This window comes from Marinovum sp. PR37, assembly GCF_028807375.1.
Taxonomy (GTDB): domain Bacteria; phylum Pseudomonadota; class Alphaproteobacteria; order Rhodobacterales; family Rhodobacteraceae; genus Marinovum; species Marinovum algicola.
This window is the reverse complement of the sequence record NZ_JARAML010000021.1, coordinates 1-57,671: the sequence shown is the minus strand read 5'-3', so window position 1 is coordinate 57,671 and position 57,671 is coordinate 1. Positions and strand designations below refer to the sequence as shown.

At 64.0% G+C, this 57,671-nt stretch carries 47 protein-coding genes and 2 pseudogenes (1 of these 49 running past the window's edge); 26 read left to right on the top strand and 23 right to left on the bottom strand.

The features are described from left to right. From PVW49_RS16665 to PVW49_RS16655, 3 genes are all read right to left on the bottom strand, one after another. Window positions 1-303 carry the beginning of an ABC transporter ATP-binding protein gene (locus PVW49_RS16665; RefSeq protein WP_048531731.1) on the bottom strand. Its footprint begins 411 nt before the window's first position, so only the first 303 of its 714 coding nucleotides appear in the window; it begins with the start codon at window positions 301-303; its stop codon lies off the left edge, out of view. Window positions 304-378: 75 nt separating this feature from the next. Beyond that, window positions 379-1,155, bottom strand: coding sequence for an ABC transporter ATP-binding protein (locus PVW49_RS16660; RefSeq protein WP_048531732.1), 777 nt, complete (start codon window positions 1,153-1,155; stop codon window positions 379-381). Window positions 1,156-1,229: 74 nt separating this feature from the next. After that, window positions 1,230-2,426: an ABC transporter substrate-binding protein gene (locus tag PVW49_RS16655; protein WP_048531733.1), complete on the bottom strand. Its 1,197-nt coding sequence runs from the start codon at window positions 2,424-2,426 to the stop codon at window positions 1,230-1,232. A gap of 171 nt (window positions 2,427-2,597) precedes the next feature. On the opposite strand from PVW49_RS16655, the gene PVW49_RS16650 reads away from it, so the two are divergent. After that, window positions 2,598-3,689, top strand: a complete 1,092-nt coding sequence (locus PVW49_RS16650) for a PQQ-dependent sugar dehydrogenase (RefSeq protein ID WP_274591087.1) — start codon at window positions 2,598-2,600, stop codon at window positions 3,687-3,689. A 60-nt stretch (window positions 3,690-3,749) separates the two neighbouring features. Next, window positions 3,750-4,166: a hypothetical protein gene (locus PVW49_RS16645; RefSeq protein WP_274591086.1), complete on the top strand. Its 417-nt coding sequence runs from the start codon at window positions 3,750-3,752 to the stop codon at window positions 4,164-4,166. Here the strand turns inward: PVW49_RS16645 and PVW49_RS16640 are convergent. Then, the gene (locus PVW49_RS16640) at window positions 4,163-5,164 is read right to left on the bottom strand and encodes a GlxA family transcriptional regulator (protein ID WP_074835634.1); all 1,002 of its coding nucleotides are present in this window, start codon (window positions 5,162-5,164) and stop codon (window positions 4,163-4,165) included. The genes PVW49_RS16645 and PVW49_RS16640 overlap by 4 nt on opposite strands. A 185-nt stretch (window positions 5,165-5,349) precedes the next feature. On the opposite strand from PVW49_RS16640, the gene PVW49_RS16635 reads away from it, so the two are divergent. Further along, the gene (locus PVW49_RS16635) at window positions 5,350-6,720 is read left to right on the top strand and encodes a class II 3-deoxy-7-phosphoheptulonate synthase (RefSeq protein WP_074835636.1); all 1,371 of its coding nucleotides are present in this window, start codon (window positions 5,350-5,352) and stop codon (window positions 6,718-6,720) included. Between the two features lie 94 nt (window positions 6,721-6,814). On the opposite strand, the gene PVW49_RS16630 is transcribed toward PVW49_RS16635, so the two are convergent. Then, on the bottom strand, window positions 6,815-7,510 hold the full coding sequence (locus PVW49_RS16630) for a PAS domain-containing protein (RefSeq protein ID WP_074835637.1): 696 nt from the start codon (window positions 7,508-7,510) through the stop codon (window positions 6,815-6,817). A 276-nt stretch (window positions 7,511-7,786) separates the two neighbouring features. Here PVW49_RS16630 and PVW49_RS16625 point away from each other — a divergent pair, with 276 nt between their 5' ends. The 13 genes and pseudogenes from PVW49_RS16625 (at window position 7,787) to PVW49_RS16565 (ending at window position 20,314) form a co-directional block, all read left to right on the top strand. Then, window positions 7,787-8,677, top strand: a complete 891-nt coding sequence (locus tag PVW49_RS16625; RefSeq protein WP_274591085.1) for a YicC/YloC family endoribonuclease — start codon at window positions 7,787-7,789, stop codon at window positions 8,675-8,677. Between the two features lie 5 nt (window positions 8,678-8,682). Beyond that, complete coding sequence (gmk, locus tag PVW49_RS16620) at window positions 8,683-9,330, top strand: guanylate kinase (RefSeq protein WP_048531743.1); 648 nt, start codon at window positions 8,683-8,685, stop codon at window positions 9,328-9,330. Then, window positions 9,327-9,848 (top strand): gamma carbonic anhydrase family protein, encoded by a 522-nt coding sequence (locus PVW49_RS16615; RefSeq protein WP_074835642.1) that lies wholly within the window; start codon window positions 9,327-9,329, stop codon window positions 9,846-9,848. Before gmk ends, PVW49_RS16615 begins: the two co-directional genes overlap by 4 nt. Continuing rightward, window positions 9,849-11,030 carry a trans-sulfuration enzyme family protein gene (locus PVW49_RS16610; protein WP_074835643.1) on the top strand — a complete coding sequence of 394 codons (1,182 nt, stop codon included), beginning with the start codon at window positions 9,849-9,851 and terminating at the stop codon, window positions 11,028-11,030. Window positions 11,031-11,032: 2 nt separating this feature from the next. After that, on the top strand, window positions 11,033-12,079 hold the full coding sequence (locus tag PVW49_RS16605) for a sensor histidine kinase (protein ID WP_048531746.1): 1,047 nt from the start codon (window positions 11,033-11,035) through the stop codon (window positions 12,077-12,079). Between the two features lie 345 nt (window positions 12,080-12,424). Next, window positions 12,425-13,405 (top strand): substrate-binding domain-containing protein, encoded by a 981-nt coding sequence (locus tag PVW49_RS16600; RefSeq protein WP_048531747.1) that lies wholly within the window; start codon window positions 12,425-12,427, stop codon window positions 13,403-13,405. 117 nt (window positions 13,406-13,522) lie between these two features. Next, complete coding sequence (gene pstC / locus PVW49_RS16595) at window positions 13,523-14,899, top strand: phosphate ABC transporter permease subunit PstC (RefSeq protein ID WP_048531748.1); 1,377 nt, start codon at window positions 13,523-13,525, stop codon at window positions 14,897-14,899. Between the two features lie 14 nt (window positions 14,900-14,913). Continuing rightward, window positions 14,914-15,402, top strand: a pseudogene (locus PVW49_RS23765) (DUF3333 domain-containing protein); the annotation flags it as partial. 624 nt (window positions 15,403-16,026) lie between these two features. Then, a pseudogene (gene pstA, locus PVW49_RS23760) lies at window positions 16,027-16,713 on the top strand (phosphate ABC transporter permease PstA); the annotation flags it as partial. Window positions 16,714-16,727: 14 nt separating this feature from the next. Next, entirely contained in the window at window positions 16,728-17,525 is a 798-nt protein-coding gene (gene pstB, locus PVW49_RS16580; RefSeq protein WP_048531750.1) for a phosphate ABC transporter ATP-binding protein PstB, read from the top strand. Between the two features lie 10 nt (window positions 17,526-17,535). Then, window positions 17,536-18,255, top strand: coding sequence for a phosphate signaling complex protein PhoU (gene phoU / locus PVW49_RS16575; protein ID WP_170850514.1), 720 nt, complete (start codon window positions 17,536-17,538; stop codon window positions 18,253-18,255). A 3-nt stretch (window positions 18,256-18,258) separates the two neighbouring features. Next, a complete protein-coding gene (gene phoB / locus PVW49_RS16570; protein WP_048531753.1) occupies window positions 18,259-18,948 on the top strand; it encodes a phosphate regulon transcriptional regulator PhoB in 690 nt (229 codons plus the stop codon). Window positions 18,949-19,087: 139 nt separating this feature from the next. Further along, window positions 19,088-20,314 carry an acyl-CoA dehydrogenase gene (locus PVW49_RS16565; protein WP_074835648.1) on the top strand — a complete coding sequence of 409 codons (1,227 nt, stop codon included), beginning with the start codon at window positions 19,088-19,090 and terminating at the stop codon, window positions 20,312-20,314. Between the two features lie 59 nt (window positions 20,315-20,373). On the opposite strand, the gene PVW49_RS16560 is transcribed toward PVW49_RS16565, so the two are convergent. Further along, a complete protein-coding gene (locus tag PVW49_RS16560) occupies window positions 20,374-21,750 on the bottom strand; it encodes a hypothetical protein (protein WP_274591084.1) in 1,377 nt (458 codons plus the stop codon). Between the two features lie 224 nt (window positions 21,751-21,974). Here PVW49_RS16560 and ilvD point away from each other — a divergent pair, with 224 nt between their 5' ends. Beyond that, window positions 21,975-23,810 carry a dihydroxy-acid dehydratase gene (gene ilvD, locus PVW49_RS16555; RefSeq protein WP_274591083.1) on the top strand — a complete coding sequence of 612 codons (1,836 nt, stop codon included), beginning with the start codon at window positions 21,975-21,977 and terminating at the stop codon, window positions 23,808-23,810. A 149-nt stretch (window positions 23,811-23,959) separates the two neighbouring features. Then, the gene (locus PVW49_RS16550) at window positions 23,960-24,721 is read left to right on the top strand and encodes a LuxR family transcriptional regulator (protein WP_048531760.1); all 762 of its coding nucleotides are present in this window, start codon (window positions 23,960-23,962) and stop codon (window positions 24,719-24,721) included. Between the two features lie 385 nt (window positions 24,722-25,106). On the opposite strand, the gene tsf is transcribed toward PVW49_RS16550, so the two are convergent. The 7 genes from tsf to PVW49_RS16515 form a co-directional block, all read right to left on the bottom strand. After that, on the bottom strand, window positions 25,107-25,982 hold the full coding sequence (tsf, locus tag PVW49_RS16545) for a translation elongation factor Ts (RefSeq protein ID WP_074835652.1): 876 nt from the start codon (window positions 25,980-25,982) through the stop codon (window positions 25,107-25,109). A gap of 134 nt (window positions 25,983-26,116) precedes the next feature. Next, on the bottom strand, window positions 26,117-26,980 hold the full coding sequence (gene rpsB / locus PVW49_RS16540; protein WP_048531764.1) for a 30S ribosomal protein S2: 864 nt from the start codon (window positions 26,978-26,980) through the stop codon (window positions 26,117-26,119). Window positions 26,981-27,232: 252 nt separating this feature from the next. Continuing rightward, the gene (locus PVW49_RS16535; RefSeq protein WP_048531766.1) at window positions 27,233-28,321 is read right to left on the bottom strand and encodes an ABC transporter ATP-binding protein; all 1,089 of its coding nucleotides are present in this window, start codon (window positions 28,319-28,321) and stop codon (window positions 27,233-27,235) included. 21 nt (window positions 28,322-28,342) lie between these two features. Next, window positions 28,343-29,998, bottom strand: coding sequence for a beta-galactosidase BglA (gene bglA, locus PVW49_RS16530; protein ID WP_371398931.1), 1,656 nt, complete (start codon window positions 29,996-29,998; stop codon window positions 28,343-28,345). Further along, entirely contained in the window at window positions 29,998-31,137 is a 1,140-nt protein-coding gene (locus PVW49_RS16525) for a carbohydrate ABC transporter permease (protein ID WP_074835657.1), read from the bottom strand. Before PVW49_RS16525 ends, bglA begins: the two co-directional genes overlap by 1 nt. A gap of 12 nt (window positions 31,138-31,149) precedes the next feature. After that, entirely contained in the window at window positions 31,150-32,148 is a 999-nt protein-coding gene (locus PVW49_RS16520) for a carbohydrate ABC transporter permease (protein WP_274591081.1), read from the bottom strand. An 81-nt stretch (window positions 32,149-32,229) separates the two neighbouring features. Beyond that, entirely contained in the window at window positions 32,230-33,585 is a 1,356-nt protein-coding gene (locus tag PVW49_RS16515; RefSeq protein WP_074835658.1) for an ABC transporter substrate-binding protein, read from the bottom strand. A 269-nt stretch (window positions 33,586-33,854) separates the two neighbouring features. Between PVW49_RS16515 and PVW49_RS16510 the strand changes: the two genes are divergently transcribed. The 6 genes from PVW49_RS16510 (at window position 33,855) to PVW49_RS16485 (ending at window position 41,837) form a co-directional block, all read left to right on the top strand. After that, entirely contained in the window at window positions 33,855-34,883 is a 1,029-nt protein-coding gene (locus PVW49_RS16510; RefSeq protein ID WP_048531774.1) for a LacI family DNA-binding transcriptional regulator, read from the top strand. A 52-nt stretch (window positions 34,884-34,935) separates the two neighbouring features. Further along, the gene (locus PVW49_RS16505) at window positions 34,936-35,910 is read left to right on the top strand and encodes a glucokinase (RefSeq protein WP_274565460.1); all 975 of its coding nucleotides are present in this window, start codon (window positions 34,936-34,938) and stop codon (window positions 35,908-35,910) included. Window positions 35,911-36,006: 96 nt separating this feature from the next. Further along, the gene (locus PVW49_RS16500) at window positions 36,007-36,954 is read left to right on the top strand and encodes an NAD(P)-dependent oxidoreductase (protein WP_074835663.1); all 948 of its coding nucleotides are present in this window, start codon (window positions 36,007-36,009) and stop codon (window positions 36,952-36,954) included. Between the two features lie 260 nt (window positions 36,955-37,214). After that, window positions 37,215-40,076, top strand: a complete 2,862-nt coding sequence (locus PVW49_RS16495) for a molybdopterin oxidoreductase family protein (protein ID WP_274591080.1) — start codon at window positions 37,215-37,217, stop codon at window positions 40,074-40,076. 76 nt (window positions 40,077-40,152) lie between these two features. Next, window positions 40,153-40,893: a 4Fe-4S dicluster domain-containing protein gene (locus tag PVW49_RS16490; RefSeq protein ID WP_074835666.1), complete on the top strand. Its 741-nt coding sequence runs from the start codon at window positions 40,153-40,155 to the stop codon at window positions 40,891-40,893. A gap of 8 nt (window positions 40,894-40,901) precedes the next feature. Beyond that, window positions 40,902-41,837, top strand: coding sequence for a dimethyl sulfoxide reductase anchor subunit family protein (locus PVW49_RS16485; protein WP_074835668.1), 936 nt, complete (start codon window positions 40,902-40,904; stop codon window positions 41,835-41,837). Between the two features lie 21 nt (window positions 41,838-41,858). Here PVW49_RS16485 and PVW49_RS16480 read toward each other — a convergent pair whose 3' ends face one another. The 8 genes from PVW49_RS16480 to PVW49_RS16445 all read right to left on the bottom strand — a co-directional run bounded on the left by PVW49_RS16480 (window position 41,859) and on the right by PVW49_RS16445 (window position 51,836). Beyond that, window positions 41,859-42,821 (bottom strand): ABC transporter ATP-binding protein, encoded by a 963-nt coding sequence (locus PVW49_RS16480; RefSeq protein ID WP_274591079.1) that lies wholly within the window; start codon window positions 42,819-42,821, stop codon window positions 41,859-41,861. Continuing rightward, the gene (locus PVW49_RS16475) at window positions 42,822-43,805 is read right to left on the bottom strand and encodes an ABC transporter ATP-binding protein (RefSeq protein ID WP_048531785.1); all 984 of its coding nucleotides are present in this window, start codon (window positions 43,803-43,805) and stop codon (window positions 42,822-42,824) included. Continuing rightward, window positions 43,805-44,749, bottom strand: coding sequence for an ABC transporter permease (locus tag PVW49_RS16470; RefSeq protein WP_048531787.1), 945 nt, complete (start codon window positions 44,747-44,749; stop codon window positions 43,805-43,807). Before PVW49_RS16470 ends, PVW49_RS16475 begins: the two co-directional genes overlap by 1 nt. Continuing rightward, complete coding sequence (locus PVW49_RS16465; RefSeq protein WP_048531788.1) at window positions 44,749-45,729, bottom strand: ABC transporter permease; 981 nt, start codon at window positions 45,727-45,729, stop codon at window positions 44,749-44,751. Before PVW49_RS16465 ends, PVW49_RS16470 begins: the two co-directional genes overlap by 1 nt. 187 nt (window positions 45,730-45,916) lie before the next feature. Further along, on the bottom strand, window positions 45,917-47,482 hold the full coding sequence (locus tag PVW49_RS16460; RefSeq protein ID WP_274591078.1) for an ABC transporter substrate-binding protein: 1,566 nt from the start codon (window positions 47,480-47,482) through the stop codon (window positions 45,917-45,919). Window positions 47,483-47,774: 292 nt separating this feature from the next. Continuing rightward, window positions 47,775-48,842 carry a hypothetical protein gene (locus PVW49_RS16455; RefSeq protein ID WP_148562858.1) on the bottom strand — a complete coding sequence of 356 codons (1,068 nt, stop codon included), beginning with the start codon at window positions 48,840-48,842 and terminating at the stop codon, window positions 47,775-47,777. A 209-nt stretch (window positions 48,843-49,051) separates the two neighbouring features. Then, window positions 49,052-50,632, bottom strand: a complete 1,581-nt coding sequence (locus PVW49_RS16450; protein ID WP_048531792.1) for an ABC transporter substrate-binding protein — start codon at window positions 50,630-50,632, stop codon at window positions 49,052-49,054. A 151-nt stretch (window positions 50,633-50,783) separates the two neighbouring features. Then, the gene (locus PVW49_RS16445) at window positions 50,784-51,836 is read right to left on the bottom strand and encodes an AraC family transcriptional regulator (protein WP_274591077.1); all 1,053 of its coding nucleotides are present in this window, start codon (window positions 51,834-51,836) and stop codon (window positions 50,784-50,786) included. A 118-nt stretch (window positions 51,837-51,954) separates the two neighbouring features. Here PVW49_RS16445 and PVW49_RS16440 point away from each other — a divergent pair, with 118 nt between their 5' ends. After that, the gene (locus PVW49_RS16440) at window positions 51,955-53,001 is read left to right on the top strand and encodes an efflux RND transporter periplasmic adaptor subunit (protein WP_274565469.1); all 1,047 of its coding nucleotides are present in this window, start codon (window positions 51,955-51,957) and stop codon (window positions 52,999-53,001) included. A gap of 11 nt (window positions 53,002-53,012) precedes the next feature. Continuing rightward, a complete protein-coding gene (locus PVW49_RS16435) occupies window positions 53,013-56,066 on the top strand; it encodes an efflux RND transporter permease subunit (RefSeq protein ID WP_274591076.1) in 3,054 nt (1,017 codons plus the stop codon). A gap of 63 nt (window positions 56,067-56,129) precedes the next feature. Here PVW49_RS16435 and PVW49_RS16430 read toward each other — a convergent pair whose 3' ends face one another. Both PVW49_RS16430 and PVW49_RS16425 read right to left on the bottom strand, forming a co-directional pair. Beyond that, a complete protein-coding gene (locus tag PVW49_RS16430; protein ID WP_074835677.1) occupies window positions 56,130-56,417 on the bottom strand; it encodes an SH3 domain-containing protein in 288 nt (95 codons plus the stop codon). A 183-nt stretch (window positions 56,418-56,600) separates the two neighbouring features. Beyond that, window positions 56,601-57,671 (bottom strand): McrC family protein (locus tag PVW49_RS16425; RefSeq protein WP_274591075.1); only part of this gene is annotated, 1,071 nt, incomplete at its 5' end.

Here is a 57,671-nt window from a genome sequence, read left to right as displayed (position 1 = left end):
GTTTTCCTCGACCGACATCGCGCCAAAGATATTGCTGGTCTGCGGCACGAAGCCCATGCCGCGGGCCACCCGGTCCTGCGGGCTGAGCGCGGTGATCTCGCGTCCGTCCAGCCGCACCGCGCCGGAGCGCACATCGAGCATGCCGAAGACCGCCTTCATCGCGGTCGACTTGCCGGCGCCGTTCGGCCCGACGATCACCGCGATCTCGCCCTTGTCGACCGCGATGGTGCACTCGTGCAGGATGTCCGGCCCCTTGCCATAGCCGCCGGTCATCGCCTCGCCGATCAGAAAGGGGTCAGCCATGCGCCGTTCCTTCCTCTTGCTGGAAATACCGCGGGGGTGTGGGGGCTGGCCCCCACCTGCGCAGCGCTGCCGCCATCACACCGTTTCCTTGTTCTTCAGACCGGTGCCGAGATAGGCCTCGATCACCTGGTCATCGGCCTTGATCTCATCGATCGTGCCCTGGGCCAGCTTCTTGCCCTCGGCCATGACGATCACCGGATCGCAGAGCCGGGCGATGAAATCCATGTCGTGCTCGATCACGCAGAAGGTATAGCCGCGTTCCTTGTTGAGCCGCAGGATCGCGTCGGCAATGGTGTTCAGAAGCGTCCGGTTCACCCCGGCGCCGACCTCGTCGAGAAAGACGATGCGCGCGTCGACCATCATCGTGCGGCCCAGTTCGAGCAGTTTCTTCTGCCCGCCCGAGATGGCGCCGGCCGGGTGATCGGCCAGATGCGAGATGGTCAGGAATTCCAGCACCTGATCGGCCAGGGCGCGCAGGGCGCGTTCCTCCTCGGCAATCCGCCTGCGGCCGAACCAGGTGTTCCAGAGCGTTTCGCCGGATTGCCCGCCGGGCACCATCATCAGGTTCTCGCGGCAGGTCATCGAGCCGAATTCATGGGCGACCTGAAAGGTCCGCAACAGCCCCTTGGAAAACAGCACATGCGGCGCCAGGCCGGTGATGTCCTCATCTTCCATGAAGACCTTGCCCGAGGTCGGCGGCAGCACGCCGGCGATCACGTTGAACAGCGTCGTCTTGCCGGCGCCGTTGGGGCCGACCAATGCGGTGACCGAGCCTTTCTCGATCTCCAGCGTCGCGCCGTCCACGGCGTGAAATCCGCCGAAATGTCTGTGCAGGTTCTCAACCCGGATCACGCCATCTGCCCCCCTTTTGGCAAAACAGCCCGGGACCGCCGGGCTGTTTCCATCTCATGACTGCAAAGCTCTTATCAGCGGTAACCGATCGCTTCCAGCTTGCCGTTCTTCATTTCCATCTCGGCATAGCCGCCCGAGGCTTCGCCCGGCTCGATCAACTCTACCGAAGAGGCGCCGACATAATCGATGTCGGTGCCGGCCGCGATCAGTTCGATCGCCTTGGCCAGTTCGCCGGCATAGATCTTCTCGCCCGGGGCATTGGCCAGCTCCATCACCTTGGCCGCCGCATCGGCGCCATTGGTCGACCCCGCCGCCGCCATCGACAGCAGGATCAGCGCCATCGAATCATAGGCTTCCTTGGCATAGACCGATGTGCCGTCGAAACCGGCCGCTTCGGCCATGGCCAGGAACTCGTCGCCGCGTTCATTCTCGACGCTGGGGTTCTGCCCAAAGCTGCCGTCGATGTCGCTGCCGAAGTTGTTTTCAAGCGCGGTGCCGATCATGCCGTCGGGCAGCACGAAGGTCTCGAACGCCCCGGTGTCGAGCGCCGCCTGGATCACGCCGGAGCCGCCCTGGTCGACATAGCCGATCACCACCAGCGCATCGCCGCCGGCCGAGGCCAGCGAGCCGACTTCGGCCGAGTAATCCGCCTTGCCGTCCTCATGGCTGGCCGAAAGGGTGACGCTGCCGCCGGCCGCCTCGAAGGCCTGCTGGAACGACGAGGCGAGGCCCGAGCCGTAATCGTTGTTGGTATAGGTCACGGCGACCTCGTCGATGCCGCGTTCCATGATGATCTCGGCCATCACCTCGCCTTGACGCGCGTCGGAGGGCGCCATGCGGAAGAACAGCCCGTTGTCCTCGATCGACGACAGGCCCGGCGAGGTCGCCGACGGCGAGATTTGCAGGATGCCATTGGGCAGCGACACATTGGTCAGCACCGCGCCGGTCGCGCCCGAGCACATCGCGCCCAGGATGGCCGAGACGCCGTCCGAGGTGACCAGACGTTCGGCCGCAGCGGTAGCTGCTGCCGCATCGGCACAGGTGCCGTCGCCGCGCACCGCTTCGGCCATCATGCCGTCGAGAATGCCGCCGGCCTCGTTGACCTCGGCCAGCGCCATTTCGCCACTGTCCGCCATCGCCGGAGCAAGGGTTTCGAGCGGGCCGGTAAAGCCCAGGATGATTCCCACCTTGACCATCTCGGAGTGGCTCGCCGCTTGAGCGGTCATTGCCCCCAGGCCGGTCAGCGCTGTTGCCAGCAAAAACTTTTTCATCGTGATGTCTCCCTGATTGGATAACACTATCCGGCGGCCAGCCTATGCGCGGTTTCTGGCAAAGAAAAGACCGATTGCCGCCGGGTCAGGGGTGGTTGATCACGAAAACATCAGGCGGATGGCCGGCCGGTCCTGGTGCACTATCGTATTGACGGCAAACAGGAGGATCCCATGCTGCGTCTCGTTCTGACATTCCTGCTGGCCGCGAGCGGGCTGGCGGCCGCGCCGCTCGACACATCCGTTGGCCGGGTCGAGGTGGCCCCGGTAGTGCGCGGTCTCGACGAGCCCTGGTCGGTGGGCTTCCTGCCCGGTGGCGGGCTGCTGATCACCGAGCGCGACGGCAGGCTGCTGCATGTGGGCCGGGGCGGCAAGCATTCCGAAGTCGCCGGGCTGCCGCCGATCGCGGCGGTGGGCCAGGGCGGGCTGCTCGACGTGCTGGTGCCGCGCGATTTCCGCCAGAGACGCGAAATCTTCCTCTCTTACGCCAGGCCCGAGGGCCGCAGCGCCGGCACTGCGGTAATGCGCGGCCGGCTGAGCGAGGACGGCGGGCAGCTTACCCAGGTCAAGACGATCTTTTCGATGACCGCGCCCAGCCGCAAAGGCCAGCATTTCGGCTCGCGGCTGGTCGAGGCCCGCGACGGCACGCTGTTTCTGACCATCGGCGACCGGGGCGACCGGCCGTCGGCGCAGGATGTGACACGCCACAACGGATCTGTCCTGCATCTCACCCGCGACGGCGCCCCGGCGCCGGGCAACCCCGATCTCGGCCCCGATGCGCAGCCCGAGATCTGGTCTTATGGCCACCGCAACCCGCAGGGCGCGGCGCTCGATCTGCAAGGCGACCTCTGGGTCAACGAACATGGCGCGCGCGGCGGAGACGAGGTCAACCGGATCCGGCGCGGCGCCAATTACGGCTGGCCGGTCATCGCCTATGGCCGGCATTATTCCGGGGCCAAGATCGGCGAAGGCACCGCCAAGCCCGGCATGGAACAGCCCGAGCATTACTGGGATCCCTCGATCGCCCCCTCGGGCATGATGTTCTATTCCGGCAAGCTCTGGCCCGCATGGCGCGGCGATCTCTTTGTCGGCTCGCTGAAGTTCGATTACATCTCGCGGCTCGATGGCGAGCCTTTGCGCGAGCGCGAGCAGATCAAATCCGCCGCCACCGAACGGGTACGTGACATCCGCGAAGCGCCGGACGGCTCGATCTGGTTTCTCAGCGTTGGGCAGGGGACGCTCTATCGCATGACGCCGGCCAACTGAGGCCTCTGGACGCAACGCCCGCAAGCCGCCAAACTCCCGGTATCACCCGGGAGTTTTTCCATGACCCTCTTGCACCGCCTTGCCCTCTGCCTCGCGCTGCTGCTGCCGATCGCGGCGCCGGCCCAGAACGCGCAGGCTTTTTTTGACAATTACCTCGCGATGCGCGCCCGTCTCGACACGCTGGTCAAGAACCGCGATTTCGCCGAGGTCATGCCGGTTTTTGGGGATCAGACCGATCCGGCCGAGTTGGAGGCGCTGGAACGGCGCGTGCGCGAGATCTATCCGCGCGATTTCGAAAATGTCGCCTTGATCCGCCGGCAGGACATGGATCACGGCTTCCGGCAAGAGCTCATCGCCTATTGGGAAGGCACGCAATACATCTACATCTATATCGTGCTGCATGACCGCGACGACGGCATCGTCGCGCTGGTGTTCAACTTCAACAGCGAATTCGACGAGCTGAACGCCAAGTTCTAGGACCCCTGGCGCGAGCCATGGGTGCCGCGCTCGCGATAGGGCGTGGTGTCGTAATGCGCGCGGTAGCATTTCGAGAAATGCGACGGCGAGGCAAATCCGCAGGCCAGTGCCACGTTGATCACGCTCATGTCGGTCTGCATCAGCAGGTTGCGCGCCTTTTCCAGCCGCAGCTCCATGTAATAGCGCTTCGGGCTTCGGTTGAGATAGCGCCGGAACAGCCGCTCGAGCTGACGGGTCGACATGCCCACATCCTTGGCCAGGATCGACGGGCTGATCGGCTCTTCGATATTGGCCTCCATCTTCTGGATCACCATGCTCAGCTTGGGATGGCGCACGCCGATGCGGGTGGGCACCGAAAGCCGCTGGCTGTCCTGATCGGTGCGGATCGAGGAATAGATCATCTGGTCCGCCACCGCATTCGCCAGCTCGGGCCCGTGATCGTCGGCCAGCACCTTGAGCATCATGTCGAGCGACGAGGTGCCGCCGGCGGTGGTGATGCGCGGGCCGTCGATGGCAAAGATCATCTTCGACAGGCCGACATCCTCGAATTCCTCGGAGAAGCTGTCGTAGTTTTCCCAGTGGATCGTCGCGCGCCGCCCGTCCAGAAGCCCGGCGCGCGCCAGAACATAGCTGCCGGTGCAGAGCCCGCCGATCACCGGCCCCTTGCGCGCTTCGCGGCGGAGCCAGTTGAGCAGGCGCTTGGTAGTGGCATGCTGGATCTCGATGCCGCCGCAGACCAGGATTACGTCGTCGCGCTGCATATCCTCGAGATCGCCCTGAAGCTGGAAAGAAGTGCCGGCCGAGCAGGTCTGGCTTTCGCCGCCTTCGCCGAGAATGCGCCACGAATACAGCGCCTTGCCCGACATGCGGTTGGCCAGCCGCAGGCATTCGAGGGCCGCCGAGAAAGGCAGCAGCGAGAAGTTCTCGAGCAGGACAAAGACAAACCGGCGCGGTTTGGCCGGTGCGGTCACCTGAACGTCTTCGGTCTTGGAATTCATAAGCAGCGGACCCTTGAAGTGGAGGTCTCTTTTCGACTTTCCCTGTGTCGCAAAAGGACAGATGGCGCCAGTTGGACCCAAGCCCCCGGCAAGGTCAAGCCCCGCCGCAAATCGCATATGGTCACTCTGGGCCCGAGTTTGTATAAGCGGGCCGTTCCGATATCGCTAACCACCGGAGATGAGAGATGAGCGAGTGGCAAAAATCTGACTGGCGCAACAAGCCCCGGATTCAGATGCCGGAGTATACCGACGCGGAGGCCCTGCATGCCGTCGAGGCGCAACTGGCCAAATATCCGCCGCTCGTCTTTGCCGGCGAGGCCCGCACGCTGAAGGCCCGGCTGGCCGATGCCTCGCGCGGCGAGGCCTTTTTGTTGCAGGGCGGCGATTGCGCCGAGAGCTTTCAGCAGTTTTCGGCCGACGGCATCCGCGACACGTTCAAGGTGATGTTGCAGATGGCGATGGTGCTGACCTTTGGCGCCAAGGTGCCGGTGGTCAAGGTCGGCCGCATGGCCGGCCAGTTCGCCAAACCGCGCTCGGCGCCGACCGAGGTCAAGGATGGTCAGGAGCTGCCCAGCTACCGTGGCGACATCATCAACGAGCTTGAGTTCACCCCCGAAAGCCGCATCCCCGATCCGTCGAAGATGCTTCAGGCCTACACCCAGGCGGCGGCAACGCTGAACCTGCTGCGCGCCTTTTCGACCGGCGGCTATGCCGATGTGCATCAGGTCCACCAGTGGACGCTGGGCTTTACCGACCGCGAGGAGAGCGAGAAATACCGCGCCATGGCCGGGCGGATCACCGATGCGCTCGACTTCATGATTGCCGCCGGCGTCACCAGCGACAACAACCATGCGCTTCAGACGGTGGATTTCTACACCAGCCACGAAAGCCTTCTGCTGGAGTACGAAGAGGCGCTGACCCGCAAGGACAGCACGTCGGGCAAATGGCTCGCAGGCTCCGGCCACATGCTCTGGATCGGCGACCGCACGCGCCAGCCTGATGGTGCGCATGTGGAATTTGCCAGCGGCGTGCAGAACCCGATCGGGTTGAAATGCGGCCCGACCACAACGGCCGAGGATCTCAAGGTGCTGATGTCCAAGCTGAACCCGGAGAACGAGGCCGGCAAGCTGACGCTGATCGCGCGTTTCGGCGCCGGTTCGGTGGGCGAGCACCTGCCGCGGCTGATCAAGGCGGTGCAGGAAGAGGGCGCCAATGTGGTCTGGTCCTGCGATCCGATGCACGGCAACACGATCAAATCGGCCACCGGCTACAAGACCCGGCCGTTCGACAGCGTGCTGCGCGAGGTCAAGGAATTCTTTGCGGTGCACAAGGCCGAGGGCACGATCCCCGGCGGCGTGCATTTCGAGATGACCGGCCAGGACGTGACCGAATGCACCGGCGGCGTGCGGGCGGTGACAGAAGAGGATCTATCTGACCGCTACCACACCGCCTGCGACCCGCGGCTGAACGCCTCGCAGTCGCTCGAACTGGCCTTCCTCGTGGCCGAGGAACTGGTGGCGCGGCGCGATGCAAACGCCTCGAGCCTGGCGGGCTGATCGTCCGACATCGCCGGTGACACATCAACGCCCTCGCGCAACTTCGCGGGGGCGTATTTTTTGGGGGCACGCTGTTGCGGCCCGCCAAGCGCCGTCAGCGGTCGCTTTTGACCACCCGCAGATGCGGCACCTTGTGCGGCCGGAACCCGGCCCGAGGATCACCAAAGCCCGCCACGGGCTGAGGCTGGGTTGGCTGGCGCGGGCGGTCGGCGAGCGCCGAGATATCCGCCTGCACGATCTCGAAGCGGCGCGGAGCGCGGCCGATCGGGCCATCGGTGACAAAACACCCGAGAGCCCGGTTCACATCGCCGAAATCATCGGCCAGCGGCAAGAGCAGCAGCCGCCCGCTCAGCGCGGGCTTGCCCAGCCGTTTTTCCGCGATGAGCGAAAGCTCGGCCCGCGCGGGCGTGGCAAAGACCTCTTCCAGCGCGGGGGCCAGACGTGCGCGCGAGACCGGGACGATCATCGCCGAAAGCGGCATGCCGCGCACCTCCATGCCCATCAGATCACACAGATGGGTGCCGCCGATCCGAAGCCGGGCATGGGTCGGCGCCACCTGTTCGGCGATAAAGGCAAACTCCAACGCGGTCTCGATGCCGCGCGGATCGATCTCTGATCGCGGCGGCACGGTGCGCCCACCGCGCATCGCCTCCCAATAGGCCTCGACCTGTTGCAGGGGCCGGCACCACTTGGCGCGCAGTTTGTCGGCCAACGGCAGAATGTCCGCCGGGCCGCCAAGATCCCGGAATGCCCCGAGGGTGACCCCGGGCTTTCTGTCACCTGAAGACATGGTTTCTCCCTCAATCGCCGCCCTTTCATTGTCGCCTGAAAGGTTACGCCTCTCACTCTGCGCGACAATGGTTACCCAATTCCTAATATGTCACGGTTATCTAGAATTGTGGGGATTTTTGGCCCGGTTGGTTAACCCGGAGCCCGGCGGCCGGTCGCGCTCCGCATGGCATTTCGGCTTGCCCGGACCACGGGGATTGCCTATTCCGGTTGATAAATCATGCGGATAAGGGCCCTTGCGTTGCAAGATGTTGTGCGTCCGGGACGGGGGAATGTGATGCTGCAATCGATGACAGGTTTCGCCGCCGGGCAAGGCGCCAAAGGCGACTTCAGCTGGACCTGGGAAATCCGGAGCGTCAACGCCAAGGGGCTCGACCTGCGCATTCGCGTCCCTGACTGGATCGAGGGGTTGGAAACCGAGTTGCGCAAGCAGGTCTCCGGCGCGTTGAAGCGGGGCAATGTCACGGTCAATCTGCGCCTCTCGCGCGAGGACACCGCCGGCGCCCAACGGCTCAACAGCCAGCAGCTGGACCAGGTGCTCACCGCGCTGGCCGAGATCGAACAACAGGCGATCACCCGCCACGTATCGCTCGCGCCGTCGACCGCCGCCGAGATCATCGCCTTGCGCGGCATGATGGAACAGGACGAGGAGGCCACCGATACCGCGCAGCTCCGAACCGCACTTGTCGAGGATTTTCAAGCAGTTCTGGCTTCTTTCTGCGACATGAGGTCAGGTGAGGGCGCGACGCTTCGGAGCGTTCTTGCCGCCCATCTCGACGAGATCGAAACGCTGGTCATCGCCGCCCAGGCCGCGGCCGAGGCGCGTCGGCCCAAGGCCCGCGAAACGCTCAGGCTGGCGCTGGCCGCAGTGCTGGACGGCGCCGCCGAGGTCGACGAAGACCGGATTGCCCAAGAGCTTGCGCTTCTGGCTGTAAAATCGGATATAACAGAAGAAATCAATCGCTTGCACGCCCATGTAAAGGCAGCGCGTGAACTTGTGGCCGCGCAATCGGGCGTCGGGCGCAAGCTCGATTTCCTGATGCAGGAGTTCAACCGCGAGGCCAATACGCTCTGCTCGAAATCCGGCGACAGCGCGCTCACCTCCGTGGGGCTCGACCTCAAGGCGGTGATCGACCAGATGCGTGAGCAGGTTCAGAACGTGGAGTGAGAAACATGGCGGACAGCAAGCGACGCGGGCTCTTGATCATCCTGTCCTCGCCGTCGGGCGCGGGCAAATCGACGCTCGCCAAACGGCTGCGGGCCTGGGACAATTCGATTGTCTTCTCGGTGTCGGCCACGACCCGAAAACCGCGCCCGGGCGAAGTGAACGGCGTCGATTATCACTTTGTTTCGGAAGCGGAATTCAAGAAAACCGTGGCCGAGGGCGGGATGCTCGAACATGCCCATGTCTTCGGCAATTTCTACGGCTCGCCCAAGGCGGCGGTGGAAGAGGCGATCAACGCCGGCAAGGATGTGCTGTTCGACATCGACTGGCAGGGCGCGCAGCTGATCGAGAATTCCGATCTCGGCCGCCACACGCTTTCGGTCTTTCTACTGCCGCCCTCGATCACCGAGCTGCGCCGCCGGCTCGAGACCCGCGCCCAGGACAGCGAAGAGGTGATCTCGAAACGGATGCAGAAAAGCTGGGACGAGATAAGCCATTGGGGCAGTTACGATTTCGTTCTGGTCAATGACGATCTGGATCACACCGAAGCCAAGCTCAAGACCATCGTGACCGCCACCCGCCTGCGCCGGCTGCAACAGCCCGATCTGACAGATCACGTGCGCAAACTGCAATCGGAATTCGAGGATTTGCCATGACGCTTTATGCCCTTGACGGCCTTCGCCCGGAGATCGCCGAAGACACCTGGATCGCCCCCGATGCCAATCTGATCGGCCGGATCGTGGTCGAGACGGGCGGTTCTGTCTGGTTTGGCTGCACCCTGCGCGGCGACAACGAGGAAATCCGCGTCGGCGCCGGCAGCAACGTGCAGGAAAACGTTGTGTGTCATACGGATCCGGGCTTTCCCTTGCGTATCGGATCAGGCTGCACCATCGGCCACAAGGCGATGCTGCATGGCTGTGTGATCGGCGAAAACTCCCTGATCGGCATGGGGGCCACGGTGCTCAACGGCGCCCGGATCGGGCGCAACTGTCTGATCGGGGCCGGCGCGCTGATCACCGAAGGCAAGGAGATCCCCGACGGCAGCCTGGTGATGGGCACGCCGGGCAAGGTGGTGCGCCAGCTTGACGATGCGGCGATCGAAGGCCTGCGGAAATCGGCGCGGCATTATCAGGACAACATGCGCCGGTTCCGCGCCGGGCTGGAGGCGCTTTAGATGCGCAATGACAAGGGCACTTTGATCCGCCCCGAGATCCTGTCCGAAGGCATCAGCCGGCCGGTGGTAACACCTCTTTCACCTTCCGTGGTCTATGCTTCGGACACGCCTGATACGCTGGATTCGCAATATGAGGGGCGGGCGCAGGGCTATACTTACGCGCGTGAGGGGCATCCCAACGCCGATCTTCTGGCGCGGCGGATTGCGGCGATGGAGGGTGTTGACGACGGGCTGATGCTGGGCTCGGGCATGGCGGCGGTGACGGCGGTGCTGCTGGGGCTGTGCAAGAGTGGCGACCATGTGATTGGCGGCGATCAGCTTTACGGTCGCTCGCTGCGCATGATGCGGGAGGATCTGCCGCGGCTGGGCATCGCCACCAGCCTCGCCGATCCGACCGACCCGGAGGCCTTTCGCAAGGCGCTGCGGCCGGAAACGCGGCTGATCCTGCTCGAGGTGGTGTCGAACCCGACCTTGCGGGTCGCCGATGTCCGGGGCATTGCCGCGGTGGCGAAAGAGGCGGGCGTGCTGCTGGTGGTCGACAACACCTTTACCACCCCGAGCGGCATCCGGCCGTTCGAGCTGGGCGCGGATGTGGTGCTGCATTCGGTGACCAAGCTTCTGGCCGGGCATTCCGACGTGACCCTGGGCTGGGTCGCGGCACGCGATGCCGCGCTGCAAAAGGCGATGTATGATTTCGCGGTGACCACCGGCATGACGCCGAGCCCATTCGACTGCTGGCTGGCCGAACGCGGGATGATGACCTTCGATCTCCGCTTCGAAAGGGCGCAGGCCACGGCGGCGGCGCTGGCCGAGGCGCTGGCCGGCATGGAGGGCGTGCGGCGGGTGCTCTATCCGACGCGCGCCGATCACCCCGATCGCGCGCTGGCCGGGACATTGCTGACCGGCGGCTGCAACATGGTCTCGTTCGAGATCGCGGGCGGACGGGCGCAGGCGAATGCGCTGACCGAGGCCGCAAGGGGCGTGGCCTTTGCGCCGACTCTGGGCGATGTCGGCACGACATTGTCGCATCCGGCCTCGTCCTCGCATCGCGGCCTGAGCGAAGAGGCCCGTGCGGCATTGGGCATCACCGAAGGCTTCTTCCGGGTCTCGGTCGGGCTCGAGGAACCGGGGGCGCTGATTGCGGAATTCACCCGCGCGGTGGCAGCGGCGCGGGCGATCTGACGATGACGGATGCGCGCGAACTCCTGCAATCGGTGGTCGATGCCTTGCCGCAGCCGATGGTTGTGATTGGAGACGACGAGCGCATCCATCACGTCAATGGGCCGGCCCTCCGATTGGTCGGCAACAATGCGGTGGGCCGGCATTTCATCACCGCGCTGCGCCAGCCGTCGCTGCTGGATACGGTCGAGGCAACGCTGCGCGACCACGCGCCGCGCCAGACCAGTTTCCTGACGCGCGAAGACGGGCAGGACGTGACCTATGCGATCCGCTGCGCCGCGATACACCGCGGCGACCGGCATGGTGTGCTGCTCAGCTTCGAGGACGTCACCGACGTGGAGGCGGCCAGCCAGATGCGGCGCGATTTCGTGGCCAATGTCAGCCACGAGCTGAAAACCCCGCTGACCGCGCTCTTGGGCTTTATCGAGACCATTCTGCATGGCCCGGCGCGCGAGGATGCCGCCGCCCGCGACCGGTTTCTCGGCATCATGGAGGCCGAGGCCGAACGGATGAACCGGCTGGTGGGCGATCTGCTGTCGCTCAACCGTGTCGAGGCGACCGAGCGGATGCGGCCGACCAGCCGGATCGACCTGGCGGTATTGCTGACTTCGGTGGTCAAGAGCCTGAGCGGGATCGCCGGGGATGCCGGGCTCGAGATCCGGGCGGATGTGCCCGAGCCGCCGGTGTCAGTGCCGGGCGACGCCGATCAGCTGCGGCAGGTGCTGACCAACCTGATCGAGAACGCGATCAAATATGGCGCCGAGGGCAAGCGGATCGATGTGCGCCTGACGCCGCCGGCCTATCATCCGCGCATGCGCTGCGATGCGGTGGAACTCGTGGTGCGCGATTTCGGGCCGGGCTTTGACCCGGTGCATATTCCACGGCTGACCGAACGGTTCTATCGCGTCGACAGCCACCGGTCGCGCCAGATGGGCGGCACCGGGTTGGGGCTGGCGATCGTCAAACACATCATCGGCCGGCATCGCGGCCGCATCCAGATCGAATCCGAGCCGGGGCAGGGCGCGGCCTTCCGGGTGCTTCTGCCCGCCTGACCCTGCGTGACGTAACAGCCTGGCGAATCTCCGAGTGTCACAATCGGCGGACAAGCCGGTTTTGGCCCCGTGGGTGCAGCGCTGCGCCCTGGCTGATAGTGCTCTGCAAACCAGATAGTCGCCAGACACATGCCGATTTTTTATTAAGCAATATCAGATAGATATTTTCTTATCTTCGGGAGAGCTCCGCGAATGTGGCCGGGATACTGCACTGTCTTCTGCACTGTCATAAAACCGTTACGTAAGTGTCACAAAAGCATTGCCGACGGCCTCTAGCAGTGCCCGCAGCGGACGCCACGACGCTGTAACCCCGGCGTCCCGATACGAGACAACAGGAGCTCTTCCATGAACTTTGTGAAACTGACCGCCTCTACCCTGGCGATCGCTGCCGTTTCCGCAACTGCCGCTTCCGCGCGCGACCAGATCCGCATCGTCGGTTCGTCGACCGTGTTTCCGTTCTCCACCGCCGTGGCAGAGCAATTCGGCAAATCCACCGATTTCGCCACGCCGGTCGTTGAATCCACCGGCTCGGGCGGTGGCGTGAAGCTCTTCTGCGCAGGCGTCGGCGAAGAGCATCCTGACATCACCAACGCGTCGCGTCGCATCAAGCAGTCCGAAGTCGAGACCTGCATCGAGAACGGTGTGAGCCTGACCGAGGTTGTCGCCGGTTACGACGGCATCGTCATCGCCAACGCGAAATCCGGCCCCGACTTTGAACTGACCCTCGGTCAGGTCTGGGAAGCGCTGGCGGCCAATGGCCCGATGCCCACCACCTGGGACGAGATCGACCCGGCGCTGCCCGCCGTCGAAATCGAGGTTCTCGGCCCCCCGCCGACCTCCGGCACTCGCGACGCCTTTGAAGAGCTGGCGATGGCGGCTGGCTGTGAAGAGGCCGGTGGCGACGATTGCGAAGGCGAAGGTCTGCACATCCGCGAAGACGGAAAATACATCGAATCCGGCGAAAACGACAACCTGATCGTGTCGAAGCTGGAAGCCAACGATCGCGCTCTGGGCGTCTTCGGCTTCTCCTTCCTCGACCAGAATGCCGACGCCCTGAAAGGCGCTGTCGTCAATGACGTCGAGCCGACCTTCGAAGCCATCGCCGCCGGTGACTATCCGGTGTCGCGTTCGATGTATTTCTACATCAAGCACGCGCATGTGGGCGTCATCCCCGGCGTGATCGAATATGCCACCGAGTTCGTGAACGCCAATGGCGACGACGGCTATCTGATCGATCTCGGCCTGATCCCGGTCGACGAAGACCTGATGGCCAAGAACCAGGACGCCGTGGCAAACCTGCCCGAGCTGACCGCGGAAAACTACTGATCGCTTTTGGCGATTGACGATACACCGGGGGCGGGTTACCGCCCTCGGTTCATTTTTCCGGGCAGGGAGTGATCCCGTCAGGCCCGGAGCGACTCGCCGTATCCCGGAGCCTGACTGATGGTATTCACCCTGACACTGGCCATTTTCGCGCTGGCAATCGCGGCCTATCTGCTGTCCAGCCGCCGCGCCGCCAAGGTGGCCGCAACCGATGACGTGCATCTGCATTCCCGCCCGTCCTACCACGGTCTGCACAGCTTCCTCTGGGTGCTGATCAGCGGCTGGGGCATTCTTCTTTTCCTTGTCATCTTCGGCAACTGGTGGGTCACTTCCAGCCTGATGTCCCAGATCGCCGAGGCCGCGCCCGACGCCGCGATCATCGAACGCCAGCTGATCCTGTCCGACGCCCGCGCCATCGCCGAAGGGCGGATTTCCTCGGAAAGCGGCGAATTGCGCCAGGCGCTGGCCCTGCGGTTCGCGCGGCTCGATGCCATCCACAGCTGGGCGCTGATCGTGCTTGGCCTGGGCGGCGCCTTTCTCGCCGGACTTTATTCCTATGGCCGTGTGGCGCCGGAATGGCGCGCCCGCAACCATTCGGAAAAGGTGATCCGCGCGGTGCTTCTGGTGATGGCCGGGATCGCCATCCTGACCACCATCGGCATCGTGCTGTCGCTGATCTTCGAGACGATGCGCTTTTTCAGCGCCATCGACTGGCAGATCCACAAATATCTCTTCGGCACCACCTGGAGCCCGCTCTCGGGTGTCTTCGAGGGCAAGATGGACGCCGACAAGGTGGGGGCGCTGCCGCTCTTTGCTGGCACGCTGCTGATCACCCTGATCGCCATGATCGTGGCGGTGCCGGTGGGATTGTTCGCGGCGATCTATCTGTCGGATTTCGCCTCGGCGCGGGTGCGTGCCTTTGCCAAGCCGATGCTGGAAATTCTCGCCGGCATTCCGACGGTGGTCTACGGCTTCTTTGCCGCGATCACTCTGGCGCCCTTGCTGCGCGACGGCGGCGAGGCGATCGGTATCCGCGTCGCCTCTGAATCGGCCTTGGCGGCGGGGATCGTGATGGGGGTGATGATCATTCCCTTCATCTCGTCGCTGTCGGACGACGTCATCAACTCGGTGCCGCAATCGCTGCGCGACGCCTCGCTCGGCCTCGGCGCGACCAAGGCGGAAACCATGCAGCAGGTGGTGCTGCCGGCGGCGCTGCCGGGGATCGTCTCGGCGGTTCTGCTGGCGGTGAGCCGCGCCATCGGCGAGACGATGATCGTGGTGATGGCGGCCGGGCAGGGCGCCAACCTGACGGCCAACCCGCTCGAGGCGGTGACCACCGTGACGGTGCAGATCGTGGCGCTGATCACCGGCGACACCGAGGCCGAAACTGCGGCCGGTCCGGCCTTTACCCTGGGGTTCACGCTCTTCGTGCTGACCCTGATCATGAACATGGCGGCGCAGCGGCTTGTCGCGAAGTACCGTGAAAAGTACGACTGAGAAGGCATTGAGACATGGCTGATATCTCCACCAATCCCCAAGGCGGTCGCGGCTTCGATCACGGCAGCATAACCGCCGGCTCGTCGCGCCTGAAACGTCGGCGCTGGGCCGAACTGCGGCTCAAGGCCTACGGCATCGCCGCCATCGGCATTGCCGGCTTCGCCCTCGTCGCGCTGCTCAGCTCGGTCGTGGCCCAGGCTTCCCGGGCAATGACCGAACATTACATCACCGCCGAGGTGACGCTCGACCCCGAGGCGCTTGGCATTTCCGCAGACGCCACCGGCAACGAGATCCTGCGCGCGGATTTCGACGGTCTGACCACACAGGTCATGCGCGACGCCTTTCCCGAGGCCAGCGGCCGCACCGAACGGCGGGCCCTGGGCAACCTGATCTCCGGCGGTGCGCCCTTTGAGCTTGCCGACAAGATCACCGCCGAACCCGGGCTTCTGGGCGAGACGATCACCTATGATTTCCTCGCCTCCGACGTGACCGATCTCTATCTCAAGGACGAATACGGCACGCTGAACCAGGAGCCGGTCAGCGGCAGCCTGAGCGTGCAGGAGAGCGACGATGGCGATCTGATCCTGACCAGCACCGCCGAGGATTTCTCGGGCGCGCTGACGCAGGTGAAGGCGCGGCTGTTTACCGACGCCGAGGATCTGCGCGTCAAGGCGGCGCGTCAGACCAATGCCGTGGCGGTCTATACCGAACGCGCCAAAGCGGCCGAAACCGAAGAGGATCGCACCGAACAGCTTGAAAAGGCCGAAAAGGCCCGAGCCAACGAACAGGAGCTGCTGGACGAAGCCGCCGCCATCGAGGCGCGGGCCCGTGCAGCAGGCGGCACCGAAGAGGTGGACGACGAGAACATCTCGCTTCTGGTCAAGGCCGGCGGCGGCTGGATCCGGCTGACCGAGGTCAGCCTGACCCGAGCGCGTGGCGAGGTCATGACCCGGACCGCGCTGCCGATCGAGGCCAGCACCGACTGGGGGTTCTATACCACCAGCCAGCCGGAATCCTCGCGCAAGGTCACGGATCACCAGATCGTCTGGATCGAGACGCTCAAGGACCGGGGCCAGATCAAGGAAACCTTCAACTGGCGCTTCTTTACCTCGGCCGACAGCCGGGCGCCGGAACTGGCGGGTATCCGCGGTGCGCTGGTGGGCTCGCTGCTGACCATGGCCGTGACCTTCGGGCTGGCCTTTCCGATCGGCGTGCTGGGCGCGATCTATCTCGAGGAATTCGCCCCCAAGAACCGCTTCACCAACTTCCTCGAGGTGAATATCAACAACCTCGCTGCGGTGCCCTCGATCGTCTTTGGCCTGCTGGGTCTGGCGGTCTTTCTCAACGTCTTCGGCGTGCCACGCTCGGCGCCCTTGGCCGGCGGGATCGTGCTGGCGCTGATGACCCTGCCGACGATCATCATCGCCGCCCGCGCCGCCATTCAGGCGGTGCCGCCCTCGATCCGCGAAGCCGCCCTGGGTGTGGGTGCCTCCAACGTGCAGGCCAGCTTTCACCATGTTCTGCCGCTGGCGATGCCCGGCATCCTGACCGGCACCATCATCGGCATGGCGCAGGCGCTGGGGGAAACCGCACCGCTGATCATGATCGGCATGGTGGCCTTCATCGTCGACGTGCCCACCGGCATCACCGACAGCGCGACCGTTCTGCCGGTGCAGGTCTACCGCTGGTCCGACTTTCCCGAACGCGCGTTCGAGGCGCGCACAGCGGCGGCGATCTGCGTCCTGCTTCTCTTCCTGGTCCTCATGAACCTTCTGGCCATTGTCCTGCGCCGCCGGTTCGAGCGCCGCTGGTAACGAAAGGAACCCCGATGTACGATACCCCGAAAGCGGAGACCGCAGTGACGAGCAACGAGATCAAGTTCTCGGCGAACAATGTCGACGTCTATTACGGCGACACCCACGCCATCAAGAATGTCGACGTCCAGATCGAAGCCAATACCGTGACCGCCTTCATCGGCCCGTCAGGCTGCGGCAAGTCGACCTTCCTGCGGTGCCTCAACCGGATGAACGACACCATCGACATCTGCCGCGTCGAAGGCGATATCCGTCTCGATGGCGAAGACATCTACGACAAGAAGGTCGATCCGGTGCAGCTGCGCGCCAAGGTGGGCATGGTGTTCCAGAAGCCGAACCCCTTCCCGAAGTCGATCTACGACAATATCGCTTATGGCCCGCGCATCCACGGCCTGGCCAAGAACAAGGCCGATCTCGACGTGATCGTCGAAAAATCGCTCCGCCGCGGCGCCATCTGGGATGAGGTCAAGGATCGGCTGCATGCACCCGGCACCGGGCTTTCCGGCGGCCAGCAGCAGCGGCTCTGCATCGCCCGCGCGGTGGCGACGGAACCGGAAGTCCTGTTGATGGACGAACCCTGTTCGGCGCTTGACCCGATTGCCACCGCCCAGGTCGAAGAACTGATCGACGAGCTGCGCTCGCAATATTCGGTGGTGATCGTGACCCACTCGATGCAGCAGGCCGCGCGGGTCAGCCAGAAGACCGCCTTTTTCCACCTCGGCAACCTGGTGGAATTCGGCGATACCTCGAAAATCTTTACCAACCCCGAAGATCCCCGCACCGAAAGCTACATCACCGGTCGGATCGGGTAAGGAGCATATCATGCAAGAGCACATCGTAAGTTCCTTCGACCGCGATCTCGAAGGCATCCAGGCGCGGATCATGAAGATGGGCGGGCTGGTCGAACAGGCGATCCTCGACGCCGCCGAAGCGCTCGAGACCCGCGACGAAGAGCTCAGCGACAAGGTGCGCCGTGGCGACAAGGTGATCGACGAGCTTGACGAGCTGATCCACGAAGAGGCCGCCCGGGTGATCGCCCTGCGCGCGCCGACGGCGGTCGACCTGCGGGTGATCCTCTCGGTGATGAAGACCTCGAACGATCTGGAGCGGATCGGCGATCTGGCCAAGAACATGGCCAAGCGCAATTCGGTCCTGATGCAACTGACCCAGATCGACGGCGCCACCGCCGCCCTGCGCCGCATGGCCCGCGCGGTCGAGGTGATGCTCAAGGATGCGCTGGACAGCTATATCCAGCGCGACGCGGCACTGGCCCGCGACGTCATCCTGCGCGACCGCGACGTCGACCAGATGTACAATGCCACCTTCCGCGAATTCCTCACCTTCATGATGGAGGATCCGCGCAACATCACCGCCTGCATGCACCTGCATTTCATCGCCAAGAACCTCGAGCGGATGGGCGACCATGTGACCTCGGTGGCCGAGCAGGTGGTGTTCCTCGTCGAAGGTGCCATGCCCGACGAACGGCAGAAAGGTGACAAGACGTCCTTTGACAAGTCGCTTTCGCCGGAGCCGGGAGCCTGAGCCATGTCGGTCGAACAACCCACGGTGCTGGTCGTCGAGGACGAGCCGGCCCAGCGTGAAGTGCTGTCCTACAATCTCGAGGCCGAAGGCTTTCGGGTGAGCCGCGCCGAGGATGGCGAACAGGCGCTGCTGCTGGCCGAAGAGGAATCGCCGGACATCATCGTTCTGGACTGGATGCTGCCCAATGTGTCGGGCATCGAAGTATGCCGCCGGCTCAAATCCCGGCCCGAAACCCGCGCGGTGCCGGTCATCATGCTTTCGGCCCGAGCCGAAGAGGTGGACCGGGTGCGGGGGCTGGAAACCGGCGCCGACGATTATGTGGTGAAACCCTATTCGGTGGTCGAACTGATGGCCCGGGTGCGCGCGCAATTGCGCCGCACGCGGCCGGCCAGCGTCGGCGAGCGGCTGGAGTACGAGGACATCGTGCTCGACAGCGAGACCCACCGGGTGACCCGCGCCGAACAGCCGCTGAAGCTGGGGCCGACCGAGTTTCGTCTGCTGACCACCTTCATGGAGAAACCCGGCCGGGTCTGGACGCGCGAGCAGCTGCTTGATCGGGTCTGGGGCCGCGACATCTATGTCGACACCCGCACCGTCGATGTCCACATCGGCCGGCTGCGCAAGGCGCTTTGCCAGCATGGCGGCGGAGATCCGCTGCGCACCGTGCGCGGCGCGGGCTACGCGCTGGGCTGACGGGCCTGTGCCGGGGCAGGGCGGTCGCGCCTGCCCCGGAGTATATTCGCGAGATCATTTGATCAAATCGCGGTTTCCTTCTTCCCCGGCGATGCGGTACTCTTTGCGCAATTCACCGGGAACTACGGGAGGCCCGCCGATGTCTGCACTAGATGTGACCCCACTGAAGCCCAAGGATGCGCCCGATCTTGGCCGGTTCGACTGGTCCGATCCGCTGCGCCTGTCAGATCAGCTTACCGAGGAGGAGCGCATGGTGGCCGAGGCCGCCCGCGCATACGCCGACGAGAAGCTCGCGCCACGGGTGATCGACGCCTATGAAAACGAGACCGTCGCGCCGGAGCTTTTTGCCGAGATGGGCGAGATGGGCCTGCTTGGCACCACCATCCCCGAGACCTATGGCGGCATCGGCGCCGGCTATGTGACCTACGGCCTCGTCGCGCGCGAGATCGAGCGGATCGACAGCGGCTATCGTTCGATGATGTCGGTGCAATCCAGTCTGGTGATGTATCCGATCTATGCCTACGGCACCGAGGAGCAACGGCGCAAGTACCTGCCGGGGCTTGCAAAAGGCGAGCTGATCGGCTGTTTCGGCCTGACCGAGCCGGACGCCGGCTCCGACCCCGGCGGCATGAAGACCCGGGCGCAGAAGATCGACGGGGGCTATCGGCTGACCGGCTCCAAAATGTGGATTTCGAATGCGCCGATCGCCGATGTCTTTGTCGTCTGGGCCAAATCCGATGCCCATGACGGCAAGATCAAGGGCTTTGTGCTCGAGAAAAGCGCCAAGGGGCTTTCGGCCCCGAAAATCGGCAACAAGCTGTCGTTGCGCACCTCGGTCACCGGCGAGATTGTGCTTGATGGTGTCGAGGTCGGCGAAGACGCGCTTCTGCCCAATGTCTCGGGCCTCAAGGGGCCGTTCGGCTGCCTCAACCGGGCGCGCTATGGCATTGCCTGGGGCGCCATGGGGGCGGCCGAGTTCTGCTGGCACGCGGCGCGGGGCTACGGACTCGACCGCAGCCAGTTCGGCAAGCCGATTGCCGGCACCCAGCTTTTCCAGAAAAAGCTGGCCGACATGCAGACCGAGATCACCCTCGGCCTTCAGGCCGCGCTTCAGGTCGGACGGTTGATGGACGAGGCCAATGCCGCGCCCGAGATGATCAGCCTGATCAAACGCAACAACTGCGGCAAGGCGCTGGATATCGCGCGTCTGGCCCGCGACATGCACGGCGGCAACGGCATCTCCGGCGAATTCCAGGTGATCCGCCACATGGTCAACCTCGAGACGGTGAACACCTACGAGGGCACCCATGACGTGCATGCGCTGATCCTCGGACGGGCACAGACCGGGCTTCAGGCGTTTTTCTGAACCACGGCCCGGCGATCACCGCCGGGCGCGCTGTGCCGGCCCGTCAAAAGTCCAGGAAGTCAAAAGTCGAGGAACTTGGCGCTGGCAAAACCGGTCTCGCCCGCGGGACCGGTGATCTCCCACCACATCCAGTTCTCGTCCACGCAGGTGGCAAGCGCCGCGCGGTCGAATCCCTTGCCGGCATTAGCGGCAACACAGAGCGCGGCACAGGCCGCGTGATCGTCATGATCGGTATTGGCGGTAAAGCTGTCGCCGATCGCAAAGGTCGCGCCCAGGGGAAGCTCGTCGATCTTTTCAGCCTCTACCGTAGGTTCGGCGCGCAAGGATGTGTAGTTGTTTACGTTTACAACCTCGGCCTCACCATCTACGGACCGGCAGGGCGTGGGTCTTGTCAAGTGGCCATTGTCGGCAGAGGCGGGCAGGGCCCGGCCTTCGGCCAGCGCGGTCAGGCTGGTGTCAGCCGGCACCATCGCCAGCGCCGGGATCGGCGCCCAGAGGTACATCAGGTCCGGATCGCCGCAATCGTCGGGCCCGATGCCGGTGTTTTCGGAACCATCTATGCCACAGATCAGCGGCAAGGGCGTGCCATCGCTTGTGGCGGTCACGGTGGCAGCGCATTCATGCACGTCCTCGCTGGCGAATTGCAGCTCGTAGCGGTCGCGCACGGCGCCGCCCGCCGTCCAGCTCGAGACCGAAAGCTGAAAGACATCATCGTTGCGCTCGAACGCGATCTGACTTTGCGCAAGACGTGAGGGCCATGCGGTAAGATTATGACATGCATGGAAAAAGCCGCGATCCGATAATGCCGGAGCATCGAAGCCCGTGAGGCCGATATCCCAGCGTCCGGCCTTGTTCACCGTATCGATCGTCAGCCTTGCCGACGCGCCGCGCAGCGCCGCCGCCAGATCGGCGTCAAGGAAGGGCCGCGGCACATCGGGACGTGGCTGCGCCGCGAGGGCATAGAAGCGAAGAAGAAGATCGCTGGTGGCGGTATCGCCGATATCGGGCGCGTCAAAGCGTAATGTGCCGCCGACATGCAGAATGCGATGCGTCAGCCCCGGCGCGGCACCCTGGGCGGCGGTGCCGAACATGAAGATCAGGCCGCAGGTGCCGGTACAGGCCGCATCTTCGGCAATCGCCGTTCCGATCCTGTTATCAATCAGGTATCGCGCAATCTGAAGGCTTTCGGTGAAGTCTCCGCCGGCGCTGTCGAGGCAGAGCGTCTTCCAGCGTCCGTCCTCGTTCGATGGCCAGGGCAGCGGCTGCTCGAGCGTCAGCGTGCTGAGCAAGTCGGCATCGCCGGGCGCAATCTCACCGCGCAGCGTGGCCTGGCAAAGACCCAGCGTGCCTGAGGTAATCTCCAGTGCCGCCGCGGGCGGTGCCAGAAACGTCGCCGTCAGAAGCGCGGCACTGCATCTCTTGAGGTAACCGGTCACTGGAAACACTCCCGAGTGGTCCTTGAGCCAAGCCTACAGTGAGAGGAAGGCATCGATCAAGGGCGGATCAAGGGGGTGGAATCGCGGCAGGTCAATATTCGTATAATCGGTATTATGTATAAACTTGACAAGTATCCATCCACCGAACACGGGGATTTGCCCAGGCCGCTCTTGCCTTTGCCGGCTGAATATTGTTCCTGTTCACAAAGGAAAAGGAAGCCGATATGCCACATTACCGATCCAGAACTTCGACCCATGGACGCAATATGGCCGGCGCGCGCGGGCTCTGGCGCGCAACGGGCATGACTGACGGTGATTTCGGCAAGCCGATCGTCGCCATCGTCAACTCCTTTACCCAGTTCGTGCCCGGTCACGTGCACCTCAAAGACCTCGGCCAGATGGTCGCCCGCGAGGTCGAGGCCGCCGGTGGCGTTGCCAAGGAATTCAACACCATCGCCGTCGACGACGGGATTGCCATGGGCCACGACGGCATGCTCTACAGCCTGCCGTCGCGCGAAGTGATTGCCGACAGCGTCGAATATATGGTCAACGCCCATTGCGCCGATGCCATGGTCTGCATCTCGAACTGCGACAAGATCACCCCCGGCATGCTGATGGCCGCGATGCGGCTGAACATCCCGGCGATCTTTGTCTCTGGCGGTCCGATGGAAGCCGGCAAGATCGACATCGAAGAACTCGACATGAAGAAGATCGACCTTGTCGATGCCATGGTCGCCGCGGCCAGCGATACGATGACCGACGAACAGGTCCAGCATATCGAGGAAAACGCCTGCCCGACTTGCGGCAGCTGCTCGGGCATGTTCACCGCCAACTCGATGAACTGCCTCGCCGAAGCGCTGGGCCTGGCGCTGCCGGGCAATGGCTCGACCCTGGCCACCCATGCCGACCGCAAGAACCTGTTCCTGCAAGCCGGCCGCCAGATCGTCGAGATCACAAAACGCCACTATCAGCTTGAAGAAAAAGGCTTTCTCCCGCGTGAGATTGCCACGTTCGAAGCGTTTGAAAACGCCATGAGCCTCGATATTGCCATGGGCGGATCGACCAATACGGTGCTGCACCTGCTGGCCATCGCCCATGAAGGCGGCGTCGATTTTACCATGCAGGACATCGACCGGCTGAGCCGCAAGGTGCCGTGCCTGTGCAAGGTGGCGCCCAACATCGAGAATGTCCACATGGAGGACGTGCACCGCGCTGGCGGGATTTTCTCAATCCTCGGAGAGCTTTACAGGGCGAACCTCCTGCATGGCGAGACCTGCACCGTGCACAGTTCGACCATGGCCGAGGCGATTGGCCATTGGGACATCAAGATCGCCAACAACCCCGAGGCCGAGCAGCTGTTCAAGGCCGCGCCCGGTGGCGTGCGCACGACCCAGGCCTTCAGCCAGTCGAACCGCTTCAAGGATCTCGACACCGACCGCCAAGGCGGTGTGATCCGGTCGAAGGAACATGCCTTCAGCCAGGACGGCGGGCTTGCGGTGCTGTTCGGCAATATCGCCGAGGACGGCTGTATCGTGAAAACCGCCGGCGTCGATGCCAGCATCTTGAAATTCACCGGCAACGCCTATGTCTGCGAAAGCCAGGACCAGGCGGTCAGCGACATCCTGACCGGCAAGGTCAAGGCCGGCGATGTGGTGGTGATCCGCTATGAAGGCCCGCGCGGCGGCCCCGGCATGCAGGAAATGCTCTATCCGACGAGCTATCTGAAATCCAAGGGTCTGGGCAAGGATTGCGCCCTGCTGACCGATGGTCGCTTTTCTGGCGGCACCTCGGGGCTGTCGATCGGCCACGTCTCGCCCGAAGCGGCCGAAGGCGGCACCATCGGCCTGGTCGAACAGGGCGACAAGATCGAGATCGACATCCCGAACCGCACCATTCACCTGGCGGTCGACGATGCCGAACTGGCGGCGCGGCGCGAAACCCGCGAGGCCGAAGGCTGGAAGCCGGCCCAGCCGCGCAAGCGCAAGATCTCGACGGCGCTCAAGGCCTATGCGGCGCTGACCACCTCGGCCGCGCGCGGCGCGGTGCGCATGGTCGATTAATCACGGCGGGGCCGGCCTCCGGCCCCTGCCCGTCTATTTTTCTGGACAGAAATGCCCGATGCTGTCTAATTCATCAGACAGTTGTTATGTTGCCTGTCCGGCCCGGCCCGCTGCTTCCAGTTCCGGATGGCACTGAAGGAGCCCGCGCAATGAGCCGTAACCGCAACAGATACCTGTTGGATCTGACCAACGCGCCATCAATCGAAGCGCTGTGGGACATGCACAGCCGCAAGATGGCGGACTACGGGTTCGACCGGCTGCTCTACGGGTTCACCTATTACCGCACCGCGACCTCGCTGGGCGATCCCAACGATTTCCTTCTGCTGACCAATCACGATCCGAGCTACACCGACGCCTTCCTGGGCGGCGAACTCTACAAGAACGCACCGATGACCCGTTGGGCCATGGGGCACGAAGGTGTCTCGAGCTGGCGGCTGGTGGACGATCTCGCCCGGCAAGGCGCGCTGAGCGATGCCGAGCTGGCGGTTGTCGAGTTCAATCGCAAGATGGGCGTGACCGTCGGCTACACGATCTCCTTCAAGGCGGTGTCGCAGCGTTCGAAAGGGGCGATTGCCCTGACGGCGCGCAACGGCATCAGCCAGGACGAGGCCGATGCGATCTGGGCCGAACATGGCGACGACATCATCACGATGAACAATGTGGCCCATCTCAAGATTCTCACCCTGCCCTTCATCGGCCTTCCCAAACCGCTGACCCCGCGCCAGCGTGAGGCGCTCGAATGGGTTGGCGATGGCAAGACAACCCAGGACATCGCGCTGTTGATGGGGCTCACCGCCGCGACGGTAGAGAAACACCTTCGCCTTGCGCGTGAGGCACTTAACGTCGAGACGACGGCCCAGGCGGTGCTCAAGGCCGCGTTTCAGAACCAGATGTTCGTTCTCGATCTCTGATCCGTCGGTCTCGTTTACCGCTTTACGTTTTTTTCACGTTCCAAAGCGATTTGAATGAGACGGATTCCGCTTAGTATGGAAAACCCCACTTCATTACCCTGCGGAAATGGGGCACTCTGAAGACGTTCCGTGAGTGGTGGCAATTCAGCCAGGGAACGTCAGGACAGCGCCCCTTGTGATTTCTAGGCTCCGCTGTTCTGCCCGGGTAACCGGAGGTCGGTTTGAGGCGAATTTCGCGTCTCAAATCGGCCACTCGGGCCGCACCGTCTCATCCCCATTAGTCCGGGGTGGTCCGTAAAAAAGCGGAGCTGGCCGTCGCAGCCAGCTCCGCATTTTTTTGCAGCGATGCTGCGCGTGGCCCCGCGCGCGGCGGGGCCGAACAAGATCAGCCCTGAGCGGCCTTGGCCACTTCGGCGGCGAAATCTTCTTCTTTCTTCTCGATGCCTTCGCCCACTTCCAGACGGACATAGCCGGTGATCTCGACACCTGCGTCCTTGGCGGCTTCGGCAACGGTCTTGTCGGGATCGACGACAAAGGCCTGGCCCAGCAGGGTGACTTCGCTCATGAATTTCTTCATCCGGCCGACGATCATCTTTTCGATCACGGCATCGGGCTTGCCCGATTCCTTTGCGATGTCGATCTGCACCGAGCGCTCTTTCTCGACCACGGCCGGGTCGAGATCGGCTTCGGACAGGGCCGCCGGGTTGGCCGCCGCGATGTGCATCGCGACCTGCTTGCCAAAGGCGTCGTTCTCACCCGAAAGCGCGACCAGAACACCGATCTTGCCCATGCCGGGGGCGGCGGCATTGTGCACGTAAGACACCACCGAAGCACCTTCGAGGCGCGCCATGCGACGCAGCGACATGTTCTCGCCGATGGTGGCGATCTTGTCGGTGATGGTGTCGGCCACGGTCTTGCCGCCCAGATCGGCAGCAGCCAGCTCATCCAGGCTCGAGGCGCCAAGCGCGGCCTTGGAGATATCGGAGACCATGCCCTGGAATTCGGCATTCTTGCCGACAAAGTCGGTTTCCGAGTTCACTTCGATGGCAACACCGGTGCCACCGTCGACATTCACGGCCACCAGGCCTTCGGCGGCGGTACGGCCGGATTTCTTGGCCGCCTTGGCCAGACCCTTGGTGCGCAGCCAGTCGATCGCCGCTTCGATGTCACCGTCGGTCTCGGTCAGCGCCTTCTTGGCGTCCATCATGCCTGCGCCGGTCATTTCGCGCAGTTCTTTCACCTGCTTGGCAGAAATCGCCATGTTGGCTCTCCTTGAAAGATTTGGGCCGGGGGCAACCCGGAAAGTTCGGGGCCGGGAGCGGCCGGGAATGTTGGGGGCCGGGGGCAGCCCGGGCCGCCCCCTCCTGTCTCAAAAGCGTGACGCTGGCGTGACGCTCAGCTGTCGGCTTTCTCGGTCTTGGCTTCCGGCTGGTCGAGATCGTAGGGCGCGTCCTTGGCGATCGCGTCGTCCTTGGCGGTCTCGGTCGAGGCGTCGCCGACCGCGGTCTCGGTCACGGCGTCCTCTTCCGGGGCTTCTTCCATGGCGCCGATGTCGACACCGGCGGCGCCGAGCTGGGCGGACATGCCGTCAAGCGCCGCGCGCGAGGCCAGGTCGCAGTACAGAGCGATGGCCCGGGCCGCGTCGTCGTTGCCGGGGATGATGTAGTCGACGCCATCGGGCGAGCAGTTGGTGTCGACGATCGCCACGACCGGGATGCCCAGCTTGTTGGCTTCGGCCACGGCCAGCGCTTCTTTCTTGACGTCGATGACAAACAGCAGGTCGGGCACGCCGCCCATTTCGCGGATCCCGCCGAGCGAGGCCTGAAGCTTCTGCTGGTCACGTTCCATGCCGAGGCGCTCTTTCTTGGTGAGGCCTTCGAAGCCGCCTTCCATCTGCTCGTCGATGTTCTTCAGACGGCTGATCGATTGCGAAACGGTTTTCCAGTTGGTGAGCGTGCCGCCCAGCCAGCGGTGGTTCATGTAATATTGCGCGCAGCGCTCGGCGGCGTCCGCCACCGGTTGCGCCGCCTGGCGCTTGGTGCCGACAAACAGAACCCGGCCGCCCTTGGCGACGGTTTCGCGGATCACGTTCAGAGCCTGGTCCAGCATCGGGACGGTCTGGGTGAGGTCCATGATGTGGATGCCATTGCGCGCGCCATAGATGAACTCGCCCATGCGGGGGTTCCAGCGTTGCGTCTGGTGGCCAAAGTGAACGCCAGCTTCAAGCAGCTGACGCATGGAGAACTCGGGAAGAGCCATGCTTCTTTTCCTTTCCGGTTTACGCCTCGGTGCGGGGTGAGAAGCTCTTGCTTCAACCGGTGGACGCCCGGGGATGTCTCCCCCGAAGGCCCGCCCACACCTGCGGATTAGTGGCGCGCGTATAAACGGGTTGCCTTCCGGGCACAAGCGCTTTTTCCCGGCACGCCCCCGCGCCTGCTTCCTTTTGTCGGAAATACCCTCGGGGGAGGCCGCAGGCCGGGGGCAGCGCCCCCTGCCCCGCCGGCCCCGCGCTCAGCGATAGAGCAACGAGACCCCGTTGGCAAAGAGATGCACCTTGGCGGGATCGGCGGTCAGCCGCACCGCCTGGCCGCGCACATCGGTGTGGATGCCCTGCAACTTGCCGATCACCGCATCGGCCGCGCCCTGCTTCTCGAAATAGAGCAGCGTGACCTCGCCCAGGGCCTCGATGATGTCCACCTTGCCCTCGAAAATCGCCGCGTCCTCGGTCTCGACGAAATCCTCCGGCCGCACACCGACATTGACCATCATGCCCATGTCGGCCTCCTGGGTCGGGTAATCCGACAGCGCCATGCCGCCATCGGCCATCTGCACCCGGGTCTGCGCCCCGGTGCCCACCACCTGCCCCGGCAGGAGGTTCATGGCCGGCGAGCCGATGAACTGCGCCACGAACTCGCTGTTGGGCCGTTCATAGAGCTCGAGCGGGCTGCCGACCTGGGCAATGCCCTTGTTGGCCAGCACCACGATCCGGCTGGCCAGCGTCATCGCCTCCACCTGATCGTGGGTGACATAGATCATCGTCGAGTTGGGCATCTGCTCCTTGAGCTTGGCGATCTCGATCCGGGTTGCCACCCGCAGCGCGGCGTCGAGGTTCGACAGCGGCTCGTCGAACAGATAGACCTTGGGGTCGCGCACGATCGAGCGGCCAATCGCCACCCGCTGCCGCTGGCCGCCCGACAGCGCCTTGGGCAGCCGGTCGAGATAGGCATCGAGCTGCAACAGCTTGGCGGCGCGATCCACCGCCGCGTCGATCTCGGCCTGCGGCTTCTTGGCGATCCTGAGCGCAAACGACATGTTCTCGCGCACCGTCATATGCGGATAAAGCGCATAGGACTGGAACACCATGGCAATGCCGCGCTGGCTCGGCGGCACGTCATTGACCACCTGGCCGTCGATCTCGAGCGTGCCGCCGGTGATCTTTTCCAGCCCGGCGATCATCCGCAAGAGCGTGGACTTGCCACAGCCCGACGGTCCGACAAAGACAACCAGTTCGCCGGTCTGAATATCGAGGTCGATGTGGTTGAGCACGTTGACGGCGCCCGCATAGGTCTTTTCCACATCGGTCAACTTGAGATTGGCCATCGGTCGGTTTCCTTTCGGGCGTTAGTGGTGAAGCGCCAGGGCAGATTGCCACGGCCCCAGGTGCAGCTTGCCGTCCGCCTGCGGCGCCGCCGCGCCAAGCTCGGCGCCGATCTGCCGCCAGTCGCCCTCGGGCATGTCGATCACCGCCGGCGTGTCGCTCAGGTTGAAGGCACAGAATACCGTCTCGTCCGCGTGACTGCGTTCGAAACTCAGCACTTCCCCCTCGGCGCGCAGCTTGCCATGGGCGCCTTTCATCAGCGCCTTGTGGCTGTGGCGGAAGGACAGCGCCTTGCGGTAATGGTGCAACAGCGCCTCCGGCGCGTCCTCCTGCGCCGCCACCGACAGCTGAAAATGCCCGCGGCCCACCGGCAGCCAGGGCGTGCCCTCGGAAAAGCCGCCGTTCCGGTTCGCCCCGTCCCAGACCATCGGGGTGCGGCAGCCGTCCCGGCCCTTGAATTCGGGCCAGAACTCGATGCCATACGGATCCTGCAAGTCCTCGAAGGCAACTTCGGCCTCGGGCAGACCCAGCTCCTCGCCCTGATACAGACAGACCGAGCCGCGCAGGCAGTGAATCAGCGTGGCATAGGCCTTGGCGGCCTGCGGCGTCAGCCCCCAGCGGCTGACATGGCGCGGAACGTCGTGATTGGAAAACGCCCAGCAGGGCCAGCCATCCGGCGCCGCCGCATCGACGGCGGTCAGCACGTCAACCACCCGCTGCGCTGTCAGATCCTTGCCCGAAAGGAAATCGAAGGCGTAACACATATGCGCCTTGTCGCCGCCCGAAGTGTATTCGCCCATGATCTCGAGCCCGCGCTGCGCATCGCCGACCTCGCCCACCGAGGTGGTGCCGGGGTATTCGTTCAGAAGCGCGCGGAACCGTTGCAGGAATTCGAGGTTCTCGGGCTGGTTCTTGGAATGGATGTGAAGCTGATAATTGTAGGGGTTCACCGACGGCGCGATCGAGGCGTTGCGCATCTCTTTCGGCAGCGGCGGGTTGTCGCGCAACTGCTTGTCGTGGATGTAGAAATTGATCGTATCCAGGCGGAACCCGTCGACCCCGCGGTCCAGCCAGAAGCGCACCGTTTCGAGCAGCGCATCCTGCACCGCCGGGCAGTGGAAATTCAGGTCGGGCTGCGTCGTCAGGAAATTGTGCAGGTAATATTGCTCGCGCCGCGTGTCCCATTGCCAGCCCGAGCCGCCGAAGATCGACAGCCAGTTGTTCGGCGGCGTGCCGTCATCCTTGGGATCGGCCCAGACATACCAGTCGGCCTTGGGATTGTCGCGGCTGGCGCGGCTTTCCTGAAACCAGGCATGCTGGTCGGAGGAATGCGACAGCACCTGATCGATCATCACCTTGAGACCCAGCGCATGCGCCGTCTCGATCAGCGTGTCGAAATCCGCCAGCGTGCCGAACATCGGATCGACATCGCAGTAATCGGCGACGTCATAGCCGAAATCCTTCATCGGCGAGGTAAAGAACGGCGAGATCCAGATGCCATCCACCCCCAGCGAGGCGATATGCGGCAGGCGCTGGGTGATACCGTTGAGATCGCCGATGCCGTCGCCGTTGCTGTCCTGGTACGAGCGCGGATAGATCTGGTAGATCACCCCGCCGCGCCACCAGTCCTGATCCTGTTCCCGAGAGGGTTTCATAGCGATGTCCGTATGTTGGTTCATTATTTCACCGATCCGGCCAGGAGGCCGCGTACGAGGTATTTCTGCATTGCGAAGAAGACGATCAGCGGCACCACGATCGAGACGAAGGCCGATGTCGCGAGGATTTCCCACTGCCCGCCGCGCGAGCCCATCAGATTGACGAGCCGGCCGGTCAGCACCAGCGTCTCGTCATCGGTGCCGAGGAAGACCAGCGCCACCAGCAGGTCGTTCCAGGTCCAGAGAAACTGGAAGATGGCGAAGGAGGCCAGCGCCGGAAAACTGAGCGGCAGGATGATCTTGACGAAGATCTGAAACTCCGAGGCGCCATCGACCCGCGCGTTTTCGATGATGTCGCGCGGCAGGCCGACCATGTAGTTTCTGAGCAGGTAGATCGCCAAAGGCAGGCCAAAGCCGGTATGCGCCAGCCAGACCCCGAGATAGCCCTTGCCGATGCCGATCTGGTTGTGCAGCTGCAACAGCGGGATCAGCGCAAGCTGCAAGGGCACAACCAGCAGCCCCACCACCGCCGCGATCAGCAGCGAGCGGCCGGGAAAATCCATCCAGGCCAGGGCATAGGCGGCAAAGGCGGCGACAAGGATCGGGATCACCGTCGCCGGGATCGCCACGGTCAGCGTGTTGATGAAGGAGCGGCCGATCCCTGCCCCGGCGGTGTCCGAAGTCAGCACGTTGACATAATTGCCCAGGGTAAATTCCGGCGGCGAGGAGGCGGTGGTAAAGACCCGCGGCAGGCGCTTGCCGTCCCAGCTTTCCGGCCCGGAAAGACGGAAATTGCCGGTTTCGTCCAGGCTCAGCGTCTCGCCGTCGCCGAGATCGGCGGTATGGCCCGCCTCGAAGGCCTCCGGTGCCCGCGACGAGGTGCCCCATGCGGTGACCGTGCTTTCGCTCTCGGGAAAGAGGTTGCCCTCGATCACGTAGAGATCGGCGTCCCGGAACTCGTCTCCCGACAGGCGGATGGCGGGCAATTGCCGCTCCTGGGTGGTGAGCGAGGCCCACCAGCCCGACGAGGAGATCTGATCCGAGGTGCGGAACGAGCTGACGAACAGCCCCAGCGTCGGAAACACCCATGCCAGTACCAGCACCAGCACCGAGATATGCACCGCCCATGTCAGGGTCGATTTCTGTCCTGCGATATTGTCCATGACGTGGCCCCCTCAGCGCATTTCGCGGCGCGCATTGCGCACGTTCCAGACCAGGATCGGTGTCACCAGCAGCATGATCACCATCGCCGAGGCCGAGCCGACACCCCAGTCGAAGGCGCGGAACAGCTTGTCGTACATGTAATTGGCCAGCACCTGTGTCTCCCACTGGCCATTGGTCATGGCGAGCACGATGTCAAAGACCTTGAGCACCACCAGCGTGATCGTCGTCCAGACCACCACGATGGTCGGCATGATCTGCGGCACCTTGATCTTGAAGAAGATCTGCGTCGGGCTGGCGCCATCGATGATCGCCGCCTCGATGGTTTCCTCGGGGATGCCGCGCAGCGCCGCCGACAGGATCACCATGGCAAAGCCGGTCTGAATCCAGACCAGCACGATCATCAGCAGAAAGTTGTTCCACGGGATGATCGTCAGCCATTGCTGCGGCGCGCCACCCATCGACACCCAGAGCGCATTGAGCACGCCGATCTGGTCGGTGCCTTCGGGACGGGTGTCATAGATCAATTTCCAGATCACCGAGGCGCCGACAAAAGAGATCGCCATCGGCATGAAGATCAGCGACTTGGCGAAATTGCCCCAGGAAATCCGGTCGGTGAGCTGCGCCGCCAACAGGCCGAACCCGGTCGACATCGCCGGCACCACCACCAGCCAGAACATGTTGTTGCGCATCGCCTCCCAGAACTTGTCTTCCGACATCATCTGCCGGTAGTTCGCGAGGCCCACGAAGGCGCCGCCCTGGTCGCGGTCGGTCAGCGACAGCCAGAGCGTGGCAAAGACCGGATAGGCGAGATAGAGGCCGAGCGCTAAGAGCGCCGGAAACAGAAACAGCCAGGGCCGGATCATGTTGGCCCGGTTGATGTTGGTCCCGGCGTTCGGGCCGCTGGGCGGAAACAGCACCTTGTCGAGCAGCATGTTCGAGAAATAGAAGTAGCCGATACACCCCCCGACACCCACAACGATGGTAATCAACCCCATGATGGCTGGATGCATCTCCGCCTCCCTCTCCCGACGTGACTTTGGTTGCGCGAATTCAATGGGTGCCCGGCCGCTCCGGCCGGGCACCGGGGTCGCCTATTTCAGCGCGTTCCAGCTGTCCTGGATGGACTTGGCCACATCCTCGGCCGAGGTGCCGCCGGCGTAATCCACCATGCCGGTCCAGAACGACCCGGCGCCAACCCCCGTGGGCATCAGATCGGAGCCGTCGAAACGGAAGGTGGTGGCATCGAGCAGGATGTCGCCCTGCTTCTTGAGCACGTCATTGGCATAAAGCCCGGTGTCGACACCTGTGTGCGGCGTCAGGAAACCGGATTGCGCCATCCACAGCTCATGCGCGATCGGGGTCTTCAGGAACTCGATGAACGCCTGCGCGCCGGGGCTGTCCTTGGTGATGAAGGCCAGGGTGCCCGCGCCCAGAACCGGCTTGCCCAGGTCCTTTTCCTCATAGGCCGGGAAATAGAAGAAATCGGCATCCACGCCCAACTGAATGCCTTCGGGAAAGAAGGTCGGGATGAACGAAGCCTGACGGTGCATGTAGCACTGCGGCGGCGAGGCAAAGATGCCATCGGGGCTGTCACGGAAGTCGGTCGAGGCCACGGCCCCTGCTCCGCCGGCAACCTTGGCGTCATCGCGGGCGAAATAGCCGAATTCCTCGATCGCGCCGATCACCGCCGGATCGTCGAACTTGATTTCGTTCGACACCCATTTGTCATAGGTTTCGGGCGGTTGCGTGCGCAGCATCAGGTCTTCGACCCAGTCGGTCGCCGGCCAGCCGGTGGCGCCACCCGATCCCAGTCCGATGCACCAGGGGGTTTCGCCGTCGGCCACGATCTGTTCGGTCAGCGCCTTCAGTTCTTCCATGGTCTCGGGTACTTCATAGCCCGCGTCATCGAAGTTGTCGGGCGAATACCAGACCAGCGATTTCAGGTCGATCTTGTAGGGAAAGGCATAAAGCCGGTCTTCGCCGTCAGGCCCGGTAAAGGTGCCAAGCGAGACCCAGCTTTCGCCGGCGGCGTAATTCTCTTTCAGCCAGGCCTGGGTGTCATCGCTCAGCGGCTCGACAAAGCCCTTGGACACCAGGTCCTGGATCAGGCCGGGCTGCGGCAGAACGGCGACATTGGGCGGCGAGCCGGCCTCGGTGTCGATCACGATCTGCTGTTCGTAGGATTCCGACGAGGCATAGCTGACCTCGGCGCCGGTGGCCTCTTCGAAATAATCGATGATGCTCTCGACCAGCCCCTGGTCATCGCCGCGCCAGGGCCCGAAGATGCTGATCTCTTCACCGTTGAGATCGTGCTCGGCGGCAAAGGCGTCGAGGCTCTCCCAGTTGAAATCCCCCTCGCCCTTGGCAAAGGGCAAATGGGCCTCGGCCTGCGCCAGCGATGCCGTCATGGCAAAGGCGGCAACACTCGCATAAAGCGAAAACTTCATTTTTTATTCCTCCCGGTGCGTTTGTTCGCACGTTCCATCGAACACCTTGCGGCTTACCATTGCAAGAGCCTCCTCCGGCCTTGCCAAAGCGCTTTGGTAGCGCTAACCTTGACCTAAGGGACGCTAAAAGTCAATCGGAGAATATTTAACAAAACCAGTGATTTCGCCGCGGCGCAGAAAGTCGGCCCCGTGCAAATGGAAGTTTGCCTTGGCTCGCAGTACATGTAAAACAATATCGCCCGGTGCCACCTGAAAGGCCAAAGACTGTCATGAACCTAAAGCAGCTATCCGAACAATTGGGACTCTCGCAAACAACGGTCAGCCGGGCGCTGAACGGCTACCCGGAGGTGAGCGAGAAAACCCGCGAACGGGTGCGCCAGGCGGCGCTGGATTTCAACTACAAGCCGAACACCCGGGCGCGCTCGCTGGCCACCGGACGGGCCATGGCGATCGGTCATGTGATCCCGGTCTCGACCCAGCAGGAGATGGTTAACCCGATCTTCGGCGATTTCGTCACCGGCGCCGGCGAGGTCTATTCCGAACATGGCTATGACATGATGCTGTCGCTGGTGCCCGACAGCGACGAGGAATCCTTTTACCGCGATCTCAAGATCAAGGGGAACGTCGACGGCATCGTGGTGCACAGCCCCAGCATGGACGATACCCGCATCGCCCTGCTCAACGAATTGCAACTGCCCTACGTGGTGCATGGCCGCGCCAGCGCGATCGAGGCGCCATATTCCTGGGTCGACGTGGCCAATGTCAGGGCCTTCGAGGCGCTGACCGGCCATCTGACCGGTCTGGGCCACCGCCGCATCGCGCTGTTCAACGGGATCGAATCTCTGGATTTCGCCCATCGCCGGCGGACCGGTTTTCTGAATGCGCTGACCGAAGCCGGGCTCGAGGCCGATCCCGAGCTGATGCTGTCCTGGGACATGACCGAGAGCTACGGCTTCGACGAAGCCAGCCGCATGCTGGCCCGGTCCGAGCCGCCGACCGCCTTTGCCGTCTCGTCGCTGATCACCGCGCTTGGCGTGCGCCGCGCGGTCGAACAGGCCGGGCTGACCGTCGGCCGCGATGTCTCGGTTGCCACTTTCGACGACGACCTGTCCTACCTGCGCAACGGCACCCCGGAGGCGCCGGTGTTCTCCGGCGTGCGCAGTTCGGTGCGCGAGGCCGGTCGCCGCGTCGGTGCGATCCTGCTGTCGCAGATCTCCACCCCCGGGGCGCCGCCTGCCTCCGAGATGATCCCCTTCGAACTCGTCGTCGGCACCACCAGCGGCCCGGCCCGCATCTGACACCCCATCCCATTCCCCGGCGCACCGCTCGGCTGCGCCCAGAGAGACCGTTATGACCCAGACCCTCGACCTCACCCTCGTTGCCGACATCGGTGGAACGAACACCCGCGTGGCGCTTGCCTCCGGGCCCACGTTGCAGCCCGGTTCGATCCGGCGCTACCGCAATGCCGAGGCCGGGTCGCTCTCGGAGGTGTTTCAGAGCTATCTGGCCGAGACCGGTGCGCGCCCTGTCGCCGCCTGCGTCGCCGGGGCAGGCCCGGTGATGGACGGTGTGCTGCGGATGACCAACCTCTCCTGGGTGATCGACGAGGCCTGCGTGCGCGAGGCCTCCGGCGTCGGCCGGGTGGCGGTGCTCAACGATCTTCAGGCCCAGGGCCATGCGCTCAGCCATCTGGGAGGCGACGATCTGCGCCCGCTGCTCAATGAAGACCAGGGCGCGGGCAGCACCCGGCTGGTGATCGGGCTGGGCACCGGCATGAACATTGCGATGGTCTTCGAACACGGCGGCATCACCCTGGTCCCGCCCTCAGAGGCCGGGCACATGAGCCTCGCCCTGCGCCGGCCGGACGAGCTGGGGCTGGCGGAGTTTCTGCGCAGCGAAGGCGAGTTTGCCTCGGTGGAAGAGGCGCTGTCGGGGCGCGGCTTGCAGGCGCTCTATCGCTGGCGTCGCGCCGAGGCCGGCGATCCCGGTGCCAAACCGCCGGCCGAGATCATGGCGGGCGTGGCCGATGGCAGCGATGCCCAAGCGGTTGAGGCGGCGGAATATTACGTTCGTTTCACCGGCCGTGTGGCGGGCGATCTGGCGCTGGCGCAACTGCCTTTTGGCGGCATCTATTTCATTGGCGGGGTCAGCCGCTCGCTGGCGCCCTACTTTGACAGGATGGGCTTTGGCGCCTCGTTCCGCGACAAGGGCCGGTTTTCCGAGTTCATGGACCAGTTTCCGGTCTGGCTGATCGAGAATGACGAGGCCGCGCTCCTGGGCTGCGCCTCGCATATGGCCGAGATCATGGCTCTGGCCCCGGCCTGACATTCGGCGGCAATTCCGCCCCATGGCGCGATTTCATTTGACCGCCGGGCGGCTTCTCTTCGAGATGACGGCAGGCGATCACGGGAGAACGGCGGAATGAACATCGGGTTTGTCGGACTGGGCAATGTCGGCAGCAAATTGAGCGGCAGCCTGCTGCGCAATGGTCATGACCTGGCGGTGCATGATCTCAACGGCGCGCTGGTGGCCGGGTTCACGGCGCGCGGCGCACGTGACGGCGGCTCGCCCGAGCAGATCATGCGAAGCTGCGACACGGTGATCACCTGCCTGCCCTCGCCCGCCGCCTCGGCCGCTGTGGTGCAGCAGATGCTGCCCGAGGTCGGCCCCGGCAAGGTCTGGATGGAGATGTCGACCACCGACGAGGCCGAGGTCAAGCGGCTTGGCGCCGAGGTCATCGCGCGCGGCGGCGCGGCGGTGGATTGCCCGGTTTCGGGCGGCTGTCACCGCGCCGACACCGGCAATATCTCGATCTTCGCCGGCTGTGACCGCGCCACCTTTGACCGGGTTCTGCCGCTTCTGACGACAATGGGCCGGCGGGTGCTGCACACCGGCGATCTGGGCTCGGCCTCGGTGCTGAAGGTGGTGACAAACTACCTGGCCACCGCCAACCTGATCTCCTGCGCCGAGGCGCTGGTGACCTGCAAGGGCGCCGGCATGGACCTGGCCACCGCCTATGAGGCGATCGCCATCAGCTCGGGCACCAGCTTCGTGCATGAGACCGAAAGCCAGGTGATCCTCAACGGCTCGCGCGACATTTCCTTTACCATGGACCTGGTGAAGAAGGACATCGGGCTGTTTCAGGAGGTGGCCGACCGCGCCGGGGTGCCGCTCGAGGTCAATCCGCTGATGATGCGCATCATCGACGACGGAATCGCGCGGTTCGGTTCGCGCGAACTGTCGCCCAACATCATCCGGCGGCTGGAAGAGGCCACCGGGCTGGAAATCCGCGCGCCGGGCTTCCCGGCCGAGATGTGTGACGAAGAACCGGAAGAGCCGGGCTACGAGGTGGTGCCGCGCGGAAGGTGAGCCGGCCCCGTCGCCCGCCCCTGGAAGATCCGCGCGCCGGACCTGATCCGGCGCCTCGTTCTCGAGGTTCTCCGAGAGGTCCCGGGTCAGGCCCGGGACGGATGCCACCGGAACCCTGAACAAGGGCGTAGCCCGCCGGGCCGGCGGAGGACGCAAGGAATATCCGCCCGATCCGCCGCCGCATCAAAGGAAATATTTCCTAACCCCAAGCTTTTATGCCAACGTCCTTCCTGAATCGCACAGAGGTCAGGACACAGCGCATGATAGGCAGCCCCGAGATCGAGACCAGCGCCCCCGTCGGCGACGAGATGAAGCAGACCACCTGCTACATGTGCGCCTGCCGCTGCGGGATCAACGTGCATCTCAAGACCGGCCCCGACGGCAAACAGGTGGTCCGCTACATCGAGGGCAATCGCAACCACCCGGTCAACAAGGGCGTGCTCTGCGGCAAGGGCAGCGCCGGGATCATGCAGCATTATTCCCCGGCCCGGCTGCGCGCGCCGATGAAACGCGTGGGCCCGCGCGGCTCCGGCCAGTTCGAGGAGATTTCCTGGGACGAGGCGCTGGAGATCGCCACCGGCTGGCTCGGCAAGGTGCGCAAGACCGATCCCAAGAAACTCGCCTTCTTCACCGGCCGCGACCAGAGCCAGAGCCTGACCGGCTTCTGGGCGATGAAATACGGCACCCCGAATTTCGCCGCTCACGGCGGTTTCTGCTCGGTCAATATGGCCGCCGGCGGGCTGTACACCTTTGGCGGGGCGTTCTGGGAATTCGGCGATCCGGATTGGGATCTGACCAAGTATTTCATGCTCTTCGGCGTCGCCGAGGACCATGCCTCGAACCCGATCAAGATCGGCATCGGCAAGCTCAAGAAACGCGGCGCCAAGGTGGTCTCGGTCAACCCGGTGCGCACCGGCTACAACGCCGTGGCCGACGAATGGGTCGGCATCCGCCCCGGCACCGACGGGCTGTTTGTCGGCGCGCTGATCCACGAGCTGTTCCGCACCCAGCAGATCGACCTCGACTACCTGGTGCGCTACACCAACGCCCCCTGGCTGGTGATCAAAGACCCCGGCGCGGCCGATGACGGGCTGTTCGCCCGCGACGGCGACGGCAATCCCATGGTCTGGGATGAGGCGGCGGGCGCCTTCGGCAATGGCAAGGCCGCCGAAATCCGGCCGGCGCTCACCGGCACCCGCGAGTTGCCCGACGGCCGCACGGCGCGGCCGGTCTTCGAGCTGATGGCCGAGCGCTACCTTGGCGACAACTACGCCCCCGAGGCGGTGGCCGAGCGCACCGGCGTGCCCACCGAGCAGATCCGCCAGATCGCGGCGGAACTGGCGCATGTCGCCTTCAAGGAGGAGATCGTGCTCGACCGCCCCTGGACCGACTGGGCCGGGCGCAAGCATGACAAGATGATCGGCCGCCCGGTCTCGATGCACGCCATGCGCGGCATCTCGGCCCATTCCAACGGCTTCCAGACCTGCCGGATGATCCATATCCTGCAAATCCTGCTGGGTTCGATCGATACGCCCGGCGGCTTTCGCTACAAGCCGCCCTACCCCAAGCAGACCCCACCAAACCTGCTGCCCCACGGCGCCGCCGGTGACATCAAGCCCGAACTGCCGCTGGGCGGCCCGCATCTGGGCTTTCCGCATGGGCCCGAGCATCTGTTGCTGGATGGCGAGGGCCAGCCCAACCGGCTCGACAAGGGGTTTTCCTGGGATGCGCCGATCTCGGCCCATGGGCTGATGCACATGGTGATCAACAACGCCGCCACCAAGGATCCTTACGGCATCGACGTGCTCTTCATGTACATGGCCAACATGGCCTGGAACTCGTCGATGAACGTACCGGGCACGCTGGATGCGCTGACCGCCAAGGACGACAACGGCGATTACGTGATCCCCAAGATCATCTATTCCGACGCCTATTATTCTGAAACCGTGCCCTTTGCCGACCTGATCCTGCCGGACACCACCTATCTTGAGCGTTACGATTGCATCTCGCTGCTGGACCGCCCGATCTCCGAGCCGGAATTGGTGGCCGATGGCATCCGCCATCCCGTGGTCAAGCCCGATCGCGACGTGCGCGGTTTTCAGGAGGTGCTGATCGATCTTGGCGCGCGGCTGAAACTGCCGGGGTTCGTCAAGGAGGATGGCAGCCCGATGTATCCCGGCGGCTATCCCGACTACATCACCAACCACGAGCGCAAGCCCGGCATCGGCCCGCTCGCCGGCTGGCGCGGCGAGGACGGTGACAAGTCCTGCGTCGGCGCGCCCAACTCCGACCAGATCGACCGCTATATCGAGAACGGCGCATTCTTCGGCCTGCATCTCGACCCGAGCCATGCCTATTTCCGTTTCGCCAATCGCGGCTATCTCGACTGGGGCATCGAAAAGGGCATCCGCCTGTCGCCGGAGCCGACGATAATGCAGCTCTATTCCGAACCGATGCAGAAGTTCCGCCTGGCCGCCCTGGGCCATGGCGAACGCCAGCCGCCGGATCGCGCGCGCGACCGGATCAAGACGCACTTCGATCCGCTGCCCTTCTGGTACGCGCCCTTCGAGGAACAGCTGACCACAGGCTTCCCGCTGCACGCGATCACCCAGCGGCCAATGCACATGTATCATTCCTGGGGCTCGCAGAACGCCTGGCTGCGCCAGATCACCGCGCAGAACCGGCTTTACGTGCATACCTCGGTGGGGGTCGAGATCGGGGTGCAGGATGATGATTGGGTCTGGCTGACCTCGCATATCGGACGGGTGAATTGCCAGATCAGACTGATGGAGGGGGTCAACCGGCACACGGTCTGGACCTGGAACGCCATCGGCAAGCGGCGCGGCGCCTGGGGGCTGTCGCATGACGCGCCCGAGGTGAAGGAGGGCTTCCTGCTCAACCACCTGATTTCCGAACTCTTGCCAAAGGGCGGCGGCGGCTATCGCTATTCCAACTCCGATCCGCTGACCGGCCAGGCGGCCTGGTTCGACCTGCGGGTGAAGATCGAGAAAGCCGAGAGCGCCGGAACCTCGCCGCTGTTCGAGCCGCTGGGCGAGGATGCCTGGCCGGAACGACCCGAGACGCTGGCCTTTGGCAGGCAGTGGAAGGAGCCGGCGGAATGAGCGCGCGACATCAGCCCCGGAGGGCGCGCCGCCTGGCTCCCGCCGCCCCGCAACACCCGACCCAGGGAGACATAGAATGACCACCCTCCCCGAAAAGACCGACAAGAGCCTCGGCCTGGTCATCGACCTCGACATCTGCGTCGGCTGCCATGCCTGCGTCACTTCCTGCAAGGAGTGGAACACCGGCGGCTATTCCGCGCCGCTCACCGATCAGGAGCCTTACGGCGCCGATCCGCACGGCGCCTTCCTGAACCGCGTCCACAGTTACGAGGTCGACAACGACCACTGGAAAGGCACCGTCCATTTCCCCCGCTCCTGCCTGCATTGCGAGACACCCGATTGCGTCACCGTCTGCCCCACCGGCGCCAGCTACAAGCGCGAGGAGGACGGCATCGTTCTGGTCAACCCGGATACCTGCATCGGCTGCAAGCTCTGCTCCTGGGCCTGCCCCTATGGCGCGCGGGAATACGATTACGACGAAGGCGTGATGAAGAAATGCACGCTCTGCGTAGACCGGATCTATAACGAGACCATCCCCGAGGAGGATCGGGTGCCGGCCTGCGTCAAGGCCTGCCCCACCGGCGCCCGCGCCTTTGGCGATCTTGCCGATCCCAACAGCGCGGTGTCGCAGAACGTCGCCGCGCGCGACGGCTTCAACCTGCTCGACGAGTTTGGCTACAAGCCGGTCAACAAGTACCTGCCGCCGCGCAAGGCCTCGGACCGCACGCCGCAGATCGCCGCCGAACCGCAGGCCGAAACCACCGGCTCCGCCCTCGAGAAACTCTTTGCCTGGGCCGACCGCGCCCTCAGCCGCTAAGGACGAACATGCATCCCGCCTATTCGGTCATCCTCTTCACCACCTCCTCCGGCGCCGGATACGGCCTGCTGTTCTGGCTCAGCCTGGCCCATGTCATCGGCGCCCAGCCGGTCGCCGGCTGGGGCTTCTTCGCCGGCCTGTTCATCGCGCTCGGGCTGATTACGCTGGGGCTGCTCAGTTCCACCTTTCACCTCGGCCGCCCCGAGCGCGCCTGGCGGGCGCTGTCGCAATGGCGCTCGTCCTGGCTCTCGCGGGAGGGCGTGGCGGCCCTGGCCACCTATGTGCCGGCCGGGGTGCTCTGGCTGATGTCGCTCCTCGGGATCGCGGGCTGGCTGACCCTGCCGCTGGCCCTGCTCAGCGCCATCGGCGCCGTGGCGACGGTCTGGTGCACCGGCATGATCTATGCCTCGCTGCGCACCATCCGCGAATGGCATATGCCGCAGGTGCCTTATGTCTATCTTGCCAATGCCGCCGCCTCGGGCGCGCTGCTGCTGGTGCTGCTGCATGCCTTCGCCGGTCGCGACATCCGCCTTGTCAGCCTGATCGCGCTGCTGGCGCTGGGTCTGGCCGGCGCGCTCAAGCTGATATACTGGCGCCGGATCGACGCCGAGCCGGGCGCTTATACCGCCGACATGGCGCTGGGCCTCAAGGGCGTCAAACGCCAGCTCGAGCCGCCGCATAGCCGGCCGAACTACGTGATGCGCGAAATGGGCTATGACGTCGCCCGCAGACACGCCGAGACGCTGCGCCGCTCGGTGCTGCTCTGGGGCTTCCTGCTGCCCGGGCTGATGCTGGCCTTTCAGGCACTGACCGGCGGGCTCGGGCCGGTCTTGATGCCGGTCGCGGTCACCGCCGCCGCCGCCGGGCTGGTGACGGAACGCTGGCTGTTCTTCGCCGAGGCAACGCATCTCTCGACGCTCTACTACGGCAACCAGCGCGCCTGAGCCGGGCCGCGCGGGTGACGCCTATTCCGCGAAGTGACAGGCCACCCGGGTGCCGCCGATCTGCCGCAGTCGTGGCCGATCGCGCTTGCAGATATCCTGCGCCAGCGGACAACGCGGATGAAAGGCGCAGCCGGGCGGCGGATTGATCGGATCGGGGATCTCGCCTTCGGGGGGCTGGATCTCGCGGCCAAAGGCATCCATTTTCGGCGCCGCTTCCAGCAGCATCTGGGTATAGGGGTGCTTCGGATCGTCGAACAGCCGCCCCGGCACCGCCTCTTCCACCAGCCGGCCCAGGTAAAGCACGCCGATCACATCGGCCATGTGCCGCACCACGGTCAGATCGTGGCTGATAAAGACATAGGTCAGCCCGAAATTTTCCTTCAGGTCGCTCATCAGGTTGAGCACCTGCGCCTGAACCGAGACATCCAGCGCCGAGGTCGGCTCGTCACAGACGATCAGCCGTGGCTCGCTGGCCAGCGCCCGGGCAATGCAGATCCGCTGACGCTGGCCGCCCGAGAATTCATGCGGGAACTTGCCCGCGTCCTTGACCGACAGCCCGACCTGTTCCAGCAGCTTCTCGGCCATCCCCTCGGTCTTGCCGCCGCGCGAGGCGACCGGCTCGACGATGATGTCCTTGACCCGCCAGCGTGGGTTGAGCGAGGCATAGGGATCCTGAAAGATCATCTGGATGTCGGCGCGCACCGCGTCGACCTTGGCGGCATCCGGCTCATTGGCCAGATCGATCCCCTCGATCTCGACATGGCCATCCGAAGGTGACAGCAACCCCACCAGCATCTTGCCGATGGTCGATTTGCCGGAGCCGCTTTCGCCCACCAGCGCATAGGTCGAGCGTTCGGCGACGTCGAAACTCACCTCTGACACCGCCGTCAGATATTCCTTTTCCCGCCGCTCCAGCACCCGGTTCAGCCAGGGTTTCGAGACGTCGAACACGCGGCTGAGATTATCGACTTTGACCAGCGCCATTCAGGAAACCTTTTCTTCGACGTCTTCGACAAGCGGGTGCCAGCAGGCGGCCATGCCGTCCTTGACCCTGGGCGGCGGCGGCGTGCGGCAGACTTCGGTGGCGCGCGGGCAGCGCGGGTTGAAGGCACAGCCATCGGGCACCGCATCCAGCCGCGGCATGGCGCCGGGGATCTGGTGCAGCCGCGCCTTGCCCTCCGAGGCCAGCGGGGTCGAGGCCATCAGCCCGTGGGTATAGGGGTGCTGCGGCCGGGTCAGCACCTGTTCGACGGCGCCCAGCTCGGCCAGGCGACCGGCATACATCACCGCCACGCGGTCGGTCGCCTCGGCGATCACCCCCATGTCGTGGGTGATCAGCATGACCGCGGTGCCCCGCTCGCGGCAGAGCCGCTTCAAAAGCGCGATGATCTGCGCCTGGACCGAGACATCGAGCGCGGTGGTCGGCTCGTCGGCGATCACCAGCGAAGGTTCGGCGCAGAGCGCCAGCGCAATCACCACCCGCTGCCGCATGCCGCCGGAGAACTCGTGCGGGTAGGAATTCACCCGGCTGGCCGCACCGGGAATGCCGACCTCTTCCAGCGCCGCCACGGCGCGTTTCTCGGCCTCTTTCTCGCTGATCTTCAGATGTGTGCGCATGGTCTCGACCAGTTGATCGCCGATCCTGAGAAGCGGATTGAGCGAGGTCAGCGGATCCTGAAAGACCATACCGATCTCCTTGCCGCGCAGCCGGCGCATCGCCTCGCCGCGCAGCTGGTCGATCCGCTTGCCGTTCAGCCAGATCTCGCCCGAGGCGATATGCGCCGGCGGGCTCAACAGGCCGATTACCGCGTTGCCGGCCATGGATTTGCCGGCGCCGCTTTCTCCGACCACGCCAAGGATCTCGCCGGCGCGGATGTCATAACTCACCCCGTCGACCGGCTTGACGATACCGTGGCGGGTGGGAATCTCGACCGAGAGGTCGCGGATGGAAAGCACGGGTTCAGCCATCAGCGCAGCCTCGGGTTCAATGCGTCGCGCAGCCAGTCGCCCAGCAGATTGACGGAAAGCGCCAGCGCCAGAAGCGTGCAGGCGGGAAAGAACAGAATCCACCACTCACCCGAGAACAGGAAGCCCTGGCCGATACGGATCAGCGTGCCCAGCGACGGCTGGGTCGGCGGCGCGCCGACGCCCAGGAACGACAGCGTCGCCTCGGCGATGATTGCCAGCGCCAGCGAGATCGTGGCGATCACCAGCACCGGCGACAGCACATTGGGCAGGATGTGGCGCAGCATGATGGCGCCGGGTTTCCGCCCGATCAGCCGCGCCGCCTGGACGTATTCCTTGTTTTTCTCAACCAGCGTGGCGCCGCGCACCACCCGCGCGAATTGCACCCAATCCGACAGGCCGATGGCGAGGATCAGCACCCAGATCGCCATCTGGTCGCGGTACTCCACCGGAGTGATCCCCTTGGCGATGCCAAAGATCAACATGGCCACCAGGATCGAGGGAAAGGTGAGCTGCACGTCGGCGACGCGCATGATGATGGTTTCGACCCAGCCACCAACATAACCCGAAATCAGCCCCAGCGTGATGCCCAGCACCATGGCAAAGGCCACCGCCGCCACCCCGACAAAAAGCGAGATGCGCATGCCGTAGAGGATGGTGGAAAACACGTCGCGGCCCTGATCGTCGGTGCCCAGCAGGAAGCTGTCGCCGGTAAAGGCATTGGGCTCCAGCGGCGGGGTGAAACCGTTCATCAGATTGAGCGAGGCCGGATCGAAGGGATTGGTCGAGGCGATCCAGGGCGCGAAGATCGCCGAGACCAGCAGCACCAGCACCACCAGCGCCGAGATCACCGCAACCGGCGAGCGACGGAAGGTGTAGAAGACATCGCTTTCCAGCGCCAGACGAAGCCGCGATTTCGGCGGCGGCGCAACGGGGATATCGGTCATCAGTGGCCTCCCGAGCGGTCCGCGCGCAGGCGCGGATCAATGAAGAAATAAAGGATGTCCACGGCCAGGTTGATCCCCACGAACATCACCGAGATCAGCATCAGGTAGGCCGCCATCACCGGGATGTCGACGAACTGGATCGCGTTGATGAACAGCAGGCCGACGCCCGGCCACTGGAACACCGTCTCGGTGATGATGGCAAAGGCGATGATCGCGCCAAGCTGAAGCCCGATCACGGTGATCACCGGCACCATGGTGTTTTTCAGCGCGTGGCGGAAGTTCACCGCCCGGTCCCTGAGCCCGCGCGCGCGGGCGAAACGGATGTAATCCTGCCGCAGCACCTCGAGCATTTCCGAGCGTACCAGCCGCATGATCAGCGTCATCTGATAGAGCCCCAGGGTGATCGACGGCAGGATCAGTGCCTTGAGGCCGCTTTCGGTCAGAAAGCCGGTCTTCCAGCCGCCGACGGTCACCACATCGCCGCGCCCGAAACTGGGCAGCCAGCCGAGTTCGACCGAGAAGACATAGATCAGCAGGATGCCGATCAGGAAGGTCGGCAGCGAGACGCCGATCAACGAGGCCGACATGATCGCATGCGCCCAGATGCCATCGCGGCGGATCGCGGTGAACACGCCAAGCGCGATGCCGAAGAGGATGGCCAGCACCCCCGAGACCGCCGCCAGCTCCAGCGTCGCCGGCGCGCGTTCCAGCAGGATGTCGGTCACCGGACGACCCTGACGATAGCTGACGCCGAAGTTGCCCTGAAGCGCCTCTTGCAGGAAGCGGAAGTATTGCACGAAGAACGACCGGTCGAGGCCGAGCTGCTCGCGCAAGCGCGCGATATCTTCGGCGGTGCGTTCCTGACCGAGCATGTTGTCGATCGGGTCACCCACGAAATTGAACATCGAAAAGGCGACAAGCCCCACGATCAGCAGGACAAGCAGGGATTGGCCGACACGGCGGATGATGAAAGCAAGCATGCCCGCCAAGAGATAACGGCGGGTTTTTCGGGTCAAGGGCAAAAGCGTTCGGGTGACGTGCCGTTCAAGGGCTTTACACCCCCGACACTCAAGGCAAATCGGGCCCAAGGGCCCGGCGCGGCCCCGCGTCAGCCGGGGGCCGCGGGCCGCCGACGGGGCCGGCATCCTCTGCCGGCCCCGACATGTCTCAGTTCACTGTCACCCAGCGCAGGATGAAGAAATTGTCGGGCCGCTGGGTCAGCTCGATATTTGCCCGTGTGCCCCAGACCAGCGGCTGCACATAAAGCGGCACGTAAGCCTGCTCGTCCGCCATGATCTGCGCCACCTCGTCAAGCATCGCCTGACGCTCGGCCGGATCGATCTCGGACTGGATCATCGGCAGCAGCGTGTCGATGCGCGCGTTGGAAAAGCCGCCGAAGTTCCAGCTTCCCAGCTTCTTTTCCTCGTTCGGGGTGGCGACAAGAAAGCGGATCGGGTGTTCGGCGTCGAAGGTGCCGGGCGACCAGCCCAGCAGATACATGTCGAAATTGTCGGCCCTGAGCTCGGGCCAGTAGTTGTTGACCGGCATTGCCTCCAGAGTCGCATCGATGCCGACCTGCGCCAGCATCCCGGTCACCGCCTGACAGACCGCCTCGTCGTTGAGATAGCGGTTGTTGGGGCATTTCAGGCCAAAGGAGAACCCGTCGGCATACCCCGCTTCGGCCAGCAGCGCGCGCGCCTTCTCGGGGTCATAGGCCGGGGCCGCGCCAAGCGCCTCGGAATAGCCGCTCATGGCCGCGCTGACCAGCTGGTTCACTGGTTCGGCATTGCCGCGCATGATGGTCTGAAGGATCGCCGGAACATTGATCGCATGCGCCACGGCCTGGCGCACGCGGACATCGGCAAAGGGGTTTTCGCCGTCGATGTCGGACGAGAATTTCAGCGCCTCCGCCTCATGCGGAAAGCCCAGCATGATGACCCGCGCCTCGATCCCCTGCACCACCTTCACGTCGGGGTTCGAGGCCAACCGCGCCACATCCTGGATCGGCACGGGGTTGATGAAATCCACGTCGCCCGAAAGCAGCGCCGCCAGCGCCGTCGCCGGGTTCTGGATCGGCGTCAGCTCGGCGCGGGTGATGTTGTGCTCGGCCTCGCCCCACCAGCCCTCGAAGGGTTCGAGCACGGTGCGCAGCCCGGGCTCGCGTGTGGTAACCTTGAAAGCACCGGTGCCATTGGCGTTGAGCGTGGCGTGATTGCCGGCCTCCTTGTCGGGACGGGTGGCATTGTTGGCCTCGGCCCAGCCGCTGTCCATGATCATCCAGTTGGCGATCGACGAGGGAAACAACGGGTTGGGTGCGGTGGTCATGAAATCGACGGTGTAGGCGTCGATCACCTTGACCTCCGACACCGGCGCGAACCAGCTCGCGGTGTCCGACTCCGGGCTCGAGGCTCGCTGGTAGGAAAACAGCACATCCTCGGCGTCAAAGCTGCTGCCGTCGTGGAAGGTCACGCCTTCGCGCAGGGTAAAGCGCCAGCCCTCGCCTTCGCCGATCGGCTCCCATCCCGTGGCGAGCGCCGGCTCCACCGACATGTCCTTGCCCCGGCGCACCAGCCCTTCGTAGGTATTGTTGAGAAAGCCCAGCACCGGCGTCGAATTGACCGCATGGGGGTCCATCGTCTGGGGATCGGTGGTCACCGCCCATTTGAATTCTTCGGCCGCCGCGGGCGCGGCAAGGGCCGCGCCCAGAGCAAGGGCGCTTGTCAATCGTAGCATCGTGGTCTCCCCTGTTGGATTTGGCCAAGGGTAGCACAGTCGCGCGCCGCGTCCATTCACAAGCCAAGGCGCTGAAAAACCGGACATGCTGCCGCCAGCGCACAGGCTCGACCGGGGCAATGCGTGCCGAGCGTCAGAGGAGCGCCTCGAATACCTGCCGGATTTCTTCGCGGTGCCGGCCCGGAAAGCCCACTGCCGCAAAGAATCGACCCTGCGCCCTCAGGCGCGGGGTCGCTGGACAATCGCAGGCGCACAGGACCGACCGGCCGCGGGCCACCCGGTCAGAGCGCCGTCAGCGCACGAATTCGTAATGCAGCAAGGTGCTCGGGTTCAGCACATTGGCGGTGCCGCCGAAGTTGAAGGCGGTCTTCTTCATGGTGATGATATTACGCCGCTCGAGGTCAGACAGGATCGGAATGAGGTTCTTGTTGTATTCCTGCCGCCACGACCACCATGCGGCGTTCTCATCCACCGTATTCAGCGCGCCGTCGGCGGCTCGGCGTCCGATCGCTTCGAAGAAGGCGTCGTCCTGCGCCTCGCGGCGCCTGAGAAGCTCCTCATTGCGTTGCCAGCCGACCGGCTCGAAGTGCACCACCGTCGTCGGGTTCTTCATCTGCCGCAGCTGTTCGAAGAGTTCCGGGTTGATCTGGTCGACCTGTTCGATCGAATGCGAGGTGAACAGAAGAATGTGCCCCTTCGTCTTGGACAGGAACGAGATATTGGGATTGCGATAATCGAAGTAAAACGAGCGGTATTTCAACGCCGGTTCGCGACTGGCCAGATATCTGGCGGCGATCATGCCGCTCTTGGTGTATTCGCCGCCGTAATAGACCTTTTTGCGCGACCGTGTCGCGCCGTGCAGAAGATAAAGCTGGAACACGTTCGACGACCATCCGCTGCCAAGCTCCATGATCGCCGTGGTGTCCGGGCGAATGAGATCCCCTAGATACCGTATCGGGCTCCCGGCGCTGACGGTATACTCGTTGGCCGCAACCTGCGGGCTGTAAAAGGTGTCGGAAAGCTCGAGCCCCGCGCGCTGCATGATCTTCTCGCCAAGCGGGCGGACGATTTCGCGCGTCTGATAGAAGCGGCTCGGTTCGCGCCGGTCGATCCTGAGTTCGCGCAGGTTTGCCAGCAGGGAACTCAGGTGGTCATCGGGGCGGTTTTTCACAAGGGTCTTTGCCCGGTTCAGGACAGTCCTCCAGCCTTTTTCCTGACTGGTCTTCGGGCGGGCCTGCCCCTTGATAGAGGTGGGCGTGATCTGCCTCTCTTCAACCTGAGCGGTACTCGACGACGATGTCGTCGCTCTCTTGGTTCTTTTTCTGGGCGCCTTTGACGATGCTTTTGCACGCGCATTCATAAGTCGTTGTCCCCCCGATTGATTGTCGTACTGGAAGTCTGCAAGTAGCAGAATAGAATCTCAACAAATTTCGTCCTGTCGCCGCGATCTACAGCAGCACCGGTCAATCTCTTTGACCGATGCGGCGAGGGCGCCGACGCGCGGGCCGATCGCCGCAAAGAGGCGGCCCCTTACAGGACCGCCTCTCTTTTTCAGCCCTGAAGATTGCCTCAGTTCATGGTGAAATATTTCACCTTCGGCTGATCTTCCGGGTCGACTTCGATGCCGACGTTTTCGGCCATGCCCCAGTTCAGCACCTGGTGGTGGATCGGGATGTAGAGCTGTTCATCCTGCACCACCCGCCAGATATCGGCGATGTCCTGGTTGCGGGCTTCGAGATCGGTGTTCGAGGCCAGCGACTCGATCTTGGCATCCAGCTCGTCATTGTCGAAACCGGTGCCGTTCCAAGTGCCGATGTCGGATTCGCGGCCGTGCACAAGGAAGTTGAAGATATACTCGGAATCGTAGGTCGGCACGCCCCAGCCCAGCATGTAGAAATCGGTCTTGCTGTCGGTGATCAGCGGGAAGTGCTGCGCCTTGGGCTTGGCGTCGAGGTTCACGGTCACACCGATCTGGCCCAGCATGCCGACGGCCGCCTGACAGATCGCTTCATCGTTGATGTAGCGGTCGTTCGGGCAGTCGAGACGGATCGAGAAACCGTCGCCGTAGCCGGCCTCTTCCATCAGCGCCTTGGCGCCTTCGATGTCGGTGGCGCTTTCGGCGTCCATCGCCTCGGTCCAGCCGTTGACAAAGGGCGGCGCGATCATGCCGGCCGGGATCGACTGGCCACGCATCACCACCTGCTGGATCGCATCGCGGTTGATCGCCATCGACATCGCCTTGCGCACGCGCACATCGGCGAGCGGGTTCTTGCCCTCGACATTGTCGGCCTCGATGTCATCGGCGCCCTGGTTCATGCCGAAAAAGATCACCCGGTTCTGCGGCGCTTTCTTGACGGTCAGACCGTCGGCATTATTGACCCGCTCGAGATCCTGCACCGGCATGTCCTGAAGGAAATCGACCTCGCCCGAGAGCATGGCGGCCACCCGGGTGGCCGCGTTCTGGATCGGGGTATAGACGATCTCGGTCACTTCCATCGGGAACTGGTCGCGGCCCCAATACTCCTCGTTGATCTCCATCACCGTCTTGACGTCGGGTTCGCGGCTGACCAGCTTGTAGGGTCCGGTGCCGTTGGCATTGGTGGTGGCATAGGTGATCTCGCCGCCTTCGAAATCCTGCACGTTGACGGTGTCGTTGGCCTCGGCCCAGCCCTTGTCAAGGATGAACAGGTTGGTGAGATTCGACGGCAGGATCGGGTTCGGGCCGTCGGTGACCATCTCGATGGTGTAATCGTCGACCGCGCGGACCTCGGTGATCGAGCCGATAAGCTCTTTCATGTCCGAGTTCGGTTGTTTGGCGCGCTCGAAGCTGAACACCACGTCCTCGGCGGTGAAATCGGCGCCATCGTGGAATTTCACGCCTTGGCGCAGGTTGAAGACCCAGACGTTCGGGTCGTCTTCCTTCGGCGCCCAGTCGGTGGCCAGCGCGGCCTCGAATTCGCCGGTCACGTCGCGGATGATCAGCGGCTCGTACATCTGGTGGCGGATGGTGTGGGTCGGGCCCTCGTTCTGGGCATGCGGATCAAGCGTCAGCGCGTCACCGGCGCGCGCCCAGCGAAGGGTTTCGGCACTCAGTGACGCTGTGGTGGCCAACAGCGCACCGATCACTGACAAAGCGAATGTCGTCTTCATTGGTTTTCCCTGTCTTTTGTGTGATTGTCGTTTTCGACATGGCGCCAGTCTTTGACACCTTTGGCAAAATGACAAGGCCCGACTTGGCATTACGTCGCGGGGGCAGTTTGGCGGCTAAGCCATGCCGGCCGCTCGATAATTTCTTGCAGCGCTAACGCCGCACCGCAGTATCCGTATCCGCCCGCCGGGCCCGGCGCAGCGCCCCGGGCGGGGTGCCGAACCACCGGCGGCAGGCCCGCGAGAGCGCCGATTGTTCCGGAAAACCAAGCATGCCAGCCAGTTGATCCAGCGTCACAGCTGTCTCGGTCAGATGTTTCAGCGCCAGATCGCGGCGCGCGCTGTCCTTGATCTCCTGAAAGCTGGTGCCCTCGGCCCGCAACTGCCGGTGCAATGTCCGCGGTTCGATTGCCAGCATATGCGCGATATCGGCGCGATTGGCCTGCGGCGTGCCGATCAGCGGCCGCAGCGCGGCACGCACCCGGTCGCTGAGCCGCTGTGCCGGGACCGGAAAATTGCGCTCCAGGTGATCCTCCATCAGGCGCTGAAACCGCGGATGGCTGTTGGGGTCCGGCACATGCCAGTCGCGCGCATCCATGTGCAGCGCCGCGGATGTCTGGTTTTCATGCACCGGCACGCCGAAGAACCTGCGATGCGGCTCGCCGGCGGTGCCTAGCCCATGCGGCAGCGATACAGCCCGCACCTTGTGGGCCCAGGGATCGCGCATCCGGCCGACCTGAAACCCCATGCCGAGGATCAACTCGATGATCTGCCGCTGCCGGTTCGGGGCGATGCCGTCGATCTCGAGCACCATGGCCACGGTATCGGGCACCAGCCGTCCCGGCACCTCGGCCCGCATCCGAAGCGCGGTGCCCTGAAGAAATATGAAGCGCGAGATGATCTTGGAGGCCTCCGCCGGGGTGGCGGCGGTCTGGATGGCGAGGCCCAGAATGCCCAGCACCGCCAGATCCTGATGCCGCGCGATGCGCAGCCCGAGGTCGGGGCATTGCGCCGCCAGGCTCGAGGCCTCGAGCAATCCGCAGACCGCCTCCATCGGCAACAGCGCATCGTCATCCGCCAGGTCCTCGGGGCTCAGCCCGTGGTCTGCCAGCAAGGGGCGCGCCGGAACCCCGCAATCGCGCATCACCTCCTGATAACCTTTGAGCGCGGCGGCGCGGATCACATGGGTCATGTCCTCAAATGACAAATTTTTGTCCTCTAATGTCAAGACATCATCTGGCAACGCCCATAGGTAAGCGACCCGTGCCGATGTTGCAGCGCAGCAAAACGGCATCTCCGAATATCAGATCAAGGAATTGGCACAGGTGAAACGTCAACTGGTCCGCATGCTCGCATTGGTTCTCTCAGCCGCAGCAGTCCTGCCGCAGGCCGCGATGGCCGAGGCGCCGATCGTCAAACTCGAAACGGCGAAGAGCACGGCCGGCGGGCTGAGCCGCGTGTTCTTTGGCCATGTGGTGGCGCGCGAAACCGTCGACCTGGCTTTCCAGGTCTCTGGCCAGATCGTCGAGTTTCCGGTCGAGGAAGGCGCCATCGTGCCCCGCACCGGGCTTGTCGCCAGGCTCGATCAGGAGCCTTTCGAGCTCTCGCTCGAAGAGGCGCGTGCGCGCAGTGAACAGGCGGTGCGCACGGTTGACCGCTATCGCCAGCTTCAGGGCAGCGCGGTCAGCCAGACCGCGGTGCAGGACGCCGAAACCGATGTCGAACTGACCCGCGTTGCCCTGCGCAATGCCGAACGCGCGCTTGACAAGGCAACGCTCTTTGCGCCTTTCGATGCGCTGGTGGCGTCGCGGCTGGTGCCGAATTACTCCACCATCAACGCCGGAACGCCGGTGGTGCGCCTGCACGACATGTCCGAGCTTCGGATCGAGATCGACGTGCCCGAGGTGCTTTTCCATCAGGCCGGCCAGAAACCCGATCTGGAGATTCTCGCGCAGTTCCCGGCCAGCCCCAGGACCTATCCGGTGGAGCTGCGGGAATTCAACGCCGAGACGGCATCGGTCGGCCAGACCTATTCGATCACTCTGGGAATGTTTCCGCCCAAGGATCTGACCGTCCTGCCCGGCTCCTCGGCCAAGGTGACGGCCACGCTGGACACCGGCGACAGCCGCATCGAAGTGCCGGCTTCGGCGATTGTCACCGGCAATGATGGCGCGACCTACCTGATGATCTTCACGCCCACCGGCGGGCGCGAGGGCACGGTGACCCGCACCCCGGTCGAGATCAGGCCGACCGAAAGAGGCAAGGTCGAGGTGATCGCGGGCCTCGAAGCCGGACAGGAATACGTCGTTGTCGGCGCCTCGACCCTCACCGACGGCGAAGACGTGCGCCGCTTTACCGGCTTCGGCAACTGAAGGCCCCGACGATGGACATTGCGCGCTTTTCGATCAACCGCCCGATCTACACCTGGATCGTGATCCTGACCTGCCTTCTGGGCGGCATCTGGGGCTTTTCCTCGCTCGGCCGGCTGGAAGACCCGGCCTTTACCATCAAGATGGCCGTCGTGGTCACGCAATACCCCGGCGCCACCGCCCAGGAAGTGGCGACCGAGGTCTCCGAACCGATCGAATCCGCGATCCAGAAGATGGGCGAGGTCAAGCGCATCGAGACCATGAACCAGCCCGGCCTGTCCTGGATCACGGTCGAGATGCAGGACACCTATGATGGCACCGAGCTGCCGGCGATCTGGACCAAGCTGCGCAACCGCGTGGGCGAGGCCGCCCTGCCCTCTGGCACCACCGAGCCGTTCATCAACGACAGTTTCGGCGATGTCTACGGGCTTTATTACGCCGTCACCGCGCCCGGTTTCTCGGACAGCGAAGTCAACGACCTGGCCGATTTCCTGCGCCGCGAGGTGCTGTCGGTCGATGGCGTGGCCGATGCGGTGATCTCGGGCCAGCCGAACGAACGCATCTATGTCGAGCCGGACCTCGCCCTGACCAATTCGCTCGGCATCTCGCCGGGCATCATGCAGGCCGCGATCGCCACCGCCGACGAGATCGTCGACGGTGGCTCGATCCAGAATGAAAACGGCCGGACGCTGGTGCAGCGGCCGGCGGGGTCCGACACCGTGTCGGCGATTGCCGCGCTCTCGGTGGGGGTCGGCGGACAGGTGGTGAACCTGGCCGATTTCGCCGATGTCTACCGTGACCGCGAGGCCAATCCCGATCTGATCCTGCGCCACAATGGCGTCGAGGCCTTCAGCCTCGGCGTTGCCGGCCTGTCGACCGAGAACATCGTCGAGGTCGGCAAAGCGGTCGATGCCAAGATCGAAACGCTGAAGACGGCAATCCCGGTCGGTGTCACGATCGCGCCGATCTATCAGCAACATGTGGTTGTCGAAGAGGCGTCGAACGCCTTTCTCGTCAACCTCGCCATGTCGGTCAGCATCGTGATCGTGGTGCTCGCCGTCTCTATGGGCTGGCGCGCTGCGGTGGTGGTGGGGGCGACCCTGCTGCTCACGGTGGTGGGCACGCTCTTTTTCATGGCGCTGGGCTCGATCGAGATGGAGCGCATCTCGCTCGGCGCGCTGATCATCGCCATGGGCATGCTGGTGGACAATGCCATCGTGGTCGCCGAGGGCATGCAGATCAACATGAGGCGCGGCCAGACCTCGCGCGAGGCCGCGACGGAGGCGGCCAGCAAGACGCAGATCCCGCTGCTTGGCGCCACCATCATCGGCATCATGGCTTTTGCCGGCATCGGTCTCAGCCCGGATGCCACCGGTGAATTCCTGTTCTCGCTCTTTGCGGTGATCGCGATTTCGCTGTTGTTGTCCTGGGTGCTGGCCATCACCGCCACGCCGCTGCTGGGCCATTACTTCTTCCGCCAGGGCACCACGGGGGACGCCGACGGCTATGACGGCTTTCTGTTCCGTGGCTATGCCGGCCTGCTGAGGATCAGCCTGCGCCTGCGCTGGCTGGTGATCGTGGGGCTGATCGGGGTGACCGTTATCTGTTATGGCCTCTTCGGCCAGATCAAGCAGCAATTCTTCCCCGACAGCAACACGCCGCTCTATTTCGTCAACTACAAGCTGCCGCAGGGTGCGTCGATCCACCAGACCTCGGAGGATCTGACGGTGCTCGAGGACTGGCTGGCCGGGCGCGACGAGGTGGTGGCCTTTACCGCCTATGCCGGGATGGGCGCCTCGCGGTTCATGCTGACCTACGAAAGCGAAGACCCGAACCCGAGCTATGGCCATTTGATCGTGCGCACCTCGTCGCTTGCGGTGATCGAGGACGAGATGAACGCGCTCGAGGAATTCGCGCTCGAGGCGGTGCCGCAAGGCGAGTTCCGCGTCAAGCGGTTGGCCTTTGGCCCCGGCGGCGGCGCCCCGATCGAGGTCCGCTTCTCGGGCAGCAACCCCGAGGTGCTGCGCGATCTCGCCGACGAGGCGATGGCGCGGATGGCGGCGGCCTCCGACAACGTGGTCTCGCTGCGCAACGACTGGCGCGAAAAGGAACTGGTTCTGCGGCCGATCTATGCCGAGGACCGCGCCCAGGAGGCCGGCATCTCGCGCACGCAGATCACCGAAACCCTGCAATTCGCCACCGAAGGCACCACCGCCGGGGTGTTCCGCGAAGGCGACCGGCAGATCCCCATCGTGCTGCGCGCCGCACCCGATGCCGATCTTTCCCTGGTCGATCACGTGATCTACTCCGACAGCGGCGGCGGCCTGGTGCCGATGGCGCAGATGATCGACGGCTTCCGCTTCGAACCGCAGGACACGCTGGTGCATCGCCGCGACCGGGCCAATGTGATCACTGTCGGCGCCGACATTCCGCGCGGCATGACCGCCACCGAGGTGCTGGCCGAGGTACGCGGCACCATCGAAGAGATGACGATCCCCGAAGGCTACACCATGGCCTGGGGCGGCGAATACGAAAGCTCGACCGATGCCCAGGCCTCGCTCGGCGGGCAATTGCCGCTCAGCCTGATCGTGATGGTGCTGATTTCAGTGCTGCTCTTCAACGCTCTGCGCCAGCCGGTCATCATCTGGCTGCTGGTGCCGATGTCGGTCAACGGTGTCAGCCTGGCCCTGCTGGGCGCCGGCCTGCCCTTTACCTTCACCGCGTTGCTGGGCCTCTTGTCGCTCTCGGGGATGCTGATCAAGAACGGCATCGTGCTGGTCGAAGAGATCGACCTGACCCGCGAGGCCAACCCCGACATGCCGCTGGAAGAGGCCATCGTCAGTGCCTCGACCTCGCGTCTGCGGCCGGTGTTCCTGGCGGCGGCGACCACGATCCTCGGCATGTTGCCGTTGCTGTCGGACGCCTTCTTTCAGTCGATGGCGGCGACGATCATGGGCGGTCTGGCCTTTGCCTCGGTGCTGACCCTGATCGCGGCCCCGGTGCTCTACTACCTGTTCTTCAAACGCACGGCGCGCCGGGCCCAGGCCGCCCTGCCCGCCACCGCCTGACGACAAAGAAAGGGCCGCGCGGCAATCAGCCACGCGGCCCTTTCATATGGGGTCAGGGCGCGCTCAGCGGCCGATGAGGTAGTCCGCCGCGACATAGCCGGTGACACCGGGCGCATCCGCCAGGGCCACCCGGCACCAGAGCTGGCCCAGCTCGGTCACACAATCCTTTTGCCGCAGCTGCGTGCCATCGGGCAGCCCCAGGATCACCCGAAACCCCAGGCCCGGTCCGGCCCGCAGCTTCAGAAACTCGCCCTCATCGACCCGATCCACCGTGGTCGGCGTGCCCGTGACGCTGCCACATGCGGCGAGCAGAAGGAGCGAGAGGAAAACGGAATGAGTGGTACGGCGCATGGTCTGCCCCCGGCTGTTTCTGGAGCCGCCTGTGTCGCAGAGCCAAGGGTCCGAGTGAAGAAAAATCTGGCCCTGTCCCCGGGTCTTGTGCGGGGAGCTGGGGATATGGGGGGTGGCGGAGGGAATGCGACTGCTGTCGAACCTTCTATACCATGTTGGGCACTGAGAACACCTGCCGGTTTTCTACATCAAAAGCTCGGACACAGGCTCATCCGGTAGAAGTAGACTTTGCAGTCGGTCTAAAACGCTTCCACCATTTGCCACATCAATGCTTGCGGTCTCCAAGATTGTCTCGTGGCCGGTTATTCGATGTCGAGCGTGAACAAGCTCTGTTGCTCCCAGCCCCGGATGGTGCGGATACAGAAGCGTAAGGCGCGGCGCGCTGTAAAGCTGCGCATAGGCCATCATTTGGTAGACATCGCTTTGTGTGACGCCCTGTTTTGGATCGTCGATCCGGGAGGAGATCCTCTTCCACTTGGTGTCAATCACATGAGTTACGGTGCCAGCACGACGGATCAGGATATCTGGCTTAGTCTGGAAAAGCCCTCGTTCGGTCGAATCTGCGAAAAGGCAGAACAGACGCCCGCCCTGAAGGGAAACCGTCAGGTCCGTTCCAGCCAGTGCCCGAGAAATCAGACGCCCGACATATTCCTCGAACAGTGTGTTCATCTCAAAAAGCAGCGCTGTTCCCTCACCCGCGCCACCAGTCGTCGTCTGATATCGGCCCTCCAGGAAGAGACAGGCCATGCTCAGAAGCTCCCGCCACCGACGATTGGTGCGGTCAATCACCACGTCACCCCACCGCAATGCCGAGGGCGAAATATCCGCGATGTCCGCATACACAAAAGCCAGTTCTCGTAGCCGCTGTTGATTTCCCGAACTCCGAGACATCCGGGAGAGGTGCAACACGGCGGCTTTCATGATCCGGTTCAACGACGTGTCTTCCGATAAGACATCAAATTGGCATGCGAGACGGGACGGATTTACTGCGTGTCGGGTAAACTGACGTGCTACGTCCAGTCTGCCGCGCAAGGCAGAAAGATCGTCCTCTTGCTCGACATAGCGGCGTGGCATTCCTTTCCGGACGGCCTCGGTGAGTTTGTCACAAAAGACCCGGATCAGAATCTCAAGCAAGGTTTCTCGTTGCCACGCCAAATCCGTTATCGATCCAAGATCGAGTTTCAAATTCAGAGCGACGGCAAGCATGTGGATCATGACCTGCCACGGAACTTTCATCCAACCGCGACCGGAGCC

Bases quoted from the DNA above. Each gene is read 5' to 3' on its own strand.
- PVW49_RS16645 (WP_274591086.1), top strand. From the start codon at position 3,750: ATGACCCTCTTGCACCGCCTTGCCCTCTGCCTCGCGCTGCTGCTGCCG.
- gmk (WP_048531743.1), top strand. From the start codon at position 8,683: ATGGCGGACAGCAAGCGACGCGGGCTCTTGATCATCCTGTCCTCGCCG.
- tsf (WP_074835652.1), bottom strand. From the start codon at position 25,982: ATGGCGATTTCTGCCAAGCAGGTGAAAGAACTGCGCGAAATGACCGGC.
- PVW49_RS16495 (WP_274591080.1), top strand. From the start codon at position 37,215: ATGATAGGCAGCCCCGAGATCGAGACCAGCGCCCCCGTCGGCGACGAG.
- PVW49_RS16605 (WP_048531746.1), top strand. From the start codon at position 11,033: ATGACGGATGCGCGCGAACTCCTGCAATCGGTGGTCGATGCCTTGCCG.
- PVW49_RS16500 (WP_074835663.1), top strand. From the start codon at position 36,007: ATGAACATCGGGTTTGTCGGACTGGGCAATGTCGGCAGCAAATTGAGC.
- bglA (WP_371398931.1), bottom strand. From the start codon at position 29,998: ATGAACCAACATACGGACATCGCTATGAAACCCTCTCGGGAACAGGAT.
- PVW49_RS16435 (WP_274591076.1), top strand. From the start codon at position 53,013: ATGGACATTGCGCGCTTTTCGATCAACCGCCCGATCTACACCTGGATC.
- ilvD (WP_274591083.1), top strand. From the start codon at position 21,975: ATGCCACATTACCGATCCAGAACTTCGACCCATGGACGCAATATGGCC.
- rpsB (WP_048531764.1), bottom strand. From the start codon at position 26,980: ATGGCTCTTCCCGAGTTCTCCATGCGTCAGCTGCTTGAAGCTGGCGTT.
- PVW49_RS16550 (WP_048531760.1), top strand. From the start codon at position 23,960: ATGAGCCGTAACCGCAACAGATACCTGTTGGATCTGACCAACGCGCCA.
- PVW49_RS16485 (WP_074835668.1), top strand. From the start codon at position 40,902: ATGCATCCCGCCTATTCGGTCATCCTCTTCACCACCTCCTCCGGCGCC.
- PVW49_RS16515 (WP_074835658.1), bottom strand. From the start codon at position 33,585: ATGAAGTTTTCGCTTTATGCGAGTGTTGCCGCCTTTGCCATGACGGCA.
- PVW49_RS16625 (WP_274591085.1), top strand. From the start codon at position 7,787: ATGCTGCAATCGATGACAGGTTTCGCCGCCGGGCAAGGCGCCAAAGGC.
- PVW49_RS16490 (WP_074835666.1), top strand. From the start codon at position 40,153: ATGACCACCCTCCCCGAAAAGACCGACAAGAGCCTCGGCCTGGTCATC.
- PVW49_RS16465 (WP_048531788.1), bottom strand. From the start codon at position 45,729: ATGCTTGCTTTCATCATCCGCCGTGTCGGCCAATCCCTGCTTGTCCTG.
- PVW49_RS16470 (WP_048531787.1), bottom strand. From the start codon at position 44,749: ATGACCGATATCCCCGTTGCGCCGCCGCCGAAATCGCGGCTTCGTCTG.
- PVW49_RS16535 (WP_048531766.1), bottom strand. From the start codon at position 28,321: ATGGCCAATCTCAAGTTGACCGATGTGGAAAAGACCTATGCGGGCGCC.
- PVW49_RS16635 (WP_074835636.1), top strand. From the start codon at position 5,350: ATGAGCGAGTGGCAAAAATCTGACTGGCGCAACAAGCCCCGGATTCAG.
- phoB (WP_048531753.1), top strand. From the start codon at position 18,259: ATGTCGGTCGAACAACCCACGGTGCTGGTCGTCGAGGACGAGCCGGCC.
- PVW49_RS16630 (WP_074835637.1), bottom strand. From the start codon at position 7,510: ATGTCTTCAGGTGACAGAAAGCCCGGGGTCACCCTCGGGGCATTCCGG.
- PVW49_RS16615 (WP_074835642.1), top strand. From the start codon at position 9,327: ATGACGCTTTATGCCCTTGACGGCCTTCGCCCGGAGATCGCCGAAGAC.
- PVW49_RS16655 (WP_048531733.1), bottom strand. From the start codon at position 2,426: ATGAAAAAGTTTTTGCTGGCAACAGCGCTGACCGGCCTGGGGGCAATG.
- PVW49_RS16475 (WP_048531785.1), bottom strand. From the start codon at position 43,805: ATGGCTGAACCCGTGCTTTCCATCCGCGACCTCTCGGTCGAGATTCCC.
- PVW49_RS16640 (WP_074835634.1), bottom strand. From the start codon at position 5,164: ATGAATTCCAAGACCGAAGACGTTCAGGTGACCGCACCGGCCAAACCG.
- pstC (WP_048531748.1), top strand. From the start codon at position 13,523: ATGGTATTCACCCTGACACTGGCCATTTTCGCGCTGGCAATCGCGGCC.
- pstB (WP_048531750.1), top strand. From the start codon at position 16,728: ATGTACGATACCCCGAAAGCGGAGACCGCAGTGACGAGCAACGAGATC.
- PVW49_RS16460 (WP_274591078.1), bottom strand. From the start codon at position 47,482: ATGCTACGATTGACAAGCGCCCTTGCTCTGGGCGCGGCCCTTGCCGCG.
- PVW49_RS16480 (WP_274591079.1), bottom strand. From the start codon at position 42,821: ATGGCGCTGGTCAAAGTCGATAATCTCAGCCGCGTGTTCGACGTCTCG.
- PVW49_RS16510 (WP_048531774.1), top strand. From the start codon at position 33,855: ATGAACCTAAAGCAGCTATCCGAACAATTGGGACTCTCGCAAACAACG.
- PVW49_RS16455 (WP_148562858.1), bottom strand. From the start codon at position 48,842: ATGAATGCGCGTGCAAAAGCATCGTCAAAGGCGCCCAGAAAAAGAACC.
- PVW49_RS16430 (WP_074835677.1), bottom strand. From the start codon at position 56,417: ATGCGCCGTACCACTCATTCCGTTTTCCTCTCGCTCCTTCTGCTCGCC.
- PVW49_RS16650 (WP_274591087.1), top strand. From the start codon at position 2,598: ATGCTGCGTCTCGTTCTGACATTCCTGCTGGCCGCGAGCGGGCTGGCG.
- PVW49_RS16520 (WP_274591081.1), bottom strand. From the start codon at position 32,148: ATGCATCCAGCCATCATGGGGTTGATTACCATCGTTGTGGGTGTCGGG.
- PVW49_RS16600 (WP_048531747.1), top strand. From the start codon at position 12,425: ATGAACTTTGTGAAACTGACCGCCTCTACCCTGGCGATCGCTGCCGTT.
- phoU (WP_170850514.1), top strand. From the start codon at position 17,536: ATGCAAGAGCACATCGTAAGTTCCTTCGACCGCGATCTCGAAGGCATC.
- PVW49_RS16525 (WP_074835657.1), bottom strand. From the start codon at position 31,137: ATGGACAATATCGCAGGACAGAAATCGACCCTGACATGGGCGGTGCAT.
- PVW49_RS16450 (WP_048531792.1), bottom strand. From the start codon at position 50,632: ATGAAGACGACATTCGCTTTGTCAGTGATCGGTGCGCTGTTGGCCACC.
- PVW49_RS16565 (WP_074835648.1), top strand. From the start codon at position 19,088: ATGTCTGCACTAGATGTGACCCCACTGAAGCCCAAGGATGCGCCCGAT.
- PVW49_RS16610 (WP_074835643.1), top strand. From the start codon at position 9,849: ATGCGCAATGACAAGGGCACTTTGATCCGCCCCGAGATCCTGTCCGAA.
- PVW49_RS16505 (WP_274565460.1), top strand. From the start codon at position 34,936: ATGACCCAGACCCTCGACCTCACCCTCGTTGCCGACATCGGTGGAACG.